This is a genomic window from Streptomyces sp. MK7, from assembly GCF_032658145.1.
Lineage (GTDB): Bacteria > Actinomycetota > Actinomycetes > Streptomycetales > Streptomycetaceae > Streptomyces > Streptomyces spiralis.
This window is the reverse complement of the sequence record NZ_JAVACL010000034.1, coordinates 1-57,343: the sequence shown is the minus strand read 5'-3', so window position 1 is coordinate 57,343 and position 57,343 is coordinate 1. Positions and strand designations below refer to the sequence as shown.

At 70.2% G+C, this 57,343-nt stretch carries 43 protein-coding genes and 14 pseudogenes (1 of these 57 cut by a window edge); 16 read left to right on the top strand and 41 right to left on the bottom strand.

Features of this window, described 5'->3' with window-relative positions; translation table 11 throughout:
• Positions 1-329, top strand: partial view of a LysR family transcriptional regulator gene (locus tag R2S09_RS29355; protein WP_306192635.1) — the final stretch only. Its footprint begins 595 nt before the window's first position; only the last 329 of its 924 coding nucleotides appear in the window; the start codon falls outside the window, past its left edge; its stop codon occupies positions 327-329.
• A gap of 1,025 nt (positions 330-1,354) precedes the next feature.
• Here R2S09_RS29355 and R2S09_RS40665 read toward each other — a convergent pair.
• A pseudogene (locus R2S09_RS40665) lies at positions 1,355-1,498 on the bottom strand (IS1380 family transposase); the annotation flags it as partial.
• Positions 1,499-2,416: 918 nt separating this feature from the next.
• On the opposite strand from R2S09_RS40665, the gene R2S09_RS29350 reads away from it, so the two are divergent.
• From R2S09_RS29350 to R2S09_RS29330, 4 genes and pseudogenes are all read left to right on the top strand, one after another.
• The gene (locus R2S09_RS29350; protein ID WP_306191922.1) at positions 2,417-3,529 is read left to right on the top strand and encodes a PP2C family protein-serine/threonine phosphatase; all 1,113 of its coding nucleotides are present in this window, start codon (positions 2,417-2,419) and stop codon (positions 3,527-3,529) included.
• A gap of 552 nt (positions 3,530-4,081) precedes the next feature.
• A pseudogene (locus R2S09_RS40660) lies at positions 4,082-4,493 on the top strand (DinB family protein).
• 52 nt (positions 4,494-4,545) lie between these two features.
• A pseudogene (locus tag R2S09_RS29335) lies at positions 4,546-4,734 on the top strand (IS5/IS1182 family transposase); the annotation flags it as partial.
• 265 nt (positions 4,735-4,999) lie between these two features.
• A pseudogene (locus R2S09_RS29330) lies at positions 5,000-6,006 on the top strand (IS5 family transposase).
• A 25-nt stretch (positions 6,007-6,031) separates the two neighbouring features.
• Here the strand turns inward: R2S09_RS29330 and R2S09_RS29325 are convergent.
• From R2S09_RS29325 to R2S09_RS29290, 8 genes and pseudogenes are all read right to left on the bottom strand, one after another.
• A pseudogene (locus R2S09_RS29325) lies at positions 6,032-6,229 on the bottom strand (nuclear transport factor 2 family protein); the annotation flags it as partial.
• An 87-nt stretch (positions 6,230-6,316) separates the two neighbouring features.
• Complete coding sequence (locus R2S09_RS29320; protein WP_316744290.1) at positions 6,317-6,622, bottom strand: muconolactone Delta-isomerase family protein; 306 nt, start codon at positions 6,620-6,622, stop codon at positions 6,317-6,319.
• A 458-nt stretch (positions 6,623-7,080) separates the two neighbouring features.
• The gene (locus R2S09_RS29315; RefSeq protein ID WP_306191958.1) at positions 7,081-7,425 is read right to left on the bottom strand and encodes a TetR family transcriptional regulator C-terminal domain-containing protein; all 345 of its coding nucleotides are present in this window, start codon (positions 7,423-7,425) and stop codon (positions 7,081-7,083) included.
• A 269-nt stretch (positions 7,426-7,694) separates the two neighbouring features.
• Complete coding sequence (locus tag R2S09_RS29310; protein ID WP_316744288.1) at positions 7,695-7,817, bottom strand: hypothetical protein; 123 nt, start codon at positions 7,815-7,817, stop codon at positions 7,695-7,697.
• 65 nt (positions 7,818-7,882) lie between these two features.
• The gene (locus R2S09_RS29305) at positions 7,883-8,077 is read right to left on the bottom strand and encodes a hypothetical protein (RefSeq protein ID WP_316744286.1); all 195 of its coding nucleotides are present in this window, start codon (positions 8,075-8,077) and stop codon (positions 7,883-7,885) included.
• Between the two features lie 261 nt (positions 8,078-8,338).
• Complete coding sequence (locus R2S09_RS29300; protein WP_316744284.1) at positions 8,339-8,716, bottom strand: fic family toxin-antitoxin system, toxin component; 378 nt, start codon at positions 8,714-8,716, stop codon at positions 8,339-8,341.
• Entirely contained in the window at positions 8,716-8,955 is a 240-nt protein-coding gene (locus R2S09_RS29295) for a hypothetical protein (protein ID WP_316744282.1), read from the bottom strand. Before R2S09_RS29295 ends, R2S09_RS29300 begins: the two co-directional genes overlap by 1 nt.
• Positions 8,956-9,024: 69 nt before the next feature.
• Positions 9,025-9,390: pseudogene (locus R2S09_RS29290) on the bottom strand (EamA family transporter); the annotation flags it as partial.
• Between the two features lie 3 nt (positions 9,391-9,393).
• Here R2S09_RS29290 and R2S09_RS29285 point away from each other — a divergent pair.
• Positions 9,394-9,723, top strand: a pseudogene (locus R2S09_RS29285) (LysR substrate-binding domain-containing protein); the annotation flags it as partial.
• Between the two features lie 204 nt (positions 9,724-9,927).
• Here R2S09_RS29285 and R2S09_RS29280 read toward each other — a convergent pair.
• A complete protein-coding gene (locus R2S09_RS29280; RefSeq protein WP_316744280.1) occupies positions 9,928-10,623 on the bottom strand; it encodes a type 1 glutamine amidotransferase domain-containing protein in 696 nt (231 codons plus the stop codon).
• Between the two features lie 219 nt (positions 10,624-10,842).
• On the opposite strand from R2S09_RS29280, the pseudogene R2S09_RS29275 reads away from it, so the two are divergent.
• A pseudogene (locus R2S09_RS29275) lies at positions 10,843-11,127 on the top strand (SDR family NAD(P)-dependent oxidoreductase); the annotation flags it as partial.
• A 633-nt stretch (positions 11,128-11,760) separates the two neighbouring features.
• Here the strand turns inward: R2S09_RS29275 and R2S09_RS29270 are convergent.
• Positions 11,761-12,969 (bottom strand): YbfB/YjiJ family MFS transporter, encoded by a 1,209-nt coding sequence (locus R2S09_RS29270; RefSeq protein WP_316744326.1) that lies wholly within the window; start codon positions 12,967-12,969, stop codon positions 11,761-11,763.
• A 466-nt stretch (positions 12,970-13,435) separates the two neighbouring features.
• Here R2S09_RS29270 and R2S09_RS29265 point away from each other — a divergent pair, with 466 nt between their 5' ends.
• Positions 13,436-14,044: a TetR/AcrR family transcriptional regulator gene (locus tag R2S09_RS29265; protein ID WP_316744278.1), complete on the top strand. Its 609-nt coding sequence runs from the start codon at positions 13,436-13,438 to the stop codon at positions 14,042-14,044.
• Between the two features lie 94 nt (positions 14,045-14,138).
• Here R2S09_RS29265 and R2S09_RS29260 read toward each other — a convergent pair whose 3' ends face one another.
• From R2S09_RS29260 to R2S09_RS29230, 7 genes are all read right to left on the bottom strand, one after another.
• Positions 14,139-14,732: a CGNR zinc finger domain-containing protein gene (locus R2S09_RS29260; RefSeq protein WP_316744324.1), complete on the bottom strand. Its 594-nt coding sequence runs from the start codon at positions 14,730-14,732 to the stop codon at positions 14,139-14,141.
• A 93-nt stretch (positions 14,733-14,825) separates the two neighbouring features.
• The gene (gene msrA / locus R2S09_RS29255) at positions 14,826-15,338 is read right to left on the bottom strand and encodes a peptide-methionine (S)-S-oxide reductase MsrA (protein WP_316744276.1); all 513 of its coding nucleotides are present in this window, start codon (positions 15,336-15,338) and stop codon (positions 14,826-14,828) included.
• Positions 15,339-15,455: 117 nt separating this feature from the next.
• The gene (locus tag R2S09_RS29250) at positions 15,456-15,911 is read right to left on the bottom strand and encodes a MarR family winged helix-turn-helix transcriptional regulator (protein WP_030179846.1); all 456 of its coding nucleotides are present in this window, start codon (positions 15,909-15,911) and stop codon (positions 15,456-15,458) included.
• Between the two features lie 247 nt (positions 15,912-16,158).
• Positions 16,159-16,851 carry a cytochrome b/b6 domain-containing protein gene (locus R2S09_RS29245; RefSeq protein WP_316744274.1) on the bottom strand — a complete coding sequence of 231 codons (693 nt, stop codon included), beginning with the start codon at positions 16,849-16,851 and terminating at the stop codon, positions 16,159-16,161.
• A complete protein-coding gene (locus tag R2S09_RS29240) occupies positions 16,799-17,521 on the bottom strand; it encodes a molybdopterin-dependent oxidoreductase (RefSeq protein ID WP_399144928.1) in 723 nt (240 codons plus the stop codon). Before R2S09_RS29240 ends, R2S09_RS29245 begins: the two co-directional genes overlap by 53 nt.
• A gap of 565 nt (positions 17,522-18,086) precedes the next feature.
• Entirely contained in the window at positions 18,087-18,323 is a 237-nt protein-coding gene (locus R2S09_RS29235; RefSeq protein WP_306191933.1) for a hypothetical protein, read from the bottom strand.
• A gap of 90 nt (positions 18,324-18,413) precedes the next feature.
• A complete protein-coding gene (locus R2S09_RS29230) occupies positions 18,414-18,839 on the bottom strand; it encodes an organic hydroperoxide resistance protein (RefSeq protein WP_306191934.1) in 426 nt (141 codons plus the stop codon).
• 489 nt (positions 18,840-19,328) lie between these two features.
• On the opposite strand from R2S09_RS29230, the pseudogene R2S09_RS29225 reads away from it, so the two are divergent.
• Positions 19,329-20,187: pseudogene (locus tag R2S09_RS29225) on the top strand (FAD-dependent oxidoreductase).
• Between the two features lie 149 nt (positions 20,188-20,336).
• Here R2S09_RS29225 and R2S09_RS29220 read toward each other — a convergent pair.
• The 3 genes and pseudogenes from R2S09_RS29220 to R2S09_RS29210 all read right to left on the bottom strand — a co-directional run bounded on the left by R2S09_RS29220 (position 20,337) and on the right by R2S09_RS29210 (position 24,001).
• Positions 20,337-22,748 carry a lamin tail domain-containing protein gene (locus R2S09_RS29220; RefSeq protein WP_399144945.1) on the bottom strand — a complete coding sequence of 804 codons (2,412 nt, stop codon included), beginning with the start codon at positions 22,746-22,748 and terminating at the stop codon, positions 20,337-20,339.
• A 428-nt stretch (positions 22,749-23,176) separates the two neighbouring features.
• A pseudogene (locus tag R2S09_RS29215) lies at positions 23,177-23,425 on the bottom strand (LysR substrate-binding domain-containing protein); the annotation flags it as partial.
• 186 nt (positions 23,426-23,611) lie between these two features.
• The gene (locus tag R2S09_RS29210) at positions 23,612-24,001 is read right to left on the bottom strand and encodes a VOC family protein (RefSeq protein ID WP_306191937.1); all 390 of its coding nucleotides are present in this window, start codon (positions 23,999-24,001) and stop codon (positions 23,612-23,614) included.
• Positions 24,002-24,705: 704 nt separating this feature from the next.
• Here R2S09_RS29210 and R2S09_RS29205 point away from each other — a divergent pair.
• A complete protein-coding gene (locus tag R2S09_RS29205) occupies positions 24,706-25,920 on the top strand; it encodes an FAD-dependent oxidoreductase (RefSeq protein WP_316744270.1) in 1,215 nt (404 codons plus the stop codon).
• Between the two features lie 18 nt (positions 25,921-25,938).
• Complete coding sequence (locus R2S09_RS29200; protein ID WP_306191939.1) at positions 25,939-26,892, top strand: sigma-70 family RNA polymerase sigma factor; 954 nt, start codon at positions 25,939-25,941, stop codon at positions 26,890-26,892.
• Positions 26,893-26,954: 62 nt separating this feature from the next.
• On the opposite strand, the gene R2S09_RS29195 is transcribed toward R2S09_RS29200, so the two are convergent.
• From R2S09_RS29195 to R2S09_RS29185, 3 genes are all read right to left on the bottom strand, one after another.
• Positions 26,955-27,614: an N-acetylmuramoyl-L-alanine amidase gene (locus tag R2S09_RS29195; protein WP_306191940.1), complete on the bottom strand. Its 660-nt coding sequence runs from the start codon at positions 27,612-27,614 to the stop codon at positions 26,955-26,957.
• Entirely contained in the window at positions 27,611-29,107 is a 1,497-nt protein-coding gene (locus R2S09_RS29190; RefSeq protein ID WP_316744267.1) for a sulfatase-like hydrolase/transferase, read from the bottom strand. The genes R2S09_RS29195 and R2S09_RS29190 overlap by 4 nt, the downstream gene beginning before the upstream one ends.
• Positions 29,108-29,224: 117 nt before the next feature.
• Positions 29,225-30,457, bottom strand: a complete 1,233-nt coding sequence (locus tag R2S09_RS29185) for a family 43 glycosylhydrolase (protein ID WP_399144943.1) — start codon at positions 30,455-30,457, stop codon at positions 29,225-29,227.
• Positions 30,458-30,995: 538 nt separating this feature from the next.
• On the opposite strand from R2S09_RS29185, the gene R2S09_RS29180 reads away from it, so the two are divergent.
• Complete coding sequence (locus R2S09_RS29180; RefSeq protein ID WP_316744263.1) at positions 30,996-33,443, top strand: family 43 glycosylhydrolase; 2,448 nt, start codon at positions 30,996-30,998, stop codon at positions 33,441-33,443.
• 153 nt (positions 33,444-33,596) lie between these two features.
• A complete protein-coding gene (locus tag R2S09_RS29175; RefSeq protein WP_306191944.1) occupies positions 33,597-34,781 on the top strand; it encodes a hypothetical protein in 1,185 nt (394 codons plus the stop codon).
• A 549-nt stretch (positions 34,782-35,330) separates the two neighbouring features.
• On the opposite strand, the pseudogene R2S09_RS29170 reads toward R2S09_RS29175, so the two are convergent.
• From R2S09_RS29170 to R2S09_RS29135, 8 genes and pseudogenes are all read right to left on the bottom strand, one after another.
• Positions 35,331-36,689: pseudogene (locus R2S09_RS29170) on the bottom strand (L-serine ammonia-lyase); the annotation flags it as partial.
• A 108-nt stretch (positions 36,690-36,797) separates the two neighbouring features.
• Positions 36,798-37,235, bottom strand: coding sequence for a glycine cleavage system protein H (locus R2S09_RS29165; protein ID WP_399144923.1), 438 nt, complete (start codon positions 37,233-37,235; stop codon positions 36,798-36,800).
• Positions 37,232-38,413, bottom strand: coding sequence for an FAD-dependent oxidoreductase (locus R2S09_RS29160; protein ID WP_316744259.1), 1,182 nt, complete (start codon positions 38,411-38,413; stop codon positions 37,232-37,234). The genes R2S09_RS29165 and R2S09_RS29160 overlap by 4 nt, the downstream gene beginning before the upstream one ends.
• 240 nt (positions 38,414-38,653) lie before the next feature.
• Positions 38,654-39,480: pseudogene (locus R2S09_RS29155) on the bottom strand (ATP-binding SpoIIE family protein phosphatase); the annotation flags it as partial.
• A 162-nt stretch (positions 39,481-39,642) separates the two neighbouring features.
• A pseudogene (locus R2S09_RS29150) lies at positions 39,643-39,936 on the bottom strand (FAD-dependent oxidoreductase); the annotation flags it as partial.
• Between the two features lie 55 nt (positions 39,937-39,991).
• Positions 39,992-42,466, bottom strand: a complete 2,475-nt coding sequence (locus R2S09_RS29145; RefSeq protein WP_316744258.1) for an FAD-dependent oxidoreductase — start codon at positions 42,464-42,466, stop codon at positions 39,992-39,994.
• Positions 42,467-42,500: 34 nt separating this feature from the next.
• Entirely contained in the window at positions 42,501-43,151 is a 651-nt protein-coding gene (locus tag R2S09_RS29140; RefSeq protein ID WP_316744257.1) for an MBL fold metallo-hydrolase, read from the bottom strand.
• Positions 43,148-44,233 carry an S-(hydroxymethyl)mycothiol dehydrogenase gene (locus R2S09_RS29135; protein ID WP_316744255.1) on the bottom strand — a complete coding sequence of 362 codons (1,086 nt, stop codon included), beginning with the start codon at positions 44,231-44,233 and terminating at the stop codon, positions 43,148-43,150. The genes R2S09_RS29140 and R2S09_RS29135 overlap by 4 nt, the downstream gene beginning before the upstream one ends.
• A 213-nt stretch (positions 44,234-44,446) precedes the next feature.
• Between R2S09_RS29135 and R2S09_RS29130 the strand changes: the two genes are divergently transcribed.
• From R2S09_RS29130 to R2S09_RS29120, 3 genes are all read left to right on the top strand, one after another.
• Complete coding sequence (locus R2S09_RS29130) at positions 44,447-45,196, top strand: IclR family transcriptional regulator (protein WP_316744253.1); 750 nt, start codon at positions 44,447-44,449, stop codon at positions 45,194-45,196.
• A 130-nt stretch (positions 45,197-45,326) separates the two neighbouring features.
• Positions 45,327-46,199, top strand: a complete 873-nt coding sequence (purU, locus tag R2S09_RS29125) for a formyltetrahydrofolate deformylase (RefSeq protein ID WP_316744251.1) — start codon at positions 45,327-45,329, stop codon at positions 46,197-46,199.
• 131 nt (positions 46,200-46,330) lie between these two features.
• Entirely contained in the window at positions 46,331-47,128 is a 798-nt protein-coding gene (locus R2S09_RS29120; protein ID WP_316744249.1) for an IclR family transcriptional regulator, read from the top strand.
• 15 nt (positions 47,129-47,143) lie between these two features.
• Here the strand turns inward: R2S09_RS29120 and folP are convergent, their stop codons facing one another.
• The 9 genes and pseudogenes from folP to R2S09_RS29075 all read right to left on the bottom strand — a co-directional run bounded on the left by folP (position 47,144) and on the right by R2S09_RS29075 (position 57,312).
• A complete protein-coding gene (folP, locus tag R2S09_RS29115) occupies positions 47,144-47,986 on the bottom strand; it encodes a dihydropteroate synthase (protein ID WP_316744248.1) in 843 nt (280 codons plus the stop codon).
• 188 nt (positions 47,987-48,174) lie between these two features.
• Positions 48,175-48,450, bottom strand: a pseudogene (locus R2S09_RS29110) (FAD-dependent oxidoreductase); the annotation flags it as partial.
• Positions 48,447-48,824, bottom strand: coding sequence for a bifunctional 3-phenylpropionate/cinnamic acid dioxygenase ferredoxin subunit (locus tag R2S09_RS29105; protein WP_306191952.1), 378 nt, complete (start codon positions 48,822-48,824; stop codon positions 48,447-48,449). The pseudogene R2S09_RS29110 and the gene R2S09_RS29105, both read right to left, overlap by 4 nt.
• 76 nt (positions 48,825-48,900) lie before the next feature.
• Positions 48,901-49,941, bottom strand: a complete 1,041-nt coding sequence (locus R2S09_RS29100) for a chorismate-binding protein (protein ID WP_316744246.1) — start codon at positions 49,939-49,941, stop codon at positions 48,901-48,903.
• Between the two features lie 134 nt (positions 49,942-50,075).
• Entirely contained in the window at positions 50,076-50,678 is a 603-nt protein-coding gene (locus tag R2S09_RS29095; protein WP_316744244.1) for a sarcosine oxidase subunit gamma family protein, read from the bottom strand.
• Positions 50,671-53,931 (bottom strand): sarcosine oxidase subunit alpha family protein, encoded by a 3,261-nt coding sequence (locus tag R2S09_RS29090; protein WP_316744242.1) that lies wholly within the window; start codon positions 53,929-53,931, stop codon positions 50,671-50,673. Before R2S09_RS29090 ends, R2S09_RS29095 begins: the two co-directional genes overlap by 8 nt.
• 11 nt (positions 53,932-53,942) lie before the next feature.
• Positions 53,943-55,175 (bottom strand): sarcosine oxidase subunit beta family protein, encoded by a 1,233-nt coding sequence (locus tag R2S09_RS29085; protein ID WP_316744241.1) that lies wholly within the window; start codon positions 55,173-55,175, stop codon positions 53,943-53,945.
• Positions 55,172-56,455 (bottom strand): serine hydroxymethyltransferase, encoded by a 1,284-nt coding sequence (gene glyA, locus R2S09_RS29080; RefSeq protein WP_306191957.1) that lies wholly within the window; start codon positions 56,453-56,455, stop codon positions 55,172-55,174. Before glyA ends, R2S09_RS29085 begins: the two co-directional genes overlap by 4 nt.
• On the bottom strand, positions 56,452-57,312 hold the full coding sequence (locus R2S09_RS29075; protein ID WP_316744239.1) for a bifunctional methylenetetrahydrofolate dehydrogenase/methenyltetrahydrofolate cyclohydrolase: 861 nt from the start codon (positions 57,310-57,312) through the stop codon (positions 56,452-56,454). The genes glyA and R2S09_RS29075 overlap by 4 nt, the downstream gene beginning before the upstream one ends.
• Between the last annotated feature and the right edge of the window lie 31 nt (positions 57,313-57,343).

The window sequence follows — 57,343 nt, the reverse complement described above, 5'->3', positions numbered from 1 at the left end:
CCGAGCAGCTTGCCCACGACACCGGCGCCCGGACGGCTCACATCTCCGACGGCGGCATCACCGGGCCGACGTTCTTCGACCACGTACGTCGATCGCGCGCACCGATCCTCAACTCTCCGAAGGCGCAGACCACCCAGCTCCCACCCGAACTGGTCGCGCGCCCCGTGGTAGAGCCGAAGGTCTACTGGACCTGGTCCCTGGTGTGGCGGCGCGGCGAGACGCGCCCGGCGGTGCTGAACACCGTGGGCGCGCTCACCGACGGCCTCGGTGACTTCGGCATTCACGACCCTGATGCCTGGCTTCCGGAAGGCGACCCGTACAAGCAATAGGCACCCCGACGATCCTGCATGCTGACGTGCGGTGGGAGCCTGTCGCGTATCAGCAACGAAGAAGCGGGTCCCGGCCCAGGCCTTCTTGATCTTTGGCTACCCCGGGGACCGACGGGAACGAGGGTTCCCAGCCGACACCCTCCTCACGGTGCACCGCAACCACTTCGGCGTCGTCGTGGACCGTGTGCCCGAACTCAGAGTGCGTGCTTCGTACTTGAGTAGGCGTCAGCCCAGCTTGGACACCTGGTAGTGGCAGATGTACCACTCGCCGGCGATGCGCCGGAGCACAACGCTGAGGGTGACCTGGAGAGTCGGTCGGTGAACGAGAAGTCGACATCGAGGTAGCCGAGCAGGACATCCTCGGCGAAGCTCCGTGTCGCCAGCACCTCGTAGGGCGCGTATCGAGTCGTGATCAATGGGTGGTCCGGGTGAGATCTTTGATCCAGATCATCGAGGCGCGCAGGTGGGCGAGGAACCAACCCCGGAATAGCGCGGCCATCAAGAGGCTTAAGGTGGACATTCGAAAGGAACTTGAACCGCTGTACGAGGCTCTGAAGAAGATGATCACCGCCACGCTGTGAGCCGCTGGGGCCCTGGGCATTTGCGCCTGGAGCCCCTTTCCGTTTGGGAGGTAGAACGATGACAGCCAGAGACTGTGAACTCTGCATTGGCCGGGTGGACCCAAACAAGGCGCTGTACCAGGTGAGTGCGCACCAGGCCACCGCGCAGCACCGCGACAACATCTAAGTCTGCGCGGAACACCTACCGGTCACCATTGCCTGGTTCGCCCGACAGGGTTACCCCTCGTTGGTCACCATGACTGGGCCGCGCTGTGCTACCGCTGCCTGATCGCCCTGAGCACTAGCCTCGGGCTTTCATGACAGCTGGCCGGTTCATCTGGCGGGCTGTTTCTGTCTGTGCTGCGGGTTTCGGGCATGACATCGGCCCGGCAGTCGCGTCGGGTGGGCGCCGGGTTCCACGGCTCCGGTGGGGTGGTGCTGCTCGCAGGGACGGGAAAGTGCTGGTCAGCCGGGGCCGGGGAGGGCTTCGAGTTGTGCCAAGGCGTCGGTGATCAGGTTGGTCCAGGGCCAGTGCTTCGCGAGCCGAAGGATGCGGCGGCGTCCGGTGGTGACAAGCCCGAGGCTAGCCCACAAGATCATGTAGAGCCTGGTTTACCAGGCTGACATTGTCCTCCGCGAGAGGCACCGTGACGGTGCACCCAGCACGCCGAGTATGAGGCGAGCGGTACCAACAAGGAGAACCCATCCACGGCGATCATGGCTGCGCCGGGACCGCCACACCCTGGCGGCACCAGCGAGCCCAACGCCTTCCATCTGAAGTCGAGATACGCAGGTAACCGTCCGGTCCGCCGCAGCATTCGCTCGACACTAACGAGCGATATGCCAAAGATCGGCGTCAACACGCTCGTTGGAGCTGCCCCAGGAGCTCCGCTGTCCGGCAGAAAGAAGCACGCCGTCTTGCCTGACCGCCGCCCCTGGACGGAAACCCCTATGGCCCGGGACCCTCCGGCCTGCGCTTTCATCACTGGCGGCTGGGGCTCTTCTGTCACTGTCAGTGGCCGCTGAGTACCCTCGGGCGACCTCACACGGCCCAGCGACGGCGCAGGAGTGATCAACCAGGCGGCCGAATCTTCACCCGGCGGCTGTGGTGAGCGTGATCAATCACGTCACCGTCCACGAAGGCACCCATGGCGGGCGGTTCCATCCCACGCAGCATGGCCGTAATCTCAGCTGGCGCCACGGCGTTCGGGACACCATCTACACGAGTGCAGACTCCCAAGCGTCGGCGGCCGATGACCTCTCCACCGACATGTGCCGCCACCGGCAGAGCGACGAAGATCGCCTCCAGCGTGAGAGCGTCCACCGTGTCACCCATTGAGTACCCTGCGTAGCCGACTGGAGCCGGACGAAGTCAACGGCAGACGCCGTATACGAATCGCGGCTGATCCAGCACTCGCGCGACTCAGCTGAGGCGGACCGCCGACGTCCGCTCGCCAGCGCGCGAGCTGTGACACCCCGCTCATATCATGGAAGGACAGACAGCGGCGGCGGCAGGGCAGGAAAGTCATGTCGGATCCGGAGGTCGACTACGCGGCGGTGTTCCAGGCACTCCCTGGGGCGGTGGCGTTGCTGACCCCAAAGATGATCTTCGTGGACGCCAATGCGGAGTTCTTGCGGATCCGTGGCCTCACCCACGAGCAACTGGTCGGTCGCTACCTGCCTGAGGACTACCCCGCGAACGACCGGCCTTACCTGCTCAGGATATTGGCGTCACTACGCCGGGTGGCGGATACCGGCGAGCGAGACACACTGACGCTGGAGCGCCACGACGTGCCGGACCCCGATCAGCCTGGCGTGTGGCACGAGCGGTATTGGACGCTGACCAACGTTCCCGTCTTCGGCTCGGATGGGCGGTTGACGCTGTTGCTGCGCCGGGTGGAGGACGTCACCGAACTCACCGAACTCATCCGCGCCCGTGAAGTCGCGCTGACCTTGCAAGAAGCCATGTTGCCCGCCCCCCGCCCGGTCGGCCGGCACCCGGCGGCCGTTCGCTACCGGCCCGCTGCCGAAGCGCTGAACGTGGCCGGCGACTGGTACGACCTGATCGACCTGCCCGGCGATCGTATTGCCGTCGCCGTCGGCGACGTTGTCGGCCATGGCCTGCCCGCGGCCGGCGTCATGGGACAACTGCGCAGCGCCCTCAGCGCCGCCTCCCTCGTCGCCCAAGGCCCCGCCTGCGCCCTGGAAACCGTCGGGCTGTACGCCCGCACCATCGAAGGCGCCGAGAACACCACCGTGGCCACGACCTTCATCGACTGGGACACCCACACCATCACCTACAGCAGCGCCGGCCACCCCCCACCCGCGCTCCTGCAGAGGGGCGGGACCGTCGAGTTCCTGGACCAGGCCACCGACCCCCCACTGGGTGCCCGTCCTCAACACGTCCCCCGGATCCAGGCCGCCACGACCTTCCATGAGGGCGCCGTCCTCGCGCTCTACACCGACGGCCTGATCGAACGCCGCCGCGAAGACATCGACACCGGCCTCGCCCGGCTCGCCGACTCCCTGGCCCGCCACCAGGCAGACGAACCCGAAACCCTCGCCGACGCAGTACTCAGCGACCTGCTCCCACCTGACGACGCCACCGACGACACCGCCCTGGTCATCGTGCGCCTGTGAACCCCGCGCCCACTTCCGCTTGTTCGGCCGGACCTCGCCGACACCAGTGAAGTCACCGTTCTTCGTTCTGTGGACGAGCGGGAGACGGATTGGGGCGCCCTCTCGGTGGACGTGCTGCTCAAGATCTGCGCCCAAGTGCATCGACGGCCAGGAGCAGGAGATGAACGACCGAATCCTCGAGGGTCTGGGAGAGGAGGACCCTGCCGGGACGTGAAGCGGCCCACGCGGCCCACGCGGCCCGCTCGGGTAAGCTCCGGGGCGATTCAGGGCTTTCGTCATGTCGCAGCTGGTCTGCTCGGCTCTTTTCCAACAATCCGATAGTGGATCGGGAAGTGCGCAGCCTAAAAATTGTCCGCCAATCGGTCTCCGGCCGCAGCGCCCGTGGGGTAGTTGGGCGTTGTGGTCCGCCCTTCGGACCAGGGGTGGCCTGTTGGAACGCACTCTTGCCATGATCGCCCTGTGAACGATGACCAGCGCGTACATCCCTCGAAGGCGGCCGACGACCGTGCGTCACTCACCTCGTTTCTCGACTACCAGCGGGCCACCCTGGCCATGAAGTGCGCGGGTCTGACCGGGGAACAGCTGAAGCAGAGGGCGATCCCGACCTCAGGACTCACGCTTCTGGGCCGGGTGCGCCACGCGGCCTCCGTCGAGCGGAGCTGGTTCCGCTTCATCGTGAACGCCGAGGACGTCAAGGCGCCTTGGCCCGGCGAGGTCGACGGAACATTCGCCGAGTTCCACGTCGAGGACGCCGACGTTGGCGATGCGTTCGAAGTCTGGCGCGAGGAGTGCGTCCGCGCGCGCCGTCGCTTCTTCCTTCGTTTCCCTCGATGACACCGTCAACTTCCGCGGCGAGACCATCTCGCTCCGCTACGTCCTCACCCACATGATCGAGGAGTACGCGCGTCACAACGGCCACGCCGACCTACTGCGCGAAGCGATCGACGGAGCCGTAGGCGAGTAGAAAAGGGAGTGATTCGGACCCTACCGGGTGAGCGCCGCGAGATGGTCACAGCATGGTTGCTGTGATCGCTGCGTCGGATCCCTCCTGGATAGCCCCGTTCACCGGGCTGAGCCCGCGTAACTTGGGCACGCTCGTGACGGTGCTGCGGGGCCAGGGCCCGGACGCCGTCCGCAAGGGCCGGCCGTGGAGCCTTCCGCTGGGGGATCGGGCGTCCCTGGTCGCGACCTACTGGCGCCCGAACTGCAGTTGATCGTTGAGAATGCGGCACCTCCCAGGCAACCCGCGCAGCCGAACCCCAGATCTTTGAACACCGCAGATGGCTCGGCTCCGATAACTGCACCGGCCGGCCCGTGAGATCGGCCGACGGCCCAGTCAGATGTTCTCCGACGACGTTCGGGGGCGTGGGCCCCGACTCACGTAGGAGCAGATTCCGGCGGCGGCTAGGGCGCGTATCGGGTTGTGGGATGCGCCTTCGCGGCACGGTTCGGTCCGGTAAACCGTCTTACGTGACGCGAGTGCAACTGGGCGATGCGGAGTGGGAGTTCATCGAGCCGTACCTACCGATCGGCGAGTACGGCCCGTACCCCGAACGGCTGCGGCAGCAGTTCGAAGGTGTGATCTGGAGGTTCAAGACCGGCGGACAGTGGCGGGAGACGCCGACGGAGTTCGGTGCCTGGTCGACCGTCCACAACCGCTTCCGTCAATGGCGGGACGCCGGGGTCTTCGAGGCCCTGCTGGAGGGCTTGATCGCAGAAGCCGCGAAGCGGGGTGAGGTGGACCTGTCCCTGGTCAGCATCGATTCCACCACCGCCCGGGCCCACCACGATGCGGCCGGGATGCACCTCGACGAGGACGTCATCACCGCCCTGGAGAAGGCCGCCGACGAGGAGGAGAAGGCCAGGTCAAAAGGGGCGGCCTCGAAGAACAAAGCGGGCAGGACTCCGAAGACGATCCCGCGCGGGAAGAGCGACGCCGCATCCGGCGACGGCGAAAACTCCGGCTGAAGGCCGCCCTCCTCGGACGCTCCAGAGGCGGGCAGACCAGCAAGGTCCACCTCGCCGCCGACCGCAAGTGCCGCCCGCTGGCGTTCGTCCTGACTGCAGGCCAGGCAGCGGACAGCCCGCAGTTCATCCCCGTTCTGAAGAAGGTGCGGGTGCGCGGGCCTGTCGGCGGCCGCCCCCGCACCTGGCCGGACGCAGTCGCCGGGGATAAGGCGTACTCGTCCCGCAGAAATCGCGCCCACCTGCGCAAACGTCGCATCAAGGCGGTCATCCCGGAGAAGAGGGACCAGGCCGCCAACCGGAAGAAGAAGGGCTCCAGAGGAGGCCGGCCGGTCAGCCATGACGCCGACCTCTACAAGGAGAGGAACACCGTCGAGCGCCTGATCAACAAGCTCAAGGCATGGCGAGGCATCACCACCAGGTACGACAAGACCCCCGACAGCTACCCCGCCGGCCTCCACCTGCGCGCCTCGATGATCTGGATCAAAGATCTCACCCGGACCACCCATTGATCGCGACTCGATACGCGCCCTAGTCGGCCGCCAGCCCGATCGGCTGGGACTCGTAATACGCCGCCACTCCCTGACGGCCGACACTGTGGGGGCGAAGCCCCTGGAAGAAGGCGTCCTCGGTGAAGACCGAGGCGACCTCCTCCGGCTTGTGCGCGTCGACCGCGGCCTTCCACCGGTCCATGACGCCACGCAGAATCGCTTCCTGTGCCGCTGTACGGTTCATCTTTTCTCCGTGAGTTGTTGTGCGGCCCGGGTGGGCGGCATGACGCGGGGGCGGGGGTGCGGACCATGACCTCCTGACCGCTGGGGATCAGACTGCGGGTCCGCCGGCCGGGCCCGGGTCGTTGGGGTGCGGCTGCAGGGCGGTGACCTCGGCGGTCATCCAGGGCCACAGGGGGAGGGTGCCGAGTACCTTCTCGCGCAGGTCCGCCTCGTCGTCCGCGCGCCACAGGCCGATGCTGCGGAGCTCGCCGACCGGGCGCCACAGCCGGGCCAGGTGACCGGTGGCGGCCAGTTCCCCGGCGCGGACGGCCTCGGCGGCACGGCGCCGGGTGACCTCGTCCGGATCGGTGCCCTCGGGCACGGTCGTGGTGAGTACGACCAGGAACTCCTTCATCGTCTTTCGTCCTCTCTCGGTCGGCTGCCGGTGTCGTGGGATGCACCGCCTCGGGTGGGACGGCACCCCGCGGCGCCGGGCGAGCCGGTAGTGCACTGGGGAGTATGCTCCGCCGGGCGGCGAGGCGTGCCGCTCATCCGGTCCGGTCACGGGTGGAGCCGGCCGGACCCGCCGCCCGCGGACGGTTGTCAGGGACCTGCCTGCGATTTCGGCGAGGCGTGGCCTGGATGCGGGCCGCGGGCCGGGGACCTCGCCCACTGGGTTCTTCGTGGGAGGTGCGGTCGATGAAAAAGACGACCGGTCACCTATACTAGATGACCGGTCTACTGACGTAAAGGTCGCTGGATCCGGCATGAGCACAGGCGCCGCCAGGCCACGGGACGGCGCTCGTGAAGGGGTCCGGTCGGCGTCGGCCGGGCGCAGCCGTCGTCCTGGCGGCGACGCGGGAGTTCGGGGTGCTACCGCAGGACGACGCCGAAGATGATGTGGAAGAACGCCTCGACCGGCGCCGCGGACTTGTCGGCCCGGGCCGCGATCAGCGCACCCTCCCAGGCGCTCAGGATGAACAGCGCGGCGGCCGTCGTGTCGAGAGCGCCATCGAGATCGCCGGCCTCTTGGGCCTCGACGAGAACCTGCCGGATGCGTGAGGCCCAACGGTCGAAGCCGCGCTGGACGGCGGAGCGGATCTCCTCATTGTGGTCCGCCACCTCAGCGCCGAAGTCGCCGGCGAGGCACCCGCGGACGAACCCGTTGTCGAGGATGTCCCCGCCGAGGTACTCGAAGTGCTCCCGGAGCCGTTCCAGCGCAGGCCGTCCGGGCGCCTCCCCGGGTCAGGGAAGGCCGGCGAGCCGCTGGATCGTGAGCGCGGCGGGCTCGCCCTTCGCCTGACGGTGCCCCGTTCCGGCCCACAGATGGATGAGAGGGGTGTCGCCGCCCACAGCGGCCGCCTTGCACAGCGGGGCGGTGAGGTGCTGCGGGGCCGGACATCCGGCGGGGCTCCGGCCTGTAGCGATCGGCCTCGCGACGCGACACGCCGGAGCCGTTTTCGCCGACCCGGCTCAGCCGCCCAGGCTCAGAGGAACGAACTGAGCAGCGTCACGGCGGCGAGCCGGCGCGCATCGAGAACGGACTTCTCCACCTCGCCGTCCGGTTCACGCCGGTCCTGGCAGTTCACCCGGCGAAGGAGAGACGTCATGGCCTCCTGGTCCTTGTCACCGTGGGACAGAGCGCCGAGGAATCGCCTCATCTCGCGGCTCCCCGTCAGAGTCCGAGATCCAGGGCAAGGCAGGAGAAGTACTGCCAGGATCCCTCGGGGTTGTAGGAACCGCCGATCCCCCCGTTCGGCGAGGCCTCCCTCACTTCGGTCATGTCCTCGTAGCGGATACGCTCGGGCAGCTTGCCGAAGCGCGCAATCCGCGCCGAAGCAGCGACATCCACCGCGCCGTCGTCACTCATGATCTTTCTCCGCTCTGCCGGTTCTGCGGGTTCTGCCGGTCGCAGATCGCGCCCTTTGCGCACGAAGCCCAGACTGCATCCACTGACGTCACCTGTCAAGACGGTGACGGGCGAGTGTGGGCAGAGGCAGCACGGGTGTCGGCTCAGTTGTCGGAGCCGGCCGTGCGTGCGGCCTGGCCGATGCACCGGCTCACGACCGGCGACCTGGAGCGGGACGTCGCTGACCGGCTGGGGGCCGTAGCCCGCACGGGTCTGCGGGTGTCAGGTCGCGGTGGGCCAGGACCGCAGCAGGGTGGCGATCTTCCCGGCGGTGCAGCCGGGGTCGAGGAGCAGGTTTTTGAGGGCGATGGCATCCTCGCGGGCGGGCTTGACGGGAATCCCGACGGCGTCGAGGTACATGACGCCGGTGGCGGCGGCGACGGCCAGGTTGGAGCGCTCCAGCCAACGGCACCGGCCCAGTGTGTGCACCAAGGCGGCGGCCTTGGCATAGGGGCCGTCGTAGATCGGCTGCTCGAACAGCTCGGCCCGGTGCCGGGCGACCGCCGACACGGGAACACCGTAGTCGTCAGGGGACGGATCGTTCGCCCCTGCAGCCTCTGCGACCTGCAGGATCCAGGCGACGTCGATGTGCAGATCCATCAGGCCGCGCGCGGTCCCCGAGGTGTCTGCTGGGCTTCCTCGGCCTCGTCGAAGACCGCCTGGTGTTCGGCCAGGAAGTGGGCGGCCGCCTCCATCGCACGGGCACGCAGACCGCTGGCGTCATCCTGTACAAGCCGGGCGAGGTAGTCCCCGACGCTCAATCCCAGGTCGGCGGCGCGCTTCTTCGCGAGTTCCGCAACGTCCTCATCCACGCGCGCGCCCAGTTGTGTCTTGGCCATGCCAGCATGGTAACAGCTGTTACCAGAATCTGCCCAGGCCCGAGGCGTCCGGTGACGAGCAGGGCGCGATCAGGCGCCGGCAGGTGTCATTGCCGGGCGCTCTCCGTCCTTTTTCATGGTTCTTGCTGTGGTGGTGCGATGGGTGCGTTCGATGGCCTGGCCCCAGTAGGTTCCGGCGATCATGAGCATGGCGCCGAGGGTGGCCCAGAGGGTGAGCCGTTCACCGCCGAGGCTGATCCCGAAAGCGACGGCCCAGGTCGGTTCGGTGCCCAGAAGAAGGCTGGCCCGGCTGGCGGAGGTGCGCTGCACGGCCCAGGTCTGGGCAAGGAAGGCGAACACGCTGCAGAACAGGGCGAGATAGACCAGTTGAGTCCAGGTGGTGGCACTGCTGTGGGCCAGGTCGGGCAGGCGGGTGAGGGCCGGTGTCAAGAACAGAGCCCGTGGATCACCGTTCACGACGGCTTCCCGCTGATGGCCACCATCGAGGCCATCGCCGGCGTCGCCGACCGCCGGCTCGACATCGTCCACCGCATCAACGAATTCGCGGTGGTCGCCGAGGCCGTAGCCGCCGACGGCGGCCTGGCGTTGATGCCGCGCTGGACCGCCCGTGCGCACCCCGACGTGGTCCTCAGGCCGCTGAGCGGAGTGCACGCCCGTCGCCACATCGACGTTCTCCACCGACCCGAGCGCGCTGCCCGGAACGCCGTCCGAACAGTCCTTGCCGAGTTGCACCGCGCCGCCGCAGCGATCCGGGGCCGAGAAGCCTGAGCGCCTCTGCCACCGGCCGCGGGTGAAGCTCCGCAGCGCATTCTGAAATGGTCAGTGGGAGGCCGAGGCTCCCAGCAGGGAGTTGTGGGCCATCAAGGAGCACTGAGCGTGCCGACCCCGTGCGGGATGCCTCTCAGCACGGACGGAGGGACCTGCCGTCGGCGGGGCTCTTGTACCGGCACGCCTTCCAGGCTTCCTGAGCGGTCACTTGAGGATCTCGAGCAGCCGGTCTGCGAGCACCCCGGCCGAGTGGGGGTTCTGTCCGGTGATGAGGTTGCGGTCCTCGACCATGTACGGCTCCCAGATCGGACCGCGGCTGAAGTCGACGCCGACCTTCTCCTTGAGCTCGGTCTCCAGCAGCCACGGTGCCCTGGGGGCCAGGCCGACGGCCTCTTCCTCCTCGTCGGTGAAGCACGTGACCCGGTAGCCCTTGAACGGCGACTCGCCGTGGATCCTGGTGGCCAGCATCGAGGCGGGGGCGTGGCACACGATCGCCAGTGGCCTGCCCGAGGCGAGCTGCGCCGTCAGCAGCCGGCCGACGTCGGCGTCGAACGCCAGGTCCGCCATCGGACCATGACCACCGGGCAGGTACACCGCGTCGTAGTCCTCCAGGCGGACGTCCGACAGCTTCAGCGGCCGCCGCATCACCTCGGCGGACCGGATGATGGCCTCCAGCTCGAGCGCTCCCTCCTCACCGCCGGCCATGGAAGGACGCAGGCTCATCATGTCGACGTTGGGAATCACGCCGTCCGGTGTCGCGACCACGACCTCATGGCCGGCTTCCGTGATCTTCTTGTACGGCATCGCGAACTCTTCGGCCCAGTAGCCCGTCGCATATCTGGTGCCGTCCTTCAGCACCCAGTACCTCGCCCCACTCACGATGAAGAGGACTCTCGCCATGGCACACACCTCCTGGTCCCCTGACCGGTGAACCTATGGGGGATGGATGGAGTTCGGCTCAGATACATACGTGACCAGGCATTTGCTGAGCTTCTCCATTCCACGCCCGGCATTACGGTCGGGCAAGTCGGCAACGTTCCGTGTCCACCCCGCCCTTTGACACTGTGAACTGATCAACCAGATCAGTAGATGACCGGTCGGATATAGCTGGAGACACTCATGAGCAGGACATTTCTCATCACCGGTGTCAGCAGCGGCCTGGGCCAGACCTTCGCCCGGGAAGCACTGGCCGCCGGCAACGTCGTCGTCGGCACCGTCCGCGGTCCGGAGCAGGTCGGACTCTTCGAGGCTCCGGCCCCCGGGCACGCCGTCGGCAGGCTGCTGGACGTGACCGACGACCGGGCAGACGCGACGGTGGTCGACGACGTCGAGCGGACCGTCGGCCCCGTCGACGTGCTGATCAGCAACGCCGGGTACGGCCTGGAGGGCACCGTCGAGGAGACGAGCACGCCCCTTCTGGTAGAAGCGGCCTCATAGCGAGCCGACTTCGGCGATGGAGATCCTCGCGGGCTCGTACCCGCCCGCCTCCCTCGCCGCCGACGACCGACCACCCCCACCGGCAACCGCTCAAGGCGCGCAAGACGGTGGCCGCGCCGCCGGACGCACGCCCGTCCTGTCCGGGCTCACTTCACGACGGGCTGAGCCGTGTCCGTTGCGCAGGAGGCCGTCTCCTCCTCTCGCGGTGGCCGGGCAGCCGCCGGAGACGACGGCATGACGGTGCCGGGAAGGTGGACGCGGCGCAGTCGAGGCCGCTCGTCTCTGGACCGGGGCCGCTTCATCGCTTCTCCCAACGTCGCGTCGACATGCGATGCCCGCAGCGCTCCAGGCAACGACGGCGCGGCGGGACGGGGTGAATGATCACAAGAACTTCCGGCGCCGCCGACGCATTCCGGGACGGCCGGCGAAAGTGCTGTGAGGGGGGTCACTTAACAGGCGTCCACAGCAGTGCAGTCCTGATGGCGCGTCAATCCCGCGTCACGCAAGGGGCGGTCCACATGTCCCATCGCCTTCGCCCAGGCCGTCGCCGAGCCGACGGTGGACGGCGGCCACGCGGTGCCGGCTCGGGCCAGGCAGCGGTCACTCGGCCGGCCGAGCTTCGTCGGTGTCCATGGTGTCCATGGTGTCCATGGAGGCGAGCCGGTGTTCAGCGGTGGGTTGCGAACGCCGGACCGGCTGACCCGGCGTGGGCAGATGGTGCGGGAACCCGAAGCGAAGGACAAAGGCAGCGAGCGCCGCGGTCAGGACGACGGCAGCCGCCAGGACGAGGGCCTGGTGGTAGCCGTGGTGGAGCAGGGGGGTGACGGCCAGTGGGCCCAGGATCTGGCCGACCGAGTATCCGGCCGTCAGAAGCGCCACCGCGCGGGGGAACCGCAGGTGCGCGCCCGCCGCGAGGGCCAGCGTGCTCACGCCTATGAACGTGGCACCGAAGAGCGCCGCGGAGATCAGTGCGGCGGCGACCCCGCCGACCAGCGCGGGCAGGGCTATGCCCACGGCTTGCACGCCCAGTGCGGCCAGCAGGAGGTCCGGGCGGGACCAGCGGCGTCCCAGCGCCGCCCACAGCGCGGAGGAGGGGATGGCCGCCAGGCCCACCAGCACCCACGCGCCGCTGCCGATCCAGCCGGGCGAGGTCTGCTCGATGGCCGCGACCAGGAAAGTCCCGGCGATGATGTAGCCGACGCCCTCCAGCGTGTAGGACGCGAACAGGGCACTGAACCAGCGATGGGGGCGCGGACCGGCCGTCCGCTCCGGTGCCGCGGGCTCCGCAGCGGACGCGGGCTGCGGGGCGACCGGCTCGGGCCGCAGACCCCAGGCGACGAAGGTCAGCGCGGCGGCCAGGGCCGCGGAGGCCCACCACGCGGTCTCCCAGTCGCCGGCCGTGCGCAGTACCAGGACGAGCACACCGGACAGGGCGATGCCGGCGCCGACGCCACCGAACGCCCAGCCGGGCAGGTGGGCCGGGTGGTCTCGCAGGTGACTGAGCAGTGAGCTCACGGCGATCACGAAGATCAGCGCGCTGAAGATCCCCGCGCCCAGCCGCAGGAGCACCCACACGGCGGTGGTGTGCGTCAGTGGCATCATCGCCAGAGAGGCGACCAGCGCCAGCAGGCAAGCGCGGAGTACGGCCGTGGAGCGCACCAGCGCCGGGAGCAGCGTCCCGGCGAGAGCGCCGACCAGGTACCCCACGTAATTGGCGGTGGCCAGGTTCGCTCCGGCGCCGGCCGGCAGTCCGGCCTGGGCGTGCATCAGCGGGAGGATCGGGGTGTAGACGAAGCGGCCGACGCCCATGCCCGTCGCCAGCGCGGCGGCGGCCTGGGCGACGTGGACCCACGGCGATGGAGGCCGCCCTCCCGCGGCGTGCAGATGGCCTTGCGACGGTGTTGTGGTCATGTGATGTTCCTCGGCGGTCCTCGATACGTCAGTGACAGGGCAGGAGTTCGCGCGGTGGCCGGGCGCCGCTTCGCGGCGTCGCGGCAGTCATGTGACGCTCCGAGTCCCGCACCGGTCGTGGGGGGGCGCTTCCCGTCGGGAGCCGTGCTCTTGCGTTCCTCCGCACGGCGGCAAGGTGCCCGAGGGCGGGTGCTGCCTCCGAGGCACCGGTCCGTCTGCTCACCATGCCCTCAGGGTGCGCCCGCGACCATGGCACCATCCAGGACCGGCTTCCTCCCTGCTGGGAGCCTCAGCCTCGTACGGAGAGAGGAAATGTCGGCAACCGGCCTCCTCTGTCATAGTCGATCGGTCGTATACTTGTGGTATGGGTCGGACAAGTGATGCCAAGGAAAAGATCCTGACCGCCGCGCGGTCACTCATCGAGCTGCGCGGCTACTCGGCTCTGGGCGTGGCCGAGATCTGCAAGACGGCAGGCGTGCCCAAGGGCAGTTTCTACTACTTCTTCGAGTCGAAGGAGGCGCTTGCGCTCGCCGTGATCGACGAACACTGGGCCGCAGAACGACGCGAGTGGACCCGGCTCCTCAAGGACGACGCGGAGCCACTTCAGCGACTGCGGCAGTTGTTCGAGGCGACACAGGCCACTCAGCAGGCCGGCCAGGACAGCTGCGGAACGATCTCGGGCTGCATGTTCGGAAATCTCTCCCTGGAGATGAGCAATCAGACCGAGGCCGTACGCGAACGGCTCCAAGAGATCTTCGAAGCCCAGGTCGAGATGGTCGAGGCGGTCATCACCGAGGCCCGTGCGCGCGGCGACGTGACCGTGGCGGACACGCGTACCGCCGCCCAGTCGGTCGTCGCCCAGCTCGAGGGCCAGGTGCTGTTCGCCAAGCTCTACAACAACACTTCTCCGCTCAACGCCCTCTGGACCAATTGCCTGGCACTCCTGGGTGCTCGTACGCCGGTGCAGGTCTGACCCGGCGGACGCGGTCGCGGACCCGCTCGCTGACGCGTGGTCCGGCCGGACCGGCACTCACGCTGTCGGCACGCGGAAGGCCTGCGCCACAGCACTACCGGCGCGACCGCGACGGCGAGGCCGCTCGCGCAGGCGAGTCTCCCCGTGCCTGGGTCCGCTTGCGCGCACGATAGGCAGCCGCCTTGATCCTGTTGCCGCACGGGTCCATGGCACACCACTCCCGGCGGCCTCCGTGCGACCGGTCGAGATAGACCTGGGTGCACTCGGGCCTGCTGCATTCCCTGAGCAACGCCGCTTCCGGTCCGCCGAGCAACCGCACGGCCTCCCGGGCGATCGACGACAGCGCCTGCTGCGGCGTCGCATCGACACGGCGCCCCTCCCGGGTGAGCTGCGGCACCGCGGACGGGGTACGCGCCGTGCCGTTGACCAGCTCCAGAGCAGAGGCGTCATAGTCGTCGCCCGCCAGCGTGGCGACCAGCAGCAGGTAGACCGCCTCACGAAGAGCGATCGCCCGCTCCACGTCGGACGGTTTGCAGGGCGTGTCCCCGTCGACGAGACCGGACTCACGGAACCAGGCCTCGAGACTCTCCGGGCTCGTGAGCATTTCGGTGGGCACGGCGTTGCGCCGTGCGCGCAGCGTTCCGACGAAGTCCAGCACCGGAGCACCGCACTTGAAGACATGCACCATGTCACCATTCTGGCAGGTGACGAGAAACACGACAAGTCTCCTGGCGCCCCGGCCGCGCGGCACCCCGGGCAGGTCCGCCGGGTCCGTCGCCGATCAGGACCCGGCGCGCTTCGGCAGCCTCCAGTCGGGGCGCGGGAAGTGGCATGTGTAGCCGTCCGGGTAACGCTGGAGGTAGTCCTGGTGCTCCGGCTCGGCCTCCCAGAACGGGCCGGCCGGTACGACCTCGGTCACCACCGGCCCCGGCCACAACCCCGACGCCTCGACATCGGCGATGGTGTCCTGCGCGATGCGTCGCTGATCGTCGTCGAGATAGAAGATGGCGGAGCGGTAGCTGAGACCCACGTCATTGCCCTGCCGGTACTTCGTGCTCGGATCGTGGATCTGGAAGAAGTACTCCAGGATGGTGCGGTAGTCGGTGACAGCGGGATCGAAAGTGATCTCGATCGACTCGGCATGCCTCCCGTGGTCGCGGTACGTGGGATGGGGCATCTCGTCGCCGCTGTAGCCCACCCGCGTCGTGACCACACCGGGAAGCGTCCGGATCAGCTCCTGCATACCCCAGAAGCAACCGCCCGCCAGTACGGCCTTTTCGTGCACGTCAGTCATGGCGCATCGCCTTTCCGTAGGAGGTCTGCCTGGCAACCGACCAGGACCCGCCATGCCGAGGGTACCCTCGTCACCTATCAAGGTGGTAACCGGTTGACGGGCGTCGGCGCGCTTCCGTCACATGGGCGCTATGCGCTCCAGCACCCGCGTGGCCGCGACGATGTCGCAGCCTTCCAGGCGGGAGAAGATGTGACGTCGCACGCTCGCAAGATTCGTGGGCCACGCCTGTTTCAGCTGTGTCCAGCCGGAACTGGTGAGCACGGCGAGCCACGCCCGCCCGTCCTCCGGGCACTTCTGGCGCAGCACGAGCGACTGCGATTCCAGGCGGTTCACCACTCTGGTCATGCCGCTCAGGGAGAGTCCGCAGGCCTGGGCCAGTTCGCTCATGCGCAGCTGGTTGTCCGGTGCCTCGGAAAGGTGCACCAGGACCATGTACTCCCCGCCGGTGATCGGCTGTTCCTTGAGCATCTCGGCGTCGACGACGCGAGGCAGTTGTGTCATCACCCTGCCGAGAACGCGCAGGAACGCCTCCTCGTCCTGACTGAGAGGCTCGATCGTCGTCGGGGTCGGCATGCGCACAGTGTAGTTGGCGGAGGCCGACCGCCCGCGAGGGTGCAGGCACCGGACTCCGGGCCATGAGTCCCATACTCGACGCGCCGCGTCAGGGGGCGGCATCGCCCGGCACGCGGGCCGCGCATCGAACTGAGCCGTGTCGAACGGCCCCGTGTCCCCTCGCGCCCGGCCGTGCGGAGGCGACCGGCCGTGGTCTCCCCCGCCCGACTCCGCCCCTTCTCGTGCCGCTAGACCGTTTGTCCTGCCGCTAGACCGTGTCCGCCTTCTCGGGCACGCCGGCAACGGGCTCCTCGCGCAGCCACCGGGCGTGGTGCCGCGCCGCCCAGGACCGGCTGACGTGTCCGGTGCGCATTCCCAGCCTTGCCTCCGGATCCTCGAACGCCTTGCGCATGTGCCCGAGCAGGACGACGGCGATCGCCCAGGCGAGACAGTCGTGCACGAAGATGGCGCTGGTGCGCGAGATGAAGGGCAGCAGTCCGATGAACCACATCAGCAGGCCGGTGAACATCATCACGAGCACCGCACCCGCGATCCAGCCCGCGTAGATCTTCTGGCCCGCGTTGAACTTGCCGGCCGGGCGCGCCTCGGGGGACGTCCGGCGCCTGCGGACGCTCCGCAGCCACTGCCTGTCGTACACGGCGAAGCGGTTCAGCCTGCGCAGGTCCGCGCGGAAGTCGGAGGAGAGGAGTCCCAGCAGGAAGGGCAGCGGCAGGGCGATGCCCGACCACTCGTGGATCGTGACCATGAGGGGACGCCGGCCGACCAGTTGGGCGAGCGGAACGATGTACAGGCAGGCGGCGGTCACCAGGCAGAGCAGCATCAGCCACCCGGTGGCCCGGTGAATCATGCGCTCGGCAGTGCTGAACCGGCGAATCCTGCCGGACGGCTCAGGCCGCGTCACTGTGCCGGTCGGCGTCGTCGAGCCAGCCGTCGACGGCATAACCGCGCTCCTCCCAGTAGCCGGGGACGACCTTGTCGGTGACCGAGAGACCGGACAGCCACTTGGCCGACTTGTAGAAGTACATGGGGGCCACGTAGAGACGGACCGGTCCGCCGTGCTCGTGAATGATCGGCTTGTCCTGCATGTTCAACGCCACCAGGACGTCCGAGCGGCGCGCCTGCTCGAGAGTGAGGCTCTCGGTGTAGGCGCCGTCGAAACATCTGAACCGCACCGCCGCACCTTCGGAACGCACCCCGGCGGCGTCCAGGAGGTCGGCCAGCTTCACCCCTTCGAAGGGCGTCTTGTCCACCCGCCATCCATCGGTGCACACGACGTCGCCGACAACGCGGGTCTGCGGCATCGCACGCAGTTCGGGCAGCGTGTACGTCCTCGGCCGGTCCACCAGTCCGCCGACGCGAAGCTGGTAGTTCGTCTCGTCCTTGCGGGGCACCGAGCCGACGACACTGTAGTAGCGGAAGCCGCCCGGATTGGGCAGAAGACCGGTGATGCCCGTCGCGTCGACCTGCGAAGCGGCGCCGAGGAACCCTTCCCAGCCGTGCTGCAGATACGGGGCGGCGGCCAGGCCCGCGGCTCCCGCGCCCAGCATGCCCAGCATCGCCCGCCGCCCTACCGGTGCGCCGGCGGGCGTGCGCTTCGGCTTTTCTGTCATGGTCAGTGCTCCTTCGAGGGGGCGACGATCCCGGCGGCTCGCCGCCGTGTGAACGGCAGTGGTCGGCCGCACACACGTGTGCACACCGGCGAGCCGTCCGACTTCACCATCGCCACCTGTTCAGGTGGTGACGACGCTGGCACGGCCGTCTTCCGGCTGTCAACAACTGCCGAGGTCAACCAGGGCACAGGGTGCGCGGACGCGGGCGTCGCCCTGGCCGTCCGCGGATCCGAGCGCATGGCGCCGGGAAGATGCCGCTCGACGCGGAGAGCGCCCCTCGCCCTGCTGCCCCGAACAGCCCGCTGCTGACGGCCGGTTCGCGGCGACCGTTCCCGTCGGCACCCCGAGGATTCCGGCGGTCTCCTCGATCCTGCGATCGCACAGGTGGATGTGGACCAGCACGGCACGGTGCTGCGGGGCAGCACCCAGGCGTTCACGCCGTGACGGCCGGCCGACCACTCCCGGAGCCGGGCAGCTGGGTCGCCAGGGGGCTCGGCGCATGAGCCGCGCCCCCTCTTGTTCGCCCGCTCCCTCCGACTTTCCTGCCGGCCGCCCGATTCAGTCGTCAGACGAAGCGGGAACCTGCCGGACCGTATCCGGACATCGCCGCGCCGGCTGCCCAGCTCCATACCTGCGTGGCATCGGGCCAGCCGCCGCCCGGGACATCGGGGGCCTCGGACGGCACGACCCCGAAGGCCGCGGAGGCGTCGACGACGGCGGAGGGACCGACGGCGGCCGTGGCCGAGAGACCGACGCCGGCGGACCGACGCTGCTCGGCGATGTGTGCGGGTGTGTACGTCATGGAGGTCATGCCTTGGCCCGTCTCTGTCCGGTCGGCACCGGTGTGGTTGGTGGCAGGGGAAGGTGCGGGGTGGGGCCGGCCAGGGGCGGGTCAGGCGGCGGCGGCGTTGATGGTGACGGGGATGTTGCCGCGGGTTGCCTTGGAGTAGGGGCAGATCCGGTGCGCGGCGTGCGCGAGTTCTTCGGCGGTCTGCTGGTCGACGCCACCCAGGGTCGGGTTGAGGGTCGCCGAGAGGGAGAACTCGCCGTCGTCGCCGTGGGTGAGGGTGATCTCCGCGGTGATGACGGTACTGGTGAGCCTGATCTTGCGGAGGCCGGCGGCGCGGCGCAGGGCGCCGAGGAAGCAGGCAGCCCAGCCGGCGGCGAAAAGCTGTTCGGGGTTGGTGGCGGTGCCGACGCCGCCGAGTTCCTTGGGGAGGGCGAGGCTGGTCTGGAGCAGGCCGTCGGAGGAATGGACGTGGCCGCCGTTGCGGCCTTCTCCGTCGACGTTGACGACGGCGGTGTAGCTGACTGCCATGGCTTGTGCTCCCCCTGTGGGTCGGTCCTATGTGGCGCCTCTCCGTTTACGCCCGATGCGCATCACTGGTTGAGGCGGTGACGAAATCATGGCAGGGCGGCGCATCACCCGTCAAGATGGTGACTGTGGTGGGGGTGGGACGCCTTGGCTGGAATGGGCGACGGCTATGGCGATTTGACACCGCCTTGGTCGAGACGGTCGCGCTTGACCCACCGCCTGTGATCGACGCCGCCCTCAAGGCCGACCTCGCCGAGGCCGCCGGCCGCGAGCAGACCGTGCCGTGGAGGGGGCGTCGGCGCGAAGGTGCTTGCCGAACGGATCAGTCCGATCAGCAAGGTCCGTGCCGCGGTGCCGGCATCCGTGGAAGGTTGGCAGGATGTCGCGGCCGGCTCATGGCCGGCAGGGACACCTGCCACCGAGGACACCGTAGCCGCGGCCAGGGCGCCGGCCGGTGGCGCACCGGTCGGCAGCCATCACCTGCTCGAGGCGATGCTGCGAGCGGAGAACAGCATGGCGGCCAGGGTGCTGCACGTGAACGGGATCGACGCCGTCGTGTACGAACGTGAGTCGCCGCGCGGCGCGCGCGGCCAGGGCGGCATGCTCGATCCGCACTCCGGGACCGGGCAGCGGGCGATGCGCGAGGCCGGCCTGGTCGACCAGTTCCACGCGATCGCCCGTCGTGCGGGCCAGGATCTACGTCTTCTCGAGCCGGACGGCACCCTGCTGCTCCAGGAGGACACGCCCGATGACGCCCCGCTCGAACGGCCTGAGGTCGACCGTGCCGATCTGCGCGACCTGCTGCTGGACTCCCTCCCCGCACACGCTGTGCGCTGGGGGCATGCCTTCGAAACCGCCGACCACGGCCTGCTGCACTTCGCCGACGGCAGCAGTGCGACGTACGACCTGCGGGTCGGCGTTCGCCACCAGCGGGATCCCGTTCGGCGACCCAGCCGCCGCCCGGGCGCGGCTGATCGACCTGCTCACCGGCTGGGACTCCCGGTTCACCGAACTGATCGCAGCCTGCGACGACATGGTCCTGCCGCGGTCGATCACCACTCTTCCGGTCGGGCTGACCTGGCCGTCGACGCCAGGTGTCACGCGGCTCGGCGATGCCGCGCACCTGATGCCGCCTGTGGGGCAGGGCGCCAACATGGCGTTGCTCGACGGCGCCCTGCTCGGCCTGGCAGTGGCCGCGCACCGGGACGACTTTGCCGCCGCCGTCCAGGAATACGAACGCGAGATGTTGGAACGCACCAGCGCCGCCGGCCGGCAGTCCGCGCACGTCCAGGCAATCCTGGCGTCGCCCGACGCCGGCCGGAAGATGCTTGCGTTCTTCCAGCCTGGCTGAAGGTAATCGGATCGACCAGGCATCCGGCCGCCCAGCCGGCGCGATCACCCGCTCACGGATTCACCCGCTGACGGATTCAAGTGTGCCGTGCACACGGTCGCATGCACGGCACACCGGCGCTTCGGACGGCGAATGTAGGAGCGTACCGCCTACTTGAAGCGGACCACCTGCGGGTCGTGGTCGCTCGTCTGGTCGGAGAACTCGGCGTTGATGTGGACGACCTGGTACTCGGGCTTCTGCACGGCGGGTGAGACCAGGATGTGGTCCAGCGTCTGGGAGTTGCCGTCGTACACGTAGCTGTACCGCTCGTTCACCGGCAGCGTGTTGATCAGGTCCGTGAGGACACCACCGGAGGTGAGCGCGGCCAGCGGCTTGGAGAACTGGTAGTCGTTCAGGTCACCGAGGACGACGACCTTGGCCTTCGGGTCCTTGTCGAGCAGGCCGGACACGAAGGTGTTGACCTCCTTCGCCTGGGCCGTGCGCTGGGTCTCGGAGCTCAGCGTGGGCGGCTGGAAGGCGCCGTGCACCGGCTGGTCGCCGCCCTTGGAGTTGAAGTGGTTCCCGACGACGAAGACCTGCTTGCCCCGGAAGAGGAACTCGCCGACCAGTGGCTTGCGGCTGCTCGTCCAGGCGTCCGAGGTGGGGTCGATCCGGCCCGGGGAGACCGAGAGCCGTACACCCTTCTTGCCGTCGCCGACGGCTTCGACGGCCGTGGTGGAGTCGCCGCCCGGCCGGTCCACGAAGGTGACACGCCGCGGGTTGAAGAGGAAGACGTTGCGGATGTTGCCGCCGGGCTCGCCACCGTCGGAGTCGTTGACCGGGTCGATCGCGCGCCAGTCGTACGACGGTCCGCCGGCCGCCTTGATGGCGTCGATGAACCGGGAGATGGTCGTGCCGGCCGTGACCGTGCCGTCGTCCTTGGGGCCGTTGTCGTCCTGGATCTCCTCCAGGCTCACGATGTCCGGGGCCGCCAGGTTCGTGACGACGCCCTGGGCCAGCCGGTCGAACTTGCTCTGCGGGTCGGTCGGGTCGAGGTTCTCGACGTTGTACGTCGCGACGGAGAGCTCGTTGGACTTGCCTTTGCTCGCCACGTCGGGCGTGAGTCCGCCCGGGTCGACCGTTCCGAGCGTGGTCGCCTGGATGTTGTAGCCACCGTAGTTGGAGTAGTCCACGGGGCCCGCGGTGGTGCCGGCGAGGGTGTCGCCCACATCGGCCTTGAGCTGGTCCCCGGTCAATGAGGTGACCAGCAGCCGCCCGGAGTTGGGGTCGTCGTAGCCGGTGAGGACCGTGCCGCCCCGCGGCGTGGGGTTCTGGGCGGGCTTGGTGGTGATCCACGTCTCGTTGTAGGCGTTCGTGGCGCCCACCACGCGGGAGTCGCCGATCCGCACCACCATGCCCTCATGGGCCTCCAGCCAGTCCAGCGCGTAGGCGCCGGGCTGCAGTCCCAGGGACTCGATGCTCCCGCCCTGTGCCTGCGGGGCGTAGGTGTCGGGCAGCGTCGAGGAGTCGATGACCTCGGCCGCAGGCACCGTGTTGCCTGCGGACAGCACGGCGGCCGTCGGGCCGGTCAGTTCGGTGACGGACTGCGAGCCGCTGCTCTTGCCACCGGGGTAGTACTCGCTCACCTTGCCCGAGACGAGCACCGAGTCGCCGACCTTGACCAGGGGTGTGGCGGAGCCCGTGAAGACGAAGAGGCCTTCGCTGGTGGCCGTGTTGCCGTCCGGTTCGGGGTCCTGGATCCAGTAGCCCTTCGAGCCGGTGCTGCGCACGGCGGTCACCACGCCGGGCACGTTGGTGACGGTCCTGCCGCTCTGCGGGGAGATCCGGCCGGCGCCCTGGATGTCGTGGATGCGGAGGCTGCCGGGGGTCGGAGTGGGCGTGGGGGTGGGGGTGGGCGACGGGTCGCCGGAGCCGCCGCCCGCGGTGTTGTGGGGGCTCGGCGCGGCACCCGTGAGGTCGGCCGCGTTGTCGTCGGTGTCGGTGAGCTTCGCATCGCGCGAGACGGAGGTGGTGTTGCCGGCTCCCGTGGTGGGAGATCCCTCCCGGACCACGGCGGTGCCGAAGCCGACCAGGTCCTTGACGCTGCCGTCAGCCGCGCAGTCGGCAGCGGTCAGGCAGGTGAGCGGAGTCGTCGAGTGGACCAGTGCCACGGTGCCGGTGGTCGCCGACATGGAGATCGTGCCGGATGCGTCCGGCGTCGGCAGGGCGGTGTCGCCGCCGGAGCCCTTCGCCTCCTGGACCAGGTAGGTGCCGCCCGCGGGAATGGCGCCGGTGAGCGGGGTGACCTGCCACTTGCTGGTGGCGGTGGGCGATCCGGGCAGGTACTGCACGGACCAGCCGCCGAGGTCGAAGGGGGCGGTGGCGGCATTGCCCAATTCGATGAAGTCGTTCGTGTACGAGGCGCCGGAGTTGCCGCCTCCGCCGTACACCTCGGAGATGACGGCATCCGAGGAGGGCTCGGCGTGCGCGGTGATGGGGAGCGCGACGAGCGACCCGGTGAGGCCGACGGGCAGCGCGACGAGGAGTGCCTTGGCACCTCGGCCGCGCAGGGCCGGGGGTATGCGTGTCACGTGAGACTCTTTCTCGCGGGAGCAGTTGTGTCAGAGGCGCGGCGGAGTTGTGGGGGGTGTGTGATGCTTCAAGTCGGCGTCAAGATACGCGCGTAGACGCACGTCGTACAAGGAGTCCTACCTGATGGGTGACTGACGTTCGCCGGCCGTTCGCCCAGCGAGGGACGGAGCACCCTGGGCGGTCATACCCTCATGGCCAAGTCGGCAGGGAACGCCACCCAGACCGAGCTGCCCTACTGGTGATGCCGGCTCAAGGCCCGCGAGCAGCACATCGGCCAGGTCCTCCACCGCGTTGCACCGGAGCCGCGAACGGGAACCCGCACCGGCGCTTGCGGCACACGGATGTGAACGCCCATATCCGCGCTGCCCTGGCCGTCGGCTCCTTCACACACGACGTCGTCGCCCGCGAAGCCGGCGGGTCAGGATTCGTCCAGCGTTGCCGCCTCTCCCTGCAGGGCCTGTATCAGTGTCCGGACCTGGGCGTGGTTGCGGCGGGGGATCGTGGCGACTCCGATGTGCCGGGTCGGGGTCGGCGGCGCGATCGGGACAGTGCGCACTCCCACCACCCGCGGGGTCTGCGCGATGGAGGGGATGAGCGAGATTCCCATGCCCGCAGCGACGAGCGAGCGGGCGAAGAAGTAGTCCGTTGTCGTGCCGAGACCTCGCCCGGGTTCGTGACCTGATTCCGGGCGACTGGCTCAACGACTGTCGCTGACCACGTCCGAGGCTCCTGCGGGCCAGGCCGCCACCGAAGCAGTCCCGTCAGCGGTCCAGCCACCGGCGGCCGTAGCCGGGAGCGTCGACGATGCCCGTCGCCCGGGCCGGGTCGAGTGTGTGCCGTCGAAGTTCGACCCTCAGTTGAGGTAGTTCGCACGCCCTTCGTCGTCGAGCTCGAAGGGACCCTCAGGGATGATGCAGAACTCATTGCCCTCGGGATCCGCCATCACCAGGAACCCGCCGCCGGCGTACTGCTCCAGCCTGCTCCCGCCGAGCATCTCGACCCGTCGCTGCTCGGCGGCGGGATCGGGAGAGGTGATGTCGAAGTGCATCCGGTTCTTGCCCGACTTGGGCTGCGCCGTTTGCTGAAAGCCCAGCCCCAGGCCGTCTTCCCGCCGTAGCCAGACGTACGGGCCCGTACGGCCCACGACCGGCCTACCAAGCAGTTCGGACCAGAACACAGCGAGCCGTTCGGGGTCTGTGGCGTCGACGATGAGGGCATTGATCTTCATGGGTGGGTCCGTCATGCCCCGATCCTCTCAAGCGGGCCCTGTGGTCGGACTTCGCCGGCATCTGCTGACAGTACGATGCGCCGTTGCCATGTTCGCGGTGCGGCTCGTCGCTGACGCGGGCTGAGTTCGGGGCCCCTGCGTACCCGGGGTCCACCTCGCCGACCGACCCGATCCCTTGGGCCACCCACCCCCGGAATCAGCGGCTCGGGCACGATCAGGAACTGTGCCCACGCCTCCCGATCCCGCCGTTCGGTACCCCGACGTCGCGGCCTGCGGCACTCTTGCCACAGCGCTCCGGGCCAAGTCGGAAACACGCCTCGGCGCTGTGCCCGCCATGTCCACCAGCTCCGCTCCGCTGCTCCGCGCGACCGTCGCGAGCACCCTGCCGCACCGCGAGCCGCCGCAGATCAGCGCATGGCCGCACGAACGACGGTGGTCGATCCGTGGCACGGAACCGTTTCAGAGCACGCGCCTGGTCACCCTGTTCCGGTTGCCCCGTCATGGCCCGCCGCCCCGCACGTCTGCCGGCACCGCCGGCCGATCACGTACGGAGACGCGGTGAGGGGCTTTCAGGCTTCATCGACCGGGCGCCGTGCCCCGAGCCGGTCTCGCAATGAGCCTGTCGCCATGTGACCCATGTCACAAGCGGTTGCTGTCAGGAATCGGGTCGCTGCTCCGCTCAAGGTCACGAGGAGCAAGCGAATCAACAGGAGTTGCAGATGAAGCACCGCATCGTCGTTCTCGGCGCCGGCTATGCCGGGGCCCACACGGCCGGGAACCTGGCCCGCCGGCTGTCCCCGGCGGACATCGAGATCACCGTGGTCAACGCTGAGCCGGACTTCGTCCAGCGGCTGCGGCTGCACCAGCTGGCGGCCGGCCAGGAGATCGAGACTCGGAAGCTTGCCGACGTCTTCGCGGGCACGGGGATACGGCTGCGGGTGGCCCGTGTCACCGCCGTCGACCCCGAGCGCCAGGTCGTCGCCGTGGCCGACGCCGAGGGCGGCGGCGAGCTGAGCTACGACACGCTTTTCTACGCGCTCGGCAGCCACGTCGCCGACGGCGGCGTCCCCGGGGTGACCGAGCACGCGTTCGACGTCGCCGGCAGGCCGTCGGCGCTCCGCCTGCGCAGGCGTCTGGACAGCCTCGGCGCCGGCGGGAGGGTGCTGGTCGTCGGTGACGGGCTGACCGGCATCGAGACCGCCACCGAGATCGCCGAATCCCGGCCGGGCCTGTCGGTGGTGCTGGTCGCCCAGGGCGAACTGGGCGCCCGGCTCTCCGCCGGAGCCCGCGGCCACCTGCGCCGGGCCTGCGACCGGCTGGGCGTCACCGTCCTGGAGCACACCCGCGTCGAAGCCGTCGAAGCGGCGCGGGTGCTGTGTGCCGACGGCAGCGCCCTGGCCTCCGACGCGACCGTGTTGACAGCCGGGTTCGCGGTCAGTCCCATCGCGGCCGCCGGCGGGCTGGAGGTCACCGAGAACGGCCGGATCGTCGTCGATCGCACCATGCGGTCGGTCTCGCACCCGAATGTCTACGCCGCCGGCGACAGCGTCTACGCCGTCGGCGACAACGGCCTGCCGTTGCCGATGTCCTGCGCTTCGGCCGGCTACACCAGCATGCAGGCGATCGGCGCGATCGTGGGACGTCTGACCGGCCGCAAGATCCCGCACACCAAGCTGGAGTACGTGGGCAACCACATCAGCCTCGGGCGGCGGGACGGGATCCTGCAGATGGTCGACGAGGAAGCACAGGCGAAGCCGAAGTACCTCGGCGGCCGCAAGGCCGCGCGGATCAAGTCGGGGATCCTCAAGGCCTCGCTGTGGGCCACCTCGCACCCGACCTTCGGCCTGCCCAAGCGCCGGCGCCGCCTGACCGCCGCCCCGGATGCATCCGCGCGAACCTCCCCGCATACGTCCGCGGGGAAGGCCGTCGCATAGCCCCCTAGGGTGGTCCGCGTGGAAAGCACCGCCACTGACGGCTTCGACACCAGTCGGTTCGAGGCCAGCCGGAACCGGCTGGCCTCGCTGGCGTACCGCCTCCTCGGCTCGGCAACCGACGCCGAAGACGCCGTGCAGGACGCGTTCTTGCACTGGCAGGCCGCCGACCGGCAGCGGATCAAGGTGCCGGAAGCATGGCTGACCAAGGTCGTCACCAACCTGTGCCTCGACCGGCTCCGCTCGGCACAGGCCCGCCGCGAACGCGCCGTCGGCGCCTGGCTGCCCGAACCGCTCCTCGACGGCGACCCGATGCTCGGCCCGGCCGACACGTTCGAGCAGCGCGAATCGGTGTCCTTGGCGGTGCTGACTCTCATGGAGCGCCTGTCGCCCCTCGAGCGGGCCGTCTACGTCCTGCGCGAGGCGTTCTCCTACAGCCACGCCGAGACCGCCGAGATCCTCGACATCACCGAGTCCGCGAGCCAGCAGCACCTCCACCGGGCCCGCCGCCGCATCACCACCGCGCGCCGCGGCGGCGGCGAAGTCGACCCGGCATCCGCCCGCATGATCGTGGAGGAATTCCTCGCCGCTGCCACCTCGGGCCGCACCGAACGGCTGGTGGCGCTGCTCACCGACGACGCGACCGCGATTTCCGACGGCGCCGGCCTGGCGGAGAAGCTGCTGCGCTACGACACTCCGCAGCGCATCGCCGCCGTCGTACGCGCCGGCTTCAAGCCCACACCCGCGAAACGACGACTTGCCGGCGGCACGCCCGCCGTTCACTACGCGCTCGTCAACGGCACCCCCGCCATCCTGTTCGTGGTCGGCGACCAGGTCGTCGGCTCCGTGACGTTCGACGTCGCCAACGGCAGGATCGCGACCGTGCGCGGCATCGCCGCCCCGACCCGCCTTGCCCGGCTCATCGAAGCCTGGCGGCAGCACGAACCGGACACGCCGCTCATCGCCCAGTGGTGATGCGCCTGCGTTTCATCGTCCCGGCGCACGCCCGAGGGGGCGAGGCCCCTCGGGCGTGCGTCTCACCTGGCGGTTCCCACCTTCCGTGCCAGTTCGAGATAGTGGTCCCAGTCCCAGTTGGCTCCGGGGTCGGTGTGGGTGGCGCTGGACACCTCGTGGTGACCCAGGATGTGGCTTCGGTCCAGTGGAATCGCATAGCGCGCGCACACGGACGCGGTGAGCGCCGCGGACGAGGCGTACATCTCCTCGGTGAACCAGGCAGTGGAATGGACCCAACCCTCGTGTGTGATGCCGATGCTGCGGTTGTCGTAGTAGGGATCACCGGCGTGCCAGGCGATGTCCTTCTCGCGGACGCACTGGCCGATGTGGCCGTCTGCCGAGCGGACCAGGTAGTGGGCCGAGGTTCTCCGGCCGGGATCCTGGAAGACGGCGACGGCGGCGTCGAAGTGTTCCTGCGTGACGTGGATGACCACGTGGTCGACCGGATGACTGCGGGGGCGCCGCGCAATCCGGTAGTTGGCGGGGTCGGCGGGCAGCCACTGCGCGCCCGGATGGTCGACGGCCGTTGGGGAGGAGCCGGCGCCGGCCGCGGAAGCCGTTCCGGCGGTGGCTGCGGTGCTGGCTGCGGTGGCCAGGGTGACGGCGGCGGCACCACGCAGGACCGTACGGCGTGACGGGGGAGGTTGCCGGTTGCCGTCGCTGCGGCGGATCGGTCCGGTCATGCTCCGTCCTCCTGCGAGGTCCGATACCAGTTGTGTCGGGCGAGCCTGGGTTCGTAGACCCCTTTCGGCAGGTCGTCGGTGAGCCGGACCGACCATCGCTGGAGTCGCTGCATGAGATCGTCCTTGACCTTGCGCAGGCTCCGGTCGTCCCAGCGGTTGTCCAGCTCCATCGGATCCTTGTCGAGGTCGTACAGCTCACCGACGTCTGCGACATGCTCGTAGAGCTTGTAGTGGTCGTGCCGGATCATCCGCGACGAGCCGCTCTGGGTCACGCTGTTCAGCTCGTCGTACCTGGTGCCTTCGTAAGGGAAGTGCAGCGGTGGCCGGGCGTCGTCGGGATAGGGCAGGCCGCCGTAGCCGCGCTCGGTGACGATGTCGGCGAACTCCGCGGCCGGGTAGTCGGAGCCGGTGAGCATCTGCCACAGGCTGCGGCCCTGGACACCCAGGGGGATGGGGCGGCCGACCACCTCGCACACGGTGGGCAGGATGTCGGCGATCGAGACGAAGTCCTTGTCGTTGTCCTGCGTTTCGACGCCGCAGCCGTGCACGATCATCGGGATGTGCGCCAGGACCTCGGGGATGCCGGCGCCCTTGCGCTGCAGTCCGTAGTCGGCGGCGTAGTCGCCGTGGTCGGCGAGGAAGATCAGCAGGGTGTTCTCCCACAGGCCCTGCTCCTTCAGATGGCCGACGAGCCGGCGCAGCTGGTCGTCGATGAGGCGGAGCATGCCGCAGTAGGTGGCACGGTAGCGGCGCCAGAGCTTGTCGTAGCCGGGGCGCTTCTCCTCCACCAGGTCGCGCAGCCACTTGTAGGCGCCGCCCTTGGCCTCCGCGGCCTCGGGGCCGCAGTACCGGTCGGGGATCTCGTCCTCGTCGAACAGCGAGAAGTACGGCTCCGGCACCTGGTACGGGTTGTGCGGCTCGGGCATGGAGACCCAGGCGAAGAACGGCTTGTCGGGGTCCCGGGCGTCCACCTGGCGGATGGTGTCGGAGACGATCCGGTACGCGTACTGCTGCTCCGGCGGGAACGGGGTGGGCGCAGTCGTCGGACCCATGTCGATGGAGTTCATCCAGGCGGTGAAGGCGCGCTGCTCGGTGGTGGTGTCCGGCCCCTTCGTGTGCCCGTACGGGCCGGAGAAGGCGTCGTAGTCCTCCGGATCGTCTCGGTACATGTGCGTCTTGCCGGCGTAGAACAGTTGGTAGCCGGCGCCGCGCAGGACGTCGATCAGGTCGTCTCCGCGCGACACGTCCTGCGGGTCGGTGTTGGAGTTCTGCCGTACCCGGTGGGTGCTGGGCCATCTGCCGGTGAGCAGGCTGGTGCGCGCCGGGACGCAGGCCGGGGCGGTGGTGTACGCGCGACGGAAGCGGGTGCCCTGGGCGGCGATGGAGTCGAGAAAGGGCATCGTGTCCAGGTCGAAGCCCACGCCGGCGGTGAAGTCGGCGCGGAGCTGATCGGTCATCACGAACACGATGTTCGGAGCGGTCGGGCAGGTCACAGTGTCCCCTTCCAGGAGGAGAACGCGATCGGAGCAATCAAGCGGGGACGCGAATCAACAGTCGGTGTGCTGCGCGGGCTGACGCCCCGCACAGGGAGATCGCGTCGCCTTGGGCCTTCACTCGCTGATGGCATGGCCTCGGCTCTGGCGCCGGACGTACAGGCGGTTGCCTTGCGGGCCGGTCCACTCCAGGCGGACGACGCCGGGCACCGCGGCGTCGGCGATGCGTGCCGGGTCGGCCCAGTAGCCGAAGTTCGGGTTGCGGAAGAACGTCGCCCACAGCCGGCCGTCGACGTCCGCGAAGATGTTGTTGTGGCCGGCGCCCACGCCCAGGGTCCAGCGGCGGGAGTACGGGCCCTCGAAGTGGTCGGCGACGGCGACGACCGCGTCGTACTGGTACTGCGTCCGACCGGGGGCGGGCGTGTCGTAGGCGTGGCGGGTGCTGCCGTCGGCGGCCGTCGAGGTGCGGTCCCACGCGGCGTGCAGCAGGTAGTACTTCCCGCCGTGCTTGATGACGTACGCGCCCTCCAGGTAGGGCTCAGGGGTGTAGGGCTGCTGCCGGAACGCCGGGAGTCGCGTCGTCGGGACGATGTCCTCCATGTCGTCCCGGAACCGGGCGTACAAGTTGTTGTGCAGCACCAGCCAGGCGTCGTCGCCCTCGGTGTACATGCTGCCGTCGATGTGAAAACGCGCCCCGGGATCGATGTACGGCGCGTCGGGGAGCGCATCACCGAAGGGCTTGTCGAGGTTGCCCTCGACGAGCCGGTAGGGTCCCTCGACGCCGCCTTCGCTCACCAGCAGGAACGAGCCGACCTTGCGCGCGCGGTCACCCATGCACGCGACGATGTACCAGGTGTCCCGGAAGTAGTGCACCTCCGGCGCCCAGACGTTGCCGCGCTTGCCGAACTGGGCGTCGTACCAGTACTGCTGCCACGGGGCGACGACGGTGCGCCCGGGCCGGTTCTCGTCGGCGAACTCCGGCGACCAGACCTTGCCCTTCTCGGCGCCGGGCCGGATGCCGGTCGTGTCGGCCAGACGCCACGGGCCGCGCAGAGAGCCGGCCGTCCATATGAAGATCCCGTCGTTCCAGGGGCCGGCCGTGTCGAGGCCGGGTACGCGGGTGGTACCGGTGGCTACGTAGAGCGGGCGGCGGCCCGCGATCCTGAAGCAGTTGACGTAGGTGTCGCGCATCCAGACCCGGCCGAGCCCCTCGTCGCGCGGGCGCAGCTCGAGCGGCAGGACGAAGGAATTGTCCTGTCTCGGCCAGAGATCCATGCGGGTGTCCGCGAGGCCGTAGGGCTCGAGGTCGGGCCAGTTCGACGGGTAGCGCCCGCTCGCCGTGCCGTCCATGGGGACCGCGGCCGCGGCCCGCGCCACCACGCCCAGCGATCCGGCCGCACCGGCGAGCCCGGCCGCACCGGCCGTCTTGGCCGCCCCGGCCAACAGCGCCCGTCGGCCGATGGGCGGCCCTTTCTGGGAACCGGTGCTCATCAATCGCACTCTCCTTCATCGTTCCGGACGCCGGCAGCGGCGCACGCGGCAGCTCGGACAGGAAATCCTCTGAATGCACTGAGTCCAGCTTGCGAAGCCTCTCTGATTTTCGTCAACAGGTCGGAGAATTCATCCGGATCGGCCCGGATGAATTCATCCCGGCCGATCCGGGTGATCCGAGGAACCCTGGACGGTTACGGCCGCCGCCGCCATCCGAGCAGGATCCACGCGGCGGATCAGGCGGAGTAGCGGTCCCCGGAGGCTCCAAAACCCGGCTGTTCGTGGGCGTTTCGGTGATTAACCCCATTCCGGCGATGTCCGCATTCCCCGAGCGACGCCCATCACGACTTCTGTTTTGCCGACCCCTTGACGGAAAAATCCGAGATCCGTTGCATGAGTGCGGGGGCGGCTTCGGTCGTTCCTGCCCTCGCTGCGCCCAAGGCGCAGGTTCTTCAATGGGGAGAGAATTGTCATGGGATTGCGAGGAAGGCCGGCGCGGTCGGCAGCGACGGCATTGTCGGTCGGCATATTGCTGGCCGGCGGTCTCGCGGCCGTCGCACCGGCCGACGCGGTGACCGCACACGGAGCCGGATCGCCGTCCGCGACCTACACCAACCCGGTGACCGCCAAAGTGGTGGACACGTTCCCGGATCCGACGATGATCCGGGGCAAGGACGGCTCGTGGTACGCGTACGGAACGACGAACCCGATCTTCAACAGCTCGGGCGAGGAGGGCGAGCACATCCTGCCCGTCCTCCGCTCCGACAACATGGTCGACTGGACGTACGCGGGCGATGTCGTCTCGCCGGACGCCATTCCCTCCTTCTGGCAGAGCAACTCTCGCGCCTGGGCGCCGGACATCCGCTACGTCGACGGCCAGTACCACCTGACGTATGCGCTCTCGACCGGGGGCATCGCGCTGGCAACGGCGCCGACGCCGACAGGTCCGTGGACTCATCAAGGTCTCCTCGTCCCGAGCGCGGCGGTGGCCGGTTGCCCGACGGGGAACATCGACCAGGCGCTGTTCACGGACACAGACGGCACGCACTACCTCTATTGGGGCAGCTACGACGTCATCTGCGTGTCGAAGACGAACGCCGACGCGACCGCACTCACGGGACCTGTCACCCAGGTCGCCCAGGGGCGGCGCATGGAAGGCGCGTTCGTCGTCAGGCACGGCGACTTCTACTACCTCATGTACTCCGACGGCGGATGCTGCGACGGAGCGTTCAGCGGCTACACCGTCAAGGTGGGGCGCAGTCGCAGCCCCTACGGCCCGTTCGAGGACGATGAGGGAACCGATCTGATGAGCCTCTCGAGCAAGGGTGGCTTCGTCCTCGCTCCGAACGGCAACGGGTTCACGGGCGTCGGGCACAACGCGGTCCAGACCGATCTGTCGGGCCAGGACTGGATCGTCTACCACGGGATCTCGAACGCGGACCCCGACTTCCCCCCGGTGCGGTCGCGCGCGGGCGAACTGAAGCTCTCCAAGCGCCCGATGCTGATCGATCGGCTGGACTGGATCGACGGCTGGCCCGTGGCCAACGCGGGCGCGGGTGGAAGCGTTACCGGAGCAGCGGCCCCTGTGACGACCGGACCCGTCGACGACAGCTTCGCCTCAGGACTTGGTGCTTGGGTGTCCCGAGGCCCGGCCGTCGTCGGCGACGAGACGGACTCCGGCCGGTTCGCACATCTGGGTGACGGGGCCACGCTCACGAGCAAGGTGCGTGTCGGGGGCGATCTGCGCGCACGGGCAGACGTGCGGACTTCGGCGGGTGGCACCATCGGGCTCCGTGCCGGCGTCAACGGGCGCAACGGTGCCGTCGCGTGGCTCGACTCCCAAGCCCGCGAGCTCCGCGTCGAAGTCACGCACGGTGACACGACGGTCCGCTCGGCCGCTGAGCTGCCGGCGACGTTCGACGCGAGTACCTGGAAGGTGCTGACGCTCGACTGGGTCGGCGATCACGTCACAGCATCGGTGTCGGAGGACGATCTCATCGATCCGCTGGCGGTGACGACGGCGACGGCACCCAGGAACGCGACTCCGAGCGGCGCGATCGCGGTGAGCGCGCGTCGCGGTGGCGACGTCGACAACGTGAGCGCTGCCGCGGCGGCTCGACGGGTCACCGAACGCGTGCCCGACCCGGTGCCGGGCCGGCTGCTCACGGGGTACTCCGACGACTTCGAAGGATCCGGCATGCCGGGAACGGGTGACCCGGCGTGGTCGTGGGTGCGGCAGCCCGCCACGGGGCCGCGGCTGGAGGGCGGCCGGCTCGTGTGGCCCACCCAGGCCGCCGAGCTGTACACGGGCAGCAATACAGCCTCGGTCCTGCTCCGGGACGCTCCCCGCTCGGACTACCTCGTCGAGACGAAGCTCAGCTTCGACGGTACCCGGGCTTCTCAGCAGGCCGGCCTGGTCCTCTACCAGAACGACGACCGGTACCTGAAGCTGGTGCACTCCCTCCTGCCGCTCAACCGCAAGCCCGGCCGGCTGCTGCACCAGACGGAGTTCGGCAAGGAAGCAGAGCGCCCGACGGCCACTCCGCCGGCCGCCGTGGCGAACGGCCCGATGTTCGGAGCGGCCCCCGCAGAGACGACCTGGCTGCGGTTGTACGTCCGGCATGACGTCGTTCACGACGAGTACGACGTGCGCATGGCATCGAGCACCGACGGTGAACGCTGGGAGTGGGGCGGCACGTGGTCCCTGTCCGACGAGGGTGACCTGCGCATCGGTCTCGTGTCCATGAACACCGGCGGAGCCACCGCGAAGTTCGACTACGTACACACCTACGACATGGCCCGGGCTGCCGGAACCCGAGCTGCTGGAGGCGGGACGAACAGCTGACCCGCGGGCGGACCGCGGGTGGGGCGCCCCGGGCGGTGTCCCACCCGCGGCGTGCCACCGACGAACGCCCCGTCTCAGCAAGCAACCGCATCTGTGCCCAACCGCGGCACCACGGCCGCTCTCTGCAGGACTGCGCCCAGAAGGAGCCACACCATGTCGCGACACCGACGTGTACTGTCCAAGCTCGCCGTCGCCTGCGCCACCACGCTCGTCGTCTCGCTCTCCGGAGGCGGGGCATCGGCCGTGGCCGAACATGACGGCCAGGTCGCGCCTTTGCCCGCGCTGGGGGTGCTGGGGGCGAACTTCAACGAAAACCTCGACCAGCTCAGCTACCCGGAGCTGCGCACGGCGCGCGCCGAGTGGGTCCGGGGGTTCTACGCCCTGCCCGAAGCCGACCAGGTGCCGCCGGCGCGGAGCGGCACGATCGTGGCTCTCCACGACGCACACGCGCGCGGGTTCCACACGGTGCTGAGCCTGAAGTTCCCCCTGGCCGACCGCTCGTTCCCGCAGCCGGGCACGGCAGCCATGGATGCGGAGCTGGCCCGTCTGGACCGGGTGCTGCCGCTGGTGCTGGGCACCGCCGACATCGTCACCATCGGCAACGAGCCGTTCATCGAGAGCATCCCCGCCGAGCGCGATCAGCGACTCAACCGGTTCTACGAGACCGTCGCGCGGCACGTGATCGAGGCGCGGGAACGGCTGTGCGGGTCCGGGTGCCCCACCCACCTGTACATGGGCGCCCTGAACCGGCTGGACATACCGGCCAACCGCACCCCGGCGGTGGAGCGGTACCTCGGATTCGTTCGCGAGACGCCCGAGCTCGAGGGCGTCGACCTGCACCCCCATGTGCCCGACGAGGACGCGATCCAGCCGTTCCTCGACTACACCCTGCCCCGCCTGCGTTCCGACCAGACGTTCCTGGTGACGGAGTTCTCCCTGGTCTGGCACTGGCAGCAGCACATGACCGACCCGATCCCGGCCACGTTCGCGAAGCGGTACCGCTATGCCCCCGACACCCAGGTGTGGCAGGTGATCGGTGACGCGATCGCGCACCCGTTCCCGTCGCGCGAGTGGGACGACCTGCTCGCCGAGAGCCCGTGGTTCGAGTCCGAGAAGCACCTCCTCCGCGACGAGATGGCACGGTTCCGGAGCACGGGCCGGCTCGCCGCCGCGATGTACGGGTTCCGGCAGGTGCCGTCGATGACGGCGGGCTGGAACGCGAACAAGCCGCCGTGGCTGCTCAACAGTGTGTTCGCCACCCTCACGGTCCAGCCCCACGGAGCCGGGTTGTCGGCGCCCGGCTACGCCTGGCTCGACGACTTCCGGAGCCTGCAGTAGCGGGTGCCCCCGGTGGTTCGTGCCCGGGACTCGTCGTCAGTGGCCGTGACATCTGCCCCGAACACGACCTTGTGGCCGCACCCGCCGGTCTGCACCCTGGACGCTCCGTCTTCCCGCGAGACCGTGCGGGTAGCAGGGAACCAGTACACGGCCGTGCGGCGCATGACTCCGCGTGGGTCCTCGGCCCCTGCCGCCCCTGCGGGCCGCAGTGCGGCGGAGGGGTCTGCGGGCACCCTCCGCGGTCAGCCGTCACCGACCGCTTCCCCACCCATTCCCCGGAGCCGTCGTCCCATGACGGTGGGCGCCCTCAGGCACTGGACGCGACCGCCGGCGCCGTGCCCACCGCGCCGTGGTCGAAGAGGAACGCCTTTCAGGACGCTTCCTGAGCCCGTCCACTCCTGCCCTGCTTGCCCGACCTCCGAAAGCACGGGCCGGACCGTTGTCCGGGGCGGTTTGGGAGGCGACGCCTGCGCGAGCGGCGGCAGGCGACCTCCGCGCGTCACTTTGCTTCGGATGTCGTGATGAAGAGCGCACGCCGCCATCATCCACGAGCCCAGAGGTGATCGGCGCCTGAAACTTGACCTTCATGTCGGCGCCGGTCTCCTTCATGGTCTTGATGACCTTGTCGAGGGAGACGTAGTGCCGGCCGTCGCCGCGCAGGGCCATCCGGGCGGCGGTGACCGCCTTCACCGCGGCCATGCCGTTGCGCTCGATGCACGGGATCTGGACCAGGCCGCCGACCGGATCGCAGGTCAGCCCGAGATTGTGCTCCATGCCGATCTCGGCGGCGTTCTCCACCTTCTCCGGGCTGCCGCCCAGCACCTCGGCGAGGCCTCCGGCGGCCATGGAGCAGGCGGAGCCGACCTCGCCCTGGCAGCCGACCTCGGCTCCGGAGATGGAGGCGTTCTCCTTGAAGAGCATGCCGATGGCGCCTGCGGCGAGGAGGAAGCGGACGATGCCGTCCTCGTCGGCGCCGGGGACGAAGTTCAGGTAGTAGTGCAGGACGGCGGGGATGATGCCGGCCGCGCCGTTCGTCGGGGCGGTGACGACCCGGCCGCCGGCGGCGTTCTCCTCGTTCACCGCCATCGCATACACGGTGACCCACTCCATCGCGCGGCCCATCGGGTCGCCCTCGCTGCGCAGTGCCCGGGCCGCCGCCGCGGCCCGCCTGCGGACCTTCAGGCCGCCGGGGAGGATGCCCTCGCGGGACAGGCCGCGGGAGACGCAGCCTTCCATGACCCGCCAGATCTCCAGCAGATTCGCGCGGATCTCCGCCTCGGTGCGCCAGGCCTTCTCGTTCTCCAGCATCAGCGCGGAGATGGACAGGCCGGTTTCGCGGGCGAGCCGCAGCAGTTCGTCACCGGTGCGGAACGGGTGGGGCAGCTCCGTGTCGTCGGCCTTGATCCGGTCGGCGCCCACGGCGTCCTCGTCGACCACGAAGCCGCCGCCGACCGAGTAGTACGTCTTCTCCAGCAGCGGCACGCCGTCGGCGTCGTACGCGAAGAGGATCATGCCGTTGGCGTGGTACGGCAGTAAGCGCCGGCGGTGCAGGACGAGCTGGGTCGGGACGTCGAAGTCGATCTCGTGGGCGGAGCCGATCTCGGCGCCGAGGAGGCGGATCCGGCCGGTGGCACGGATCCGTTCGACGTCCAGGTCGGCCTGGGTGACGTCGACCGTGTGCGGTTCGTTGCCCTCCAGGCCGAGCAGGACGGCCTTGGGGGTGCCGTGGCCGTGGCCGGTGGCGCCGAGGGAGCCGAACAGCTCCGCTCGCACCGCGGTGGTCTGGGCCAGCACGCCGTCCTTCTTCAGCCGGGCGGCGAACATCGCGGCCGCACGCATCGGGCCGACGGTGTGCGAGCTGGACGGGCCGATGCCGATGGAGAACAGGTCGAAGACGCTGATTGCCACGCCATACTCCGTGGGATGGGCGGGCCGTGCCCGGCGGCCCCGGGCACGCCCCTGCGGGAGGGGTGTCGGTTATGGGCAGGGGTCAGGTGCCGGGCAGGCGGAACCCGGTCATCGGCGGACTCCTTGGGCGTGGGCGCAGTGGGCGGCGTAGGCGTCGGCGGTCAGCGCGCCGGCGATGTTCTCGACCCTCAGCCGGAACAGCCAACCACCGGTGTACGGTGCGGAGTTGACGACGCCGGGGTTGCGGGCCAGCGCGGCGTTGACCTCCAGGACCGGGCCGGTGGCGGGGGCGTACAGGGCGCCCGAACCGGCCGAGGACGTGATCTCCCCGCAGATCTGCCCGGCCTCGACCCAGGTGCCGACGTCCGGCAGCCGGAGGTGGACGACGTCGCCGAGGACCTCGGCCGCGAACGCGGTGATGCCGACGGTGGCGTTGCCCTCGTCCACGACGAGCCACTCGTGGTCCCAGGTGTACCGCAGATGCCGCGGAATCTTCATGGCGATCTCCCGGTGGGCGCGCAGGGGGAGTTGACGCGCCGGGCTCATGACCTGGCGGGTACGGCGGCGGGGGTGAGGGTGCGGCGGAGTCGGTTGAACAGCTTCGGCTGGTTCAGGGAGAGCACCGCGACCGGTGAGTCCTCGTGCCGGTAGACGGCGGTGAAGGAACGGCTGTCGAGGTCGCCGTCGACGACCTCCGGCCGGGCGCCGGGAGCGACGTGTCCGGCGAGCTGGATGCGCACCTGGTACTGGTCGGACCAGAAGTACGGCGCGGTGACCGGGGCGGCGGCCGGCACACCCGACAGCAGTGTGCGGGCGGCGGTCGTCCCCTGTTCCGTGGCGTTGCTCCAGTGCTCGATGCGGGCGTGCCGCCCGGTGAACGGGTTGGGACAGCGGGCGACGTCACCGACGGCGACCACGCCCGGGACGGTGGTGGCGCAGCCGGCGTCGCACACCACGCCGTCGTCCACCTGCACGCCGGAGCCGTCGAGCCAGTCGGTGGCGGGCCGCACGCCCACTCCGACCACCACGATGTCGGCGGGGAGCACGCGCCCGTCCGCCAGTCGCACCCCGGTGACCCGGCCCCCGCCGAGGAGTCCCGCCACGCCGATGCCACACAGCAGGCCGACCCCGTGATCACCGTGCAGCGAGGAGCACACCCGCCCCATCTCGCGCCCCAGTTGGCGCTCCAGCGGAACGTCGAGCGCCTCGACGACGGTGACGTGCAGCCCGAGCCGGTGGGCGGTGGACGCCACCTCGGCACCGATGAAGCCGGCGCCGATGACGACGACCCGGGGCAGGCCGCTCAGCAGTTCGTCGCGCAGGGCCTGGGCGTCGTCCAGGGTGCGCAGGGTGTGCACGCCGGCCAGTCCGTCCATGCCGGGGAGCGTCCGCGGAGCGGCACCGGTCGCGATGACGACGCCTTCGGTGCGCACGTGCCGTCCGCCGGCCAGTGTGACGGTCCGGGCCGCGGGGTCGAGCCGCACCGCGCGCTCGCCGAGCAGCCAGTGCACGTCCAGGTCCTCGTATTCGTCCGCGTCGCCGAGTGCGAGCGCGTCGGCGTCGAGGTCTCCCTTGAGGAAGTCCTTGGACAGCGGCGGCCGGTCGTAGGGGGCGTGCCGCTCCTCCCCGACGACGACGATCTCGCCGTCGTAGCCCTGTGTGCGCAGCGCGCGGACCGTGCTCAGGCCTGCCAGTGACGCGCCGACGACGGTGATGCTCCTCATGCGGGCTCTCCGAGGGATGTGGCGCCGTCGGCCGGGCGGTGACTGCCGGTGCGGCGACGGCGTGAGAGGGTGACTGTTCGAATAACTGTCTCGAATGACACAACATCATTCGTTATACGCAACATGCTTTCCGTTGCTCCGGACCGCTGTCAAGGGGACGGGACGCACCAGTCCCCCATGGCGAAGAAAATTGCGCGATGTGCAACACGACCGGGCACAAAAGCAGGTGACGGGCCGATGTCAGAGAGCGGACCCGTCCCACTCCTCGAGCAGGGCGTCGCCCAGGGTTTCGTCCAGGTCGGCCTCGGGGGCCTCCAGGGACTGTTCGCTCCAGATGACCTTGCCTCGGGCGGTGTAGCGGACTCCCCAGCGCCGGGCGTACTGGGCGACGAGGAACAGGCACCAACGCCTTCGTCGGTGGTGGCCGCGCGGCGCATGTGCGGTGACGTGCTGCTGCCGTCGGCGACTTCGCAGATCAGACTGTCCCGGTTGAACAGCAGGCGGAGCTGGATCGGCTCGCTGCCGTGACGGATGGCGTTGGTGACCAGTTCGCTCAGGATGAGTTCGGTCGTGAAGGAGATCTCGTCCAGGCCCCAGGCATCGAGCCGGCGGGCGGCGGCGGCGCGCAGGGAAGCGATGGCGGCGGGATCGGAGGGCACGTCCCAGTCGGCCACCCGGTCCGGGTCCGTGAGCCGGGTGCGGGCCACCAGGAGGGCGATGTCGTCGCTGGGACGGTCGGGCAGCAGCGCGTCGAGCACGGCCTGGCAGTCCTGTTCCGGTGTCCGGTCGGGCCGGCTCAGGGCGCCCGCGAGGAGCCGCAGGCCGGTGTCGAGGTCACGGTCGCGGGTCTCGACGAGTCCGTCGGTGCAGAGAACGAGCCGGGAGCCCTCGGTCAGCTGCAGTTCGGCGGTCTCGACGGGCAGACCGGCACACAGGCCGAGCGGCGGGGAGACGGGCACGTCGGGGAAGGTGACCGTGCCGTCCGGGCTGACGAGGGCGGGGCCCGGATGGCCGGCCCGGGCGACGCAGCAGCGGCCGCTTCCGGGCCTCCTCCGCGCGTCGCTGCAGCAGTCCGCTGGGATCGGCCGACTTCATGGCGGCCGGCGTCCCCGGGGCGTGCGCGAAGGTCTCGGCGCCGACAAGTGAGCGGTTCCGGGCCTCCTGCAGGCTGGAACTGCGGGCCTGCAGCACCAGGGCGACCACCGCGACGACGACGATCAGCACGCCGTGCTGTCCTCACGGCCGATCATGAGGCCGCCGGTCTCGGTGAAGACCTCGCGGCCGGAGTCGACTGCCAGCTTCTCCCACAGTTCACGGGCCCTGAGCAGCAGGGGCACGTAGGCCGGGTCCTCGAAGTAGGCCTGTCGGTAGATGCGGGATCCGCCGTGGCTGGAGCCCTGACCGTGGGCCGGGCCGAAGCGCTCCAGGCCGAGCACGCGCTGACCGCGGGCGGCGAGGTGACAGGCGGCCGCGCTGCCCATCCCGCCCAGGCCGACGACGATCACGTCGTACGTAGAGGCCATGTGTCCATCTCCTGGGAGTGGTGCCGGTGGTGGATTGGTTGTGGCCGGAGCCGGTTCAGCGCCGGATCCGCGACATCTCCGGGTCGAACAGCGGCTCGGCGGCGGTGACGGCCGGGATCTTGGCGCCGAAGTACTCGATCTCCACCGGGGTGCCGGGCCCGGCGTGCTCGGCCGGCAGCCAGGCGTAGGCGATCGGCGCGCCGATCGTGTAGCCGTAGGCGGCGCTGGTGACGTATCCGGCCGGGCGGCCTTCCGCGTATACCGGCTCGTGGCCCATGACGACGGACTGCTGGTCCTGGATCACCAGCGGGACGAGCCGGCGGCCGACCGTGTCCTCGCTGATCCCTTCCAGCGCGGGCTTGCCGGTGAAGTGCGGCTTGGTGCGGCGGACGGCGAAGCCGAGGCCTGCCTCGTAGGGGTTGTGCTCGGTGGTCATGTCATGGCCCCACGAGCGGTAGCCCTTCTCCAGGCGCAGGCTGTCGAAGGCGCTGCGGCCGGCGGCGATGACGCCCAGCTCCTGCCCGGCCTCCCACAGCGTGTCCCACAGCTTGGCGCCGAGGTCGGCGGTGGTGTACAGCTCCCAGCCGAGCTCACCGACGTAGCTGAGCCGCATCGCGGTGACCGGGACGTCGCCGAGGCAGGCCCGCTTGGCCTTGAAGTAGCCGAAGCCCTGGTGCGAGAAGTCGGTGTCGGTCAGCGGCTGTACGAGGTCGCGGGCGCGCGGACCCCACACGCCCAGGCAGCAGGTGCCGGCGGTGATGTCGCGCACCTGCACCGAGCCTCCCCCAGCTACCGCTGGGCGGTGCCCCCACCCGGGCAGGTGCCGGCGCAGCCAGTCCAGGTCGAGGTTGCCGTTGGCGCCGACCTGGAAGCGCTCGGTCTCCAGGCGTGCGATGGTCAGGTCGCTGCGGATGCCTCCGGCCTCGTCGAGCAGCAGGGTGTAGGTGACCGATCCGACCGGCTTGTCCAGCTGGTTGGACGTCAGCACCTGGAGGAAGGCCAGTGCTTCGGGGCCCGTGACCTCCAGACGCTTCAGCGGGGTCATGTCGTACAGGGCCACACGCTCGCGGGTGACGAGGGCCTCGGCGCCGGCGATCGGCGACCAGTAGCGGGACGCCCAGGCGTTCCGGCCCGGGATCAGGGCCACCTCGGGCAGGGAGGCGTTGGCCTCGTACCAGTGCGGCCGTTCCCAGCCGCCGCCCTCCAGGAAGACCGCGCCGAGGGCCTCCTGACGGGCGTGGAAGGGGCTGACCCTGAGGGGGCGCGGGGCCTCGATCGGCTGCAGCGGGTGCAGGATGTCGTACACCTCGACGAAGTTCTGGCAGCTGCGCTCGTGCACGTACGACGGTGCGAGCTGGACCTCCTCGAAGCGGCCCAAGTCGCACTCGTGGACGTCGGTGCTGGGCCGGCCGTGGACCAGCCACTCGGCCATGGCCCTGGCCACGCCCGCCGAGTGGGTGACCCACACCGCCTCCGCCAGCCAGAACCCCTGGACCTCGGGCGACTCCCCTATCAGCGGCATGCCGTCGGGGGTGAAGGAGAAGATGCCGTTGAAGCCCTCATCGATCTTGGTGTCGGCCAGGCACGGGAGCAGGGCGAGGGAGTCGGCCCACGCGCCCTCGAAGTCGGCCTCGGTGAACTGAAGCGAGGACGGCATCTCGGCGTCGCGCGGGTGGGCGACGTCGTCCAGACAGACCGGCATCGGGCGGTGGGCGTAGGAGCCGATACCGATGCGGTCGACGAGCTCGCGGTAGTACAGGCCGGCGTCCTGGTTGCGCAGGATCGGCAGGGACGCCTCGGTGCGCTCGTCGTTGAGCCCCTTGAGCCGTGGGAGGGGGGTGGTCCTGGCGTACTGGTGGGCCAGCGGTACCAGCGGCACCTCCTGCCCGACCATGCGTCCGATCCTCGGGCCCCAGAAGCCGGCGCAGGAGACCACGATGTCCGCCGCGAAGGGCCCCTGGTCGGTGATCACGGCGCTGACCCGGTCCCCGGTCGTCTCGATCCCGGTGACCGTGTGGTGGCCGTGGAACCGGGCGCCGCGGGCCATCGCCAGGCGGGCCTGGGCCTCGCCGGCCCGCACCGCCTTGGCCAGGCCGTCGCTGGGGATGTGGAAGCCGCCGAGGATCCGCTCGGGGTCCAGCAGGGGGTGCAGGGCGGCTGACTCCTCGGGCGACAGCAGGCGGCTGTCCACCCCCCAGGAGGTGAGCCAGCCGTGCCGGCGCCGGATCTCCGCCAGCCGCTCGGGGCTGGTGGCCGCCTCCAGGCCGCCGACCCGCTTGAAGCACCACTGCCCGTCCAGGGTCAGCGAGCTGTACTTCTCGCCCGTGTAGTGCGCGAACTCGGTCATCGTCTTCGACCCGTTGGTCTGGAAGACCAGACCGGGGGCGTGCGAGGTGGATCCGCCCGTGGCGAAGAGCGGGCCCTGCTCCAGTACGGTGACGTCCGTCCAGCCGCGTGCGGTCAGTTCGTCGCTGAGTGCGCACCCGACGATGCCGGCGCCGATGATGACCACCTTCGGCTGTGCCGCCATGGTTTTCCTCCAGGTTGGTGTCGTGGCGGGCGGGTCAGTGCCCCCGGGCGATCCAGGCGTCGAGCCAGGGTGTTTCGGCCCCGATCGAGGTGTCGTCGCCATGGCCGGTGTGCACGGTGGTGTCGGCGGGAAGCGTCAGCAACCGGTCGCGGATGGAGGCGATGATGGTGCCGAAGTCGGAGTAGGACCGGCCGGTGGCGCCGGGGCCGCCTTTGAAGAGGGTGTCGCCGGAGAACACGGCTCCCAGCTCGGGCGCGTACAGGCAGACGGCGCCGGGCGAGTGCCCGGGGGTGTGCAGCACGTGCAGGGCGGTACCGGCGACGGTCAGTTCCTCACCGTCGATCAGTTCCCGGTAGCCGAACTCCCGTGGGGCGTGCGCCGCCTTCCACAGCACCTCGTCGGCCGCGTGCAGCAGGATCGGTGCTCCGGTGCGGGCGGCCAGTTCGGGAGCGGCGTTCACATGGCCGTTGTGGGCGTGGGTGCAGACGACGGCGACCAGGCGCCGTCCCGCGACGGCGGCGGCGACGGCGTCGGCGTCGGCGTCGGCGTCGGCGTCGTGTGCCGCGTCGATCACGATGACCTCGCGGTCGTCGCCGACGAGCCAGACGTTGTTGTCGACCTCCCAGCTGCCTCCGTCGAGTTCGAAGGTTCCGGAGGTGACCAGGTGCTCGATCCGCGCGGTCACAGGACGACCACCGAGCGCAGGACCTCACCGCGGTGCATCTTGGCGAACGCCGCCTCGACCTCGTCCAGGGCGATCGTCTCGCTGACGAACTCCTGGAGGTCGAACCGGCCTTGCAGGTAGAGGTCGATGAGGGCGGGGAAGTCGCGGGAGGGCAGGCAGTCGCCGTACCAGGAGGACTTCAGGGCGCCGCCGCGGCCGAAGACGTCCAGCAGGGGCAGCTCGACGGTCAGCTCGGGGGTGGGTACGCCGACCAGGACGGCGGTGCCGGCCAGGCCGCGGGCATAGAAGGCCTGCCTGTAGGTCTCGGGGCGGCCCACCGCGTCCACGACGACATCGGCGCCGAAACCGCCGGTGAGGCCGCGGACGGCCTCGACGGCGTCGGTCTTGGAGGAGTCGACGGTATCGGTGGCGCCGAACCGCTCGGCCCACTTCAGCTTCCGCTCGTCGACGTCGACGGCGATGATGCGGCTCGCGCCGGCCACCTTGGCGCCGGCGATGGCGGCCATGCCCACGCCGCCGCAGCCGATCACGGCGATCGAGTCGCCGCGGCCGACGCCACCGGTGTTGACCGCGGCGCCGAACCCGGCCATCACGCCGCAGCCGAGCAGACCTGCGGCCGCGGCCGAGGCGGTCGGATCCACCTTGGTGCACTGGCCGGCGGCGACCAGGGTCTTCTCGGCGAAGGCGCCGATGCCCAGGGCCGGGGACAGCGGCGTGCCGTCGGTCAGGGTCATCGGCTGGGTGGCGTTGTGGGTGGCGAAGCAGTACCACAGCTTGCCCTTGCTGCAGGCGCGGCAGTTGCCGCACACGGCACGCCAGTTGAGGACGACGAAGTCGCCGGGCGCGACGTCCGTGACACCCTCGCCGACGGCCTGGACCACACCGGCCGCCTCGTGGCCGAGCAGGAACGGGAACTCGTCGCTGATGCCGCCCTCACGGTAGTGCAGGTCGGTGTGACAGACGCCGCAGGCCTGGACCTGCACCAGCGCCTCTCCCGGGCCGGGGTCCGGCACCAGGACGGTCTCCACCGAGACCGGGGCGCCCTTCTGGTGGGCGACGACGGCGCGTACCTCGTGTGTCACTGCCGATCTCCTCGTTGAGGGGCGGCCGAATGCGGGCTTCGGCCGGTGTTCTTGATGGGGAGGTCCGATCGCTCCGCGGAGCGGTCGACGAGGGAAGAGAGTTGCGATCGGCGGTCACGGAGCCTAGGGAAGGCCGAGATCGAGCCGCCGACAGTTGTTGCGCAATATGCGACTAACTTCGCTATAAGCAACAGTCACACTGTTCCATCCCCGGTGCAGTCGGTGGACCGGGCGGCGGGCATTCTCGAGTTCCTGGGACGTCAGGAAGAGGCGGGTGTCACGGAGATCGCCGTCGAGCTCGGCGTCCACAAGTCGACGGCATCCCGGCTCGCCACCGCCCTGGAACTGCGCGGGCTCATCGAACAGACGGAGGAGCGCGGCAAGTACCGCCTCGGACTGGGCCTGATCCGCCTGGCCGGCGCCGCCTCCGTCCGGCTGGACCTCTCCCGGCAGAGCCGCCCGGTCTGCGAACGACTGGCGGCACGCGTCGCGGAGACCATCAACCTGGCCATCCTGGACCGGGACGCCGTGATCAACATCGACCAGGTGCTCGGCCCCTCGGCCATCACCACGCACAACTGGCTGGGCCGGCGTACACCGCTGCATGCCACCTCCAGCGGCAAGGTGCTGCTGGCGCATCTGCCGGAGCCGGAGCGCGAAAGACGGCTCGCGGCGCCGATGGAGCGCTACACGCCGCACACCGTCACCGACCCCTGCACCCTCCGGGCGCAGCTGACGAGCATCCGCGCGGCCGGCTGCGCCTACAGCGTGGAGGAGCTCGAGAAGGGCCTGAACGCGGTGGCCGCGCCGGTCGTCACCTTCAACGGGCAGACGGTGGCCGCGCTCAGCGCTTCGGGGCCGCCCTTCCGCCTGTCCGTGCAGCGGCTCCGGGAGGTGGCCGCTCTGGTGCGGACCGCGGCCCACGAGATCTCCGGCCGGCTCGGCCATCTCGGCCACCCCTGAGGCGAGTCGTTGCGCATAGCGCATCTCCTCGCACCAAGCAGAACATACCCCTTGACCCGGCGCCGTCCGCACCGGAACCATGTTGCGTATCACTCTCACCGTTGCGTATTGCGCATTAACGGAGGATGTCATGTCCCCTCGCCCGCAGCCCGGCCGCGAGTTCGTCCTCACCCTCTCGTGCCCCGATCGGGCCGGCCTCGTCCACGCCGTCACCAGCTTCCTCGTGAGCCACTCAGGCAACATCCTCGAGAGCCAGCAGTTCGACGACCGCCTGCAGGACCGCTTCTTCATGCGGGTGCACTTCGAGGTCACCCACCCGGCCACGTCCCTGGAGCAGCTGCGCACCGACTTCGGCGCGGTCGCCGAGGCGTACCGGATCACCTGGCAGCTGCACGACGTGACGACCCCGACCCGCACCCTGATCATGGTGTCGAAGTTCGGCCACTGCCTGAACGACCTGCTCTTCCGCCAGTCCACGGGCTCGCTCAACATCGAGATCCCGGCGATCGTCTCCAACCACCGCGAGTTCGAGCCGCTGGCCCGGAACTACGGCATCCCCTTCCTCCACGTCCCGGTGACCCAGGAGACCAAGGCCGAGGCGGAGACCCGGCTGCTGGAGCTCGTGGCCGAGCTCGACATCGATCTGGTGGTGCTCGCCCGCTACATGCAGATCCTCTCCGACGACCTGTGCAAGCGGCTCGACGGCCGGGCCATCAACATCCACCACTCGTTCCTGCCGAGCTTCAAGGGGGCCCGGCCGTACGTGCAGGCACACCGGCGCGGCGTCAAGCTCGTCGGGGCGACGGCGCACTACGTCACGCCCGACCTCGACGAGGGCCCGATCATCGAGCAGGACGTCGTCCGCGTGGACCACTCCCACACGCCGGACGAGCTGGTCACCATGGGCCGCGACGTCGAGGCACGGGTCCTCGCACGCGCCGTGCAGTGGCACAGCGAGAGCCGTGTGCTGGCCAACGGCAACTGCACGGTCGTCTTCCGCTGACCCACCGGTTCACGGCCCACCGGACCAGCGACGACGACTCCCCTGCCCGAGGAGCCGTCGTATAACCTCCCTCCTGGCTTTCCCTCCGCAACCCATGGGGCACACGGGCCGACATTGCATATAGTTGCGCTATGAGCAACTACGCCGCAGAGGGCGAAACAACCGCTCCGGCGGTGAACGGGGTGCAGTCCGTCGACCGTGCCGTCAGCGTCCTGGAGATCCTCGCCCAGCGCGGGGAGGCAGGCGTCAGCGAGGTCGCCGCCGAGATCGACGTCCACAAGTCGACCGCGTTCCGCCTGCTCGGGGCGCTGGAGGCGCGCGGACTGGTCGAGCAGGCCACCGAGCGCGGCAAGTACCGGCTCGGCTTCGGCATCGTGCGCCTGGCCGGCGCGGTCACGGGCCGACTCGACATCACCCAGCAGGGCCGGGAGGTGTGCGAGCGGCTCAGCGAGGAGATCGGCGAGACCGTCAACATCGCCGTCCTGCAGGAGCACTACGCGGTCAACCTCTACCAGGTGCGCGGCCCGGGCGCCGTCGGCACCCACAACTGGGTCGGACAGCTCACCCCGGTGCACGCCACGTCCAGCGGCAAGATCCTGCTCGCGCACCTGCCGGCGGAGGGGCGCGACGAGGTGCTCGCGGCCTCCGGACTGCAGAAGCACACCCCGCACCCTCTGACCGTCCGGAGGAAGCTGGAGAAGGACCTGGCCGAGGCGCGGGAACGCGGGTACGCGGTGACACTGGAGGAGCTGGAGATCGGGCTGCACGCCATGGCGGCCCCGATCCGCTCCCACCACGGCGAGGTCGTCGCCGCCCTCAGCTCCTCCGGCCCCGCGTACCGCTTCGCCGAGGAGCGCATCCACGAGCTGGCACCCCTGCTGATCAAGGGCGCACAGGAGATCAGCCACAGGATGGGGTACGTGGGCTGAGTGCCCTCAGCGGCGTTACGTGTACAGCGGGCACCGCGCTCGGCTCGGATGCGCCGGCGCCGCTTCGGCACCCCAGCGGGCGGTCACCCGTACCGCGTCGAGCGTCGAGGCGACGTCGTGCACGCGCAGGCACCACGCGCCCTGCGCGGCGGCGAGGACGGACACGGCGGTGGTGGCGGCGTCCCGCAGCGACGCCGGACGCGGCTGTCCCGGCGTCGGGTCGGCCAGCACCTGTCCGAGGAACGACTTGCGGGACGCGCCCAAGAGCACCGGACGGCCCAGGGCACGGACCTCCCCCAGCCGGGCCAGCAGTTGCCAGTTGTGCTCGGCCTCCTTGGCGAAGCCGAGCCCGGGATCGACGATCAGGCGGCCGGTCGGGATTCCGGCCTGCAGCGCGGCCTCGATCCGCAGGCGCAGCTCGCCGACCACATCGGTGACGACGTCACCGTAGACGGCGTTCGCCCGCATACCGGCGGAGTGGCCGCGCCAGTGCATCAGTACGTACGGCATGTCCGCCCGGGCCATCAGCGGCAGCATCGCGGGGTCGGCGAGGCCGCCCGAGACGTCGTTGACCATCCGGGCGCCGGCATCGAGGGCACGGGCGGCGACCTCGGCCCGCATGGTGTCGACGCTGACGAGGGCGCCCGCCGCGGCGAGTTCCCGGACGACGGGCAGTACGCGCCGCAGCTCCTCCTCCGCCGACGGGCGCGCCGCGCCGGGCCGGGTCGACTCGCCGCCCACGTCCACGATGTCGGCCCCCTGCTCCAGCAGGGCGTCTCCGTGCGCGACGGCGGCCTCCGGGGCGAACGACCGCCCGCCGTCGGAGAAGGAGTCCGGGGTGACGTTGACGACGCCCATCACCAGTGCCCGACCGGGTCGTGGCAGCCCGTACGGATGAACGTCCGAAGACCCCGGGTGTGTCGAGCCGTTGGCGTGCAGGGTGACGGTCACCGGGATCCCGCCCTCTGCACCGCGTCCGCCGCCGGCTGCCGGCGCCACCGCATCAACCGCCGGGTCCGGTTCACACCGAGCACGGTGACCGGGCGGTCCGCCTGCCGTACCGCGCGCTCGGTGCGGTCGAGCCCGACGGCACGGGCGCCCAGCAGCCACTCCGCGCCCAGTTCCTCGCCGTCCGCTTCGAGCAGCGGCTCGGCCTCCGCCGTCCGGCCGGAGAGGAACTCCTTGGACAGCGGCGGCCGGTCGTGGCGACGGTGGGTCTCATCGCCGGGCACGACGAGCCGTCCGTCGAAGTCCTGGCCGCGCAGTGTGCGGGCGGCCGGCAGACCGGCGAGCGAGGCACCGACGACCGCCACGGTCCTCACGCGCCGGCTCCGGTGACCGGGACACCGCCGAGCCGGGCGGCGACGCAGGAGGGCGGAAGTTTCGGCGGGGCCGCGGAGAGCTTGACGTAGATCATGCCGTCCTCGACGACGACCTCGTGGGTGCGCACGGGGAGCCGGGCCGGGGGCGCGTCCACGCCGCCGGTGCGCAGATCGAACTTCGAAGCGTGCAGGGGGCATTCCACCTCGCACCCCTCCAGCCAGCCGTCGGCCAGCGAGGCGTCCTGGTGGGTGCAGGTGTCGTCGATCGCGTAGACCTCGCCGTCCTCGGTGTGGAACACGGCGACGGGCGGGTCGTTCTCGAGCCGGAACGCCTCGCCGCGCGGCAGATCGGCGAGAGGGCACACGGGAATCATGAGGACCACCTCGGTGCGTATTACGAAACTTAGTGCGCTGAGCGCAACGTCAGTCTGAGGTCGGCCCCCACCGTTGTCAAGAAGTCGCCCGGGCGTTCAGGGGAGTTCGTCTCCCCGCCGCCACCGCGAGCAGCCGGGCAGCCTTCAGCTCGGTCTCCCGCCACTCCCCCTGGGGGTCGGAACCCCGGGTGATCCCGGCACCCGTACCGAAGCGCAGCATCCCGTCCTCCCGGTCGATCCAGAAGGTGCGGATGCCGACGGCCAGCTCCCCCACGCCCCGGTCGGCGTCGACCCAGCCGATGCCGCCGCAGTAGGGGCCGCGGGGTGCCGTCTCCAGGGCGTCGATGATCCGCAGCGAGCTCGACTTGGGGGCGCCGGTGATCGAGCCGGCCGGGAAGGCGGCGTCGAGCAGTTCCGGCCAGCCGGCGTCGGCGCGCAGCTCGCCGCGGACCGAGGAGACCAGGTGGACCAGCCCCGGGTGCTTCTCGACGGCGCACAGGTCGGGGACGGTGACGCTGCCGCCGGTGCAGACGCGCCCGATGTCGTTGCGGACCAGGTCCACGATCATCACGTTCTCGGCGTAGTCCTTCTCCAGGAGTTCCGCCTCGGTGCGGGCCGTGCCCTTGATCGGACCGGACTCCACGGCCCGCCTGTCACGGCGCAGGAAGAGCTCGGGGGACGCGGTGGCGATCTCCACGCCGTGTCCCGGCAGCCGAATCGTTCCGGCGTACGGCGCGGGGTTGCCGCGGGCCAGTACGGCGGTCAGGGCGTCCACATCGGCGTCGGGCGCGATCGGCGCGGACAGCACCCGGCACAGGTTCACCTGGTAGACCTCGCCGGCCGCGATGTGCTCCCGGATGCGGCGCACGCCCGCGGTGTACGCGGCGCGGTCCGGGGAGGACGTCCAGTCCCCCACCGCCGGGCCGCGCCATTCGCCCGGGGCCGGCACCGGCTCCTCGCGGACGTCCGCGAAGCGGGCGCAGACCAGCCGCCCCTCGAAGTCCGCGCAGACGGCCCAGAAGCCCGAGGAGTCAAGCGCAGCCGGATCCCCGGTCACGTCGAGGAGGCCGGTGGCGACGAGGTTTCCGAAGCGGGCCAGGGGGGCGGGGTCGCGCACGGCTGCGGGCCTTTCTCGTACTCGTTCTTCGGGCAGGCGGTCGGCCCCGAAGCGGAAATGGAACGGCGGTGCCGGGCCGACCGTCCGCGTCGGCCCGGCACCGCCGGGTCATCTCTGCCGCCCTGCAGGGCCGCTCACCGGTATTCGACGGCCGCGTCCAGCAGCCAGTCCGCCAGATAGCCGGCGAAGGAGGAGCGCACCAGCACCCAGAAACCGGCCCTGGGTTCGTCGCGGGCCACCAGGACCACCTGGGTGCGTGCCAGCGTCGTCTGCGCACTGCGGCCGGGGCCGAAGGCACGCGGGTGCAGGTCCAGGGAGCAGCCGTGGGCCAGCAGGTCCCGGGCGCGGGGGCCGGCGACCAGGAGGGTGGTGCGCTGGGCGGAGACGTCGGTGACGGAGACCGGTTCGTCCCCGGCGGCCGAGCGGATCCGGCCCTCGAGGTCCCGCTGGGTGCCGGGCCTGCCCACCACGAGCCATTCGTCGGGACCGAGCCACACCGCGGTCACGTCCCCGGCGTGCACGACGGTGTTGGGTTCCAGGGGCAGTTGGAGTCCCAGAGCCAGGCCGACGGCGTCCGCCGCCGGACCCTTGGCGTCCAGGCGGACGCTCACCTGGGCCAGGAAGGGGAGTTCGGCCAGGCGGATCGCGCCCCGGGAGGAGCGCGTCACGGCGGCCAGGCGGTGGGCGGCGTCGGCCAGGGGGCTGCGCTGCCATGCGGTCAGGGCGGTGTCAGCCATCGCGGCGGGCTCCCTCGGGGTCGTAGAGGACAGGACTGGCGACGGTCACCGGGACCAGCCGGTCGCCGACGGGCGCGTAGAGGCGTTCGCCGATGCGGTCGCGGCCGCCCCTGACCAGGGCGAGCGCGAAGGTCCGGCCGAGCGCCGCGCTGCGGTAGCTGGAGGTGACGTGACCGAGCATCGGCACGGGCGGGGCGGGCAGTTCACCGTCGGCGACCAGGTGCGTGCCTTCCGGGAGGAAGACGGCCGGATCCTCGGGAAGGAGCCCGACGAGGTGCTTGCGGTCGGGGCGGACGGTGTCGGCGCGGCCGTAGGAGCGCTTGCCGATGAAGTCGGGCTTCTTCTTCGACACCGCCCAGCCCATGCCGAGGTCCTGCGGGGTGACCGTGCCGTCGGTGTCCTGGCCGACGATCGGATAGCCCTTCTCGGCGCGCAGGACGTGCATGGTCTCGGTGCCGTACGGGGTGATGCCGTACGGGGCGCCGGCCTCGTACAGCGCCTCCCACAGCGTGCGGGCGTCCCACGGTGACACGTTGATCTCGTAGGCGAGTTCGCCGGAGAAGCTGATCCGGCACACGCGTGCCTCGATACCGGCGACGGTCGTCTCCCGCCAGGCCATGAACGGGAAGTCGTCGTTGGACACGGCCAGTTCGGGCGCGAGCGAGCCGAGGACCGCGCGGGACTGCGGGCCGACCAGAGCCACGGTGGCCCACTGCTCGGTGACCGAGGTGCAGTGGACCCGCAGCTCGGGCCACTCGGTCTGCAGCCACTCCTCCATCCAGTCCAGGACGGCCGCCGCGTTGCCGGTCGTGGTGGTGACCAGGAACCGGTCCTGGGCGAGCCGGATGACCGTGCCGTCGTCGAAGACCATGCCGTCCAGGCGGCACATCACGCCGTAGCGGATCATGCCGACCTTCAGGGTGCTCATCATGTTGGTGTAGAGCCGGTCGAGGAAGAGCGCGGCGTCCGGGCCCTGCACGTCGATCTTGCCGAGGGTGGAGGCGTCCATGAAGGCCACGCCCTCACGGGCGGCACGGCACTCGCGCAGCACGGCGGTCTCCATGTCCTCGCCGTCCTGCGGGTAGTACCAGGGCCGCTTCCACTGGCCGACGTTCTCGAACAGCGCGCCGTGCTCGACGTGCCACGTGTGCAGGGCGGTCGTGCGGACCGGGTCGCTCAGCGCGCCGCGGTCACGGCCGGCGAGGGCGGCGAAGGAGACGGGGGTGTACGGCGGCCGGAAGGTGGGCAGGCCGAGCGCCGAGATGTCCACGCCGAGGAGATCGGCGACGACCCCGCTCGCCAGGACCCCAGCGGTCCTGCCCTGGTCGCCCCCGGTGCCGGCGGTGGTGTAGCGCTTGGTGTGCTCGACCGAGCGCAGACCCGCGCCGGTCGCCCGGGCCAGGTCGTCGACCGTGACATCGCGCTGGAGGTCCACGAACCGGGGGGCGTCGGTGTCACCGGGGACGGTGAAGACCTGCATGGGCGGGGTGTGCGGCTGGGCGGCCACGGCCGGGAGGGCCGGCGCCTCGGCGGTGTAGCCCTCCGCCTCGGCCGCGCGGGCACCGGCGGCCGCGCCCTGCGCGAGGGCCGCGGCGAGGTCGAAGGCCCCGTTCGCGCTGCCCGCGACCTCCACCGCCTGACGGCAGCTGTCGGGCACGAACGTGCCGAGTGTCCCGTCGTGGCGGAGCTTGCCGCCCGACTGGCTGAACAGGTGCGCGACCGGGTTCCAGCCGCCGGAGACCAGGAGCAGGTCCACGGCATACTCCCGCTGCCCCGCGGGCTCCCCGTAGGGGGCGACCGTCACGGCGGTGAGCCGGTCCGTGCCCCGGGTTCCGGTGACCGCGTGCCCGGCGAGCACCTCGATCCCGGCGGACCGGGCGCGCTCGGCCCACTCCCCCGGCTCCGGCCGGGTGTCGACGATCGCGGCGATCTCGAGGCCCGCGGTGGCCAGGTCGAGCGCGGCCGCATAGGCGCTGTCGTTGGTCGTGAACACGACCGCGTGCCGGCCCGGCAGCACGGCGTACCGGCGCAGGTACGTACGGGCCGAGGACGCCAGCATCACGCCGGGGCGGTCATTGTCACCGAACGCCAGCGAGCGCTCGTGGGCGCCGGTGGCGAGGACCACGCGCCGGGCACGGATCCGCCAGACCCGCTCGCGGGAGACGTTCGCCGGTGCCTCGGCGCCCAGATGGCTGGTGCGGCGCTCGACGGCGAGGAGGTGGTTGTCGTCGTAGTACCCGAAGACGGTGGTGCGGCGCAGGAAGCGTACCTCGGGTGCGGCTTCGAGCCGGGCGCGTGTCGCCTCGACCCAGTCGAGGTGCTCGCCGGTACCGAGCAGGCTGCCGCCGGGTTCCGGCTGGTCGTCGGCGAGGACGACGCGCGCGCCGCTGCTCGCCGCCGTCGCTGCCGCGGCCAGGCCGGCCGGGCCCGCGCCGACGACCAGCACGTCGCAGTGGGCGTGCACGGCGTCGTAGCGGGCGGGGTCGGGCTCGGTGGCGAGGCGTCCCTGGCCGGGGAGGCTGCTCGCGACCAGGCCGTCGTAGAGCTCGACGGTCGTGGCCGGGAGCATCGGCTCGGGGAAGGGTTCCTCGATCTGGATGACGGCGTTGGGTTCTTCGACGCCGGCGGAGAAGATGCCTCTCGGGCGGCCGAGCTTGATGCTGGTGGCGGCCTGGATGACGCCGTTGGCGAGGAGGGCGGATGCGAGGGTGTCGCCTCGGTAGCCCTGGTATTCGGTGCCGTCGAAGGTGAAGGTGAGGGGGGTGGCGCGGTCGATTCGGCCGCCGGTGGGGGTGCGGAAGGGCTGACCCTCGGCGGAGCCGCTGATGGACGCAGCGCCCCCGCCGCCCCTACCCGTCCCGTCCTCCAGGGGCTCTGCCCCTTCGACCCCGCTGGGGGCTGCGCCCCCCGACCCCCCTTCGACCGGAACGGCCTCGCCCTCAATCGCCGGACGGGCTGGTTGTGCCGGACCCGGCCGAGAGGTGACCGGGCGGTCCTCCCCCACCCGGTACACCGCCAGGATCTCGTTGGTCGACGTGTCCCGCACCGCGTTGAACCACTTGCGGCAGCCCGCCGCGTGGCTCCAGCGCTCGGCGAAGGGGCCCTTCGGGTTGTCGCGGAAGAACAGGTAGCGCGCCCACTCCTCGTCGGTGAGGGCAGCGGGGTCCTCGGGGTAGGGGACGTGGGCCTGGCCGCCGTAGTGGAACTCGGCCTCGTCACGGGGCCCGCACCACGGGCAGGGGATGAGCAGCATGGTTCGGCTCCCTAGTGGGCCACCGCGGCAGCGCCGTGCTCGTCGACGAGCGCGCCGGTGGTGAAACGGTCGAGCGAGAAGGGGGCGTTCAGGGCGTGGGGGGTGTCGTGGGCGATGGTGTGGGCGTAGACCCAGCCGACGCCCGGGGTGGCCTTGAAACCGCCGGTTCCCCAGCCGCAGTTGAGGTAGAGGTTGCCGACCGGGGAGAGGCCGACGATGGGTGAGGCATCGGGGCTGACGTCGACGATGCCGCCCCAGGTGCGCAGCACGTGGGCGCGGGCGAAGACCGGGAAGAGCTCCAGGGCCGCCGACATCTGTTCCTCGATGATGTGGAACGCGCCGCGCTGGGTGTAGGAGTTGTAGGCGTCGATGCCGGCGCCCATCACCAGTTCGCCCTTGTGCGCCTGGCTGACGTACACGTGGACGGCGTTGGACATCACCACGGTCGGGTGCACCGGCTCCAGCAGTTCGGAGACCAGTGCCTGCAACGGATGGCTCTGGATGGGCAGTTCGATGCCCGCCATGGCGGCGAGCACCGAGGTGTGACCGGCCGAGCACAGGGCCACCTTGCCCGCGGCGATCGGGCCGAGCGTGGTCTGCACGCCGACCACCCGGCCGCCGACCACGTCCAGGCCGGTGACCTCGCAGTTCTGGATGATGTCGATACCGGCGGCGTCCGCGGAGCGGGCGAAGCCCCAGGCCACGTAGTCGTGCTTGGCGATGCCGGCCCGCGGCTGGTAGGTGCCGCCGCGCACCGGGTAGCGCACGTCGGGCGAGACGTTGACGATCGGGCAGACCTCTTTGACCGCTTGCGCGTCGAGCCACTCGGCGTCGACGCCGTTGAGCCGGTTGGCCTCGACCCGGCGCACACTGTCACGGACGTCCTGCAGGCTGTGGGCGAGGTTCAGCACACCGCGCTGGGAGAAGAGGATCGGGTAGTCCAGCTCCTCCTCCAGCCCCTCCCACAGCTTCAGCGCGTGCTCGTAGATCCCCGCGCTCTCGTCCCACAGGTAGTTGGAGCGGATGATCGTGGTGTTGCGGGCCATGTTGCCGCCCGCGAGCCAGCCCTTCTCCAGGACGGCGACGTTGGTGATGCCGTGGTTCTTCGCCAGGTAGTGGGCGGTGGCCAGGCCGTGTCCGCCGCCGCCCACGATCACCACGTCGTACGACCGCTTGGGCTCGGGGGTGCGCCAGAGCCAGTCGGGGTGGTCGGGCAGGTCGGCGCCTGGGGTGCGGGGGCTCATCGGGCGTCTCCGTCGTGCGAGAGGTGCGGGTAGAGCGGGTGCTCGGCGGCCAGTGCCTCGGTGCGGGCACGCAGGGCGGCCGCGTCCGGCTCGGGCTGGAGGGCCAGCGCGATCACGTCGGCGACCTCGGCGAAGTCGTCCTCCGTGAAGCCCCGGGTGGCCAGCGCCGGGGTGCCGATGCGCAGGCCGGAGGTGACCATGGGCGGGCGTGGGTCGAAGGGCACCGCGTTGCGGTTGACGGTGATGCCGATCTCGTGGAGGAGGTCCTCGGCGCGCTTGCCGTCGAGTTCGGAGTCCCGCAGGTCGACCAGGACCAGGTGGACGTCCGTACCGCCCGTCAGCACCCTCACTCCGGCCGCGGCCGCGTCGGGCCGGCTGAGGCGTTCGGCGAGGATGCGGGCGCCGGCCAGGGTACGGGCCTGGCGTTCGGCGAACTCGGGGGACGCCGCGACCTTGAAGGAGACCGCCTTGGCCGCGATGACGTGCTCCAGCGGGCCGCCCTGCATGCCGGGGAACACCGCCGAGTTGATCTTCTTGGCGAGGTCGGCGTCATTGGTGAGGATGACTCCGCCGCGGGGACCGCCGAGCGTCTTGTGCGTGGTGGTGGTGACCACGTGGGCGTGCGGGACGGGGCTCGGGTGCAGTCCGGCGGCGACCAGGCCCGCGAAGTGCGCCATGTCGACCATGAGGAGGGCACCGACCTCGTCGGCGATCCGGCGGAAGGCCGCGAAGTCCAGCTGCCTGGGGTACGCCGACCAGCCCGCGATGATCATCTTGGGGCGGTGCTCCTTGGCGAGCCGCTCCACCTCGTCCATGTCGACGAGGTTGTCCGTCTCGGAGACGTGGTAGGGCACGACGTTGAGCATCTTGCCGCTGTAGTTGATGCGCATGCCGTGCGTGAGGTGCCCGCCGTGCGCGAGGTCGAGGCCGAGCACGGTGTCGCCGGGCTGGAGCAGGGCGAAGAACACGGCGGTGTTCGCCTGGGCGCCCGAGTGCGGCTGGACGTTGGCGTAGCCGGCGCCGAACAGGGACTTGATACGCTCGATCGCCAGCCGTTCGGTGACGTCGACGTGTTCGCAGCCGCCGTAGTAGCGGCGGCCGGGATAGCCCTCGGCGTACTTGTTGGTCGCCACCGAGCCCTGCGCCTCCATCACGGCGGTGGGCGCGAAGTTCTCGGAAGCGATCATCTCCAGAGTGGACTGCTGGCGGCGCAGCTCGGCACGGAGGGCTGCGTGGACCTCCGGGTCCAGCTCGGCCAGCGGCGTGTTCAGGGCGTTCATACGGTGGTCGCGTTCCTCTCGGCAGCCTCGACGACGTTGGCGAGCAGCATGGCTCGGGTCATGGGTCCCACTCCCCCGGGCATCGGCGCGAGCCATCCGGCGGCCTCGGCGGCCTCCGGGTGGACGTCGCCGACGAGCCCGTGCTCGGTGCGGGTGATGCCGACGTCCAGGACGGCCGCGCCGGGGCGCAGCATGTCCTTGGTGATCAGTCCGGGCGAGCCGGCCGCCGCGACGACAACGTCCGCCTCGCGTACGTGCCAGGCCAGGCCCTTGGTTCCGGTGTGGCACAGGGTGACGGTGGCGTTCTCGGAGCGGCGGGTGAGCAGCAGTCCTATCGGCCGTCCGACCGTGATGCCCCGGCCGACCACGCACACCCGCGCTCCGGCGAGCGGGACGTCGTAGCGGCGCAGCAGTTCGACGATGCCGCGCGGGGTGCAGGGCAGCGGGGCGTCCACGCCCAGGACGAGGCGGCCGAGGTTGACCGGGTGCAGTCCGTCGGCGTCCTTTGCGGGGTCCATGCGCTCCAGGACGGCGTTGGCATCCAGGTGGCGGGGCAGCGGGAGCTGCACGATGTAGCCGGTGCAGGCCGGGTCGGCGTTGAGTTCGTCGATGACGTCCTCGACCTGCTGCTGGGTGGCGTCGGCGGGCAGTTCGCGGCGCAGGGAGCCGATGCCGACCTGGGCGCAGTCGCGGTGCTTTCCGGCGACGTAGGCGTGGCTGCCGGGGTCGTCGCCGACCAGGACGGTGCCGAGGCCGGGCGGGCGGCCGGTCATGGCCGTCAACTTGGCCACGCGCTCGGCGAGTTCACGGCGGATGGTGGCGGCAGTTGCCTTGCCGTCGAGGAGCTGTGCGGTCACCGGCGGTACTCCTTCCCGGGGCTAGCCACGG

Coding starts and splice junctions, on each gene's coding strand:
- R2S09_RS29350 (WP_306191922.1), top strand. CDS start 2,417: ATGTCGGATCCGGAGGTCGACTACGCGGCGGTGTTCCAGGCACTCCCT.
- R2S09_RS29320 (WP_316744290.1), bottom strand. CDS start 6,622: ATGAAGGAGTTCCTGGTCGTACTCACCACGACCGTGCCCGAGGGCACC.
- R2S09_RS29310 (WP_316744288.1), bottom strand. CDS start 7,817: ATGACGTCTCTCCTTCGCCGGGTGAACTGCCAGGACCGGCGTGAACCG.
- R2S09_RS29305 (WP_316744286.1), bottom strand. CDS start 8,077: ATGAGTGACGACGGCGCGGTGGATGTCGCTGCTTCGGCGCGGATTGCG.
- R2S09_RS29300 (WP_316744284.1), bottom strand. CDS start 8,716: ATGGATCTGCACATCGACGTCGCCTGGATCCTGCAGGTCGCAGAGGCT.
- R2S09_RS29295 (WP_316744282.1), bottom strand. CDS start 8,955: ATGGCCAAGACACAACTGGGCGCGCGCGTGGATGAGGACGTTGCGGAA.
- R2S09_RS29280 (WP_316744280.1), bottom strand. CDS start 10,623: ATGGCGAGAGTCCTCTTCATCGTGAGTGGGGCGAGGTACTGGGTGCTG.
- R2S09_RS29270 (WP_316744326.1), bottom strand. CDS start 12,969: ATGGGCGTCGGCCGCTTCGTCTACACCCCGATCCTCCCGCTGATGCAC.
- R2S09_RS29265 (WP_316744278.1), top strand. CDS start 13,436: ATGGGTCGGACAAGTGATGCCAAGGAAAAGATCCTGACCGCCGCGCGG.
- R2S09_RS29260 (WP_316744324.1), bottom strand. CDS start 14,732: ATGGTGCATGTCTTCAAGTGCGGTGCTCCGGTGCTGGACTTCGTCGGA.
- msrA (WP_316744276.1), bottom strand. CDS start 15,338: ATGACTGACGTGCACGAAAAGGCCGTACTGGCGGGCGGTTGCTTCTGG.
- R2S09_RS29250 (WP_030179846.1), bottom strand. CDS start 15,911: ATGCCGACCCCGACGACGATCGAGCCTCTCAGTCAGGACGAGGAGGCG.
- R2S09_RS29245 (WP_316744274.1), bottom strand. CDS start 16,851: ATGCCGTCGACGGCTGGCTCGACGACGCCGACCGGCACAGTGACGCGG.
- R2S09_RS29240 (WP_399144928.1), bottom strand. CDS start 17,521: ATGACAGAAAAGCCGAAGCGCACGCCCGCCGGCGCACCGGTAGGGCGG.
- R2S09_RS29235 (WP_306191933.1), bottom strand. CDS start 18,323: ATGACGTACACACCCGCACACATCGCCGAGCAGCGTCGGTCCGCCGGC.
- R2S09_RS29230 (WP_306191934.1), bottom strand. CDS start 18,839: ATGGCAGTCAGCTACACCGCCGTCGTCAACGTCGACGGAGAAGGCCGC.
- R2S09_RS29210 (WP_306191937.1), bottom strand. CDS start 24,001: ATGACGGACCCACCCATGAAGATCAATGCCCTCATCGTCGACGCCACA.
- R2S09_RS29205 (WP_316744270.1), top strand. CDS start 24,706: ATGAAGCACCGCATCGTCGTTCTCGGCGCCGGCTATGCCGGGGCCCAC.
- R2S09_RS29195 (WP_306191940.1), bottom strand. CDS start 27,614: ATGACCGGACCGATCCGCCGCAGCGACGGCAACCGGCAACCTCCCCCG.
- R2S09_RS29185 (WP_399144943.1), bottom strand. CDS start 30,457: ATGGACGGCACGGCGAGCGGGCGCTACCCGTCGAACTGGCCCGACCTC.
- R2S09_RS29175 (WP_306191944.1), top strand. CDS start 33,597: ATGTCGCGACACCGACGTGTACTGTCCAAGCTCGCCGTCGCCTGCGCC.
- R2S09_RS29165 (WP_399144923.1), bottom strand. CDS start 37,235: ATGAGCCCGGCGCGTCAACTCCCCCTGCGCGCCCACCGGGAGATCGCC.
- R2S09_RS29160 (WP_316744259.1), bottom strand. CDS start 38,413: ATGAGGAGCATCACCGTCGTCGGCGCGTCACTGGCAGGCCTGAGCACG.
- R2S09_RS29145 (WP_316744258.1), bottom strand. CDS start 42,466: ATGGCGGCACAGCCGAAGGTGGTCATCATCGGCGCCGGCATCGTCGGG.
- purU (WP_316744251.1), top strand. CDS start 45,327: ATGTCCCCTCGCCCGCAGCCCGGCCGCGAGTTCGTCCTCACCCTCTCG.
- R2S09_RS29120 (WP_316744249.1), top strand. CDS start 46,331: ATGAGCAACTACGCCGCAGAGGGCGAAACAACCGCTCCGGCGGTGAAC.
- folP (WP_316744248.1), bottom strand. CDS start 47,986: ATGGGCGTCGTCAACGTCACCCCGGACTCCTTCTCCGACGGCGGGCGG.
- R2S09_RS29105 (WP_306191952.1), bottom strand. CDS start 48,824: ATGATTCCCGTGTGCCCTCTCGCCGATCTGCCGCGCGGCGAGGCGTTC.
- R2S09_RS29095 (WP_316744244.1), bottom strand. CDS start 50,678: ATGGCTGACACCGCCCTGACCGCATGGCAGCGCAGCCCCCTGGCCGAC.
- R2S09_RS29090 (WP_316744242.1), bottom strand. CDS start 53,931: ATGCTGCTCATCCCCTGCCCGTGGTGCGGGCCCCGTGACGAGGCCGAG.
- R2S09_RS29085 (WP_316744241.1), bottom strand. CDS start 55,175: ATGAGCCCCCGCACCCCAGGCGCCGACCTGCCCGACCACCCCGACTGG.
- glyA (WP_306191957.1), bottom strand. CDS start 56,455: ATGAACGCCCTGAACACGCCGCTGGCCGAGCTGGACCCGGAGGTCCAC.